The sequence below is a fragment of the Kitasatospora sp. NPDC023120 genome (genome assembly GCF_055560835.1).
The window spans coordinates 389,049-446,719 of sequence record NZ_JBVHHY010000001.1; the positions used below are offsets into that span (position 1 = coordinate 389,049).

44 protein-coding genes (1 of these 44 only partly in view) are annotated in these 57,671 nt (G+C 73.8%); 32 read left to right on the forward strand and 12 right to left on the reverse strand.

Annotated elements, in window-relative coordinates; translation table 11 throughout:
- Positions 1-12 precede the first annotated feature (12 nt).
- Entirely contained in the window at positions 13-1,644 is a 1,632-nt protein-coding gene (groL, locus tag ACZ3TI_RS01950) for a chaperonin GroEL (RefSeq protein WP_465722245.1), read from the forward strand.
- Positions 1,645-1,794: 150 nt separating this feature from the next.
- On the forward strand, positions 1,795-2,793 hold the full coding sequence (locus ACZ3TI_RS01955) for a LysR family transcriptional regulator (RefSeq protein WP_465722247.1): 999 nt from the start codon (positions 1,795-1,797) through the stop codon (positions 2,791-2,793).
- Positions 2,794-2,889: 96 nt separating this feature from the next.
- Here ACZ3TI_RS01955 and ACZ3TI_RS01960 read toward each other — a convergent pair whose 3' ends face one another.
- On the reverse strand, positions 2,890-3,216 hold the full coding sequence (locus tag ACZ3TI_RS01960) for a WhiB family transcriptional regulator (protein WP_030055868.1): 327 nt from the start codon (positions 3,214-3,216) through the stop codon (positions 2,890-2,892).
- 562 nt (positions 3,217-3,778) lie between these two features.
- Here ACZ3TI_RS01960 and ACZ3TI_RS01965 point away from each other — a divergent pair.
- The 4 genes from ACZ3TI_RS01965 to ACZ3TI_RS01980 all read left to right on the forward strand — a co-directional run bounded on the left by ACZ3TI_RS01965 (position 3,779) and on the right by ACZ3TI_RS01980 (position 8,524).
- Complete coding sequence (locus ACZ3TI_RS01965; RefSeq protein ID WP_014136228.1) at positions 3,779-4,390, forward strand: response regulator transcription factor; 612 nt, start codon at positions 3,779-3,781, stop codon at positions 4,388-4,390.
- Between the two features lie 332 nt (positions 4,391-4,722).
- The gene (gene shbA / locus ACZ3TI_RS01970) at positions 4,723-5,439 is read left to right on the forward strand and encodes an RNA polymerase sigma factor ShbA (RefSeq protein WP_465722249.1); all 717 of its coding nucleotides are present in this window, start codon (positions 4,723-4,725) and stop codon (positions 5,437-5,439) included.
- A gap of 295 nt (positions 5,440-5,734) precedes the next feature.
- Complete coding sequence (gene guaB, locus ACZ3TI_RS01975; RefSeq protein ID WP_465722251.1) at positions 5,735-7,237, forward strand: IMP dehydrogenase; 1,503 nt, start codon at positions 5,735-5,737, stop codon at positions 7,235-7,237.
- A 159-nt stretch (positions 7,238-7,396) separates the two neighbouring features.
- The gene (locus ACZ3TI_RS01980; RefSeq protein ID WP_465722253.1) at positions 7,397-8,524 is read left to right on the forward strand and encodes a GuaB3 family IMP dehydrogenase-related protein; all 1,128 of its coding nucleotides are present in this window, start codon (positions 7,397-7,399) and stop codon (positions 8,522-8,524) included.
- Between the two features lie 361 nt (positions 8,525-8,885).
- Here ACZ3TI_RS01980 and ACZ3TI_RS01985 read toward each other — a convergent pair whose 3' ends face one another.
- A complete protein-coding gene (locus ACZ3TI_RS01985) occupies positions 8,886-9,434 on the reverse strand; it encodes a hypothetical protein (RefSeq protein WP_465722255.1) in 549 nt (182 codons plus the stop codon).
- A gap of 252 nt (positions 9,435-9,686) precedes the next feature.
- Here ACZ3TI_RS01985 and ACZ3TI_RS01990 point away from each other — a divergent pair, with 252 nt between their 5' ends.
- Positions 9,687-11,594 (forward strand): serine/threonine-protein kinase, encoded by a 1,908-nt coding sequence (locus ACZ3TI_RS01990; protein ID WP_465722257.1) that lies wholly within the window; start codon positions 9,687-9,689, stop codon positions 11,592-11,594.
- A 3-nt stretch (positions 11,595-11,597) separates the two neighbouring features.
- On the opposite strand, the gene ACZ3TI_RS01995 is transcribed toward ACZ3TI_RS01990, so the two are convergent.
- The gene (locus ACZ3TI_RS01995) at positions 11,598-12,122 is read right to left on the reverse strand and encodes an SHOCT domain-containing protein (RefSeq protein ID WP_465722259.1); all 525 of its coding nucleotides are present in this window, start codon (positions 12,120-12,122) and stop codon (positions 11,598-11,600) included.
- Between the two features lie 57 nt (positions 12,123-12,179).
- On the opposite strand from ACZ3TI_RS01995, the gene ACZ3TI_RS02000 reads away from it, so the two are divergent.
- From ACZ3TI_RS02000 to ACZ3TI_RS02030, 7 genes are all read left to right on the forward strand, one after another.
- Positions 12,180-13,268 carry a protein kinase family protein gene (locus ACZ3TI_RS02000; RefSeq protein ID WP_465722260.1) on the forward strand — a complete coding sequence of 363 codons (1,089 nt, stop codon included), beginning with the start codon at positions 12,180-12,182 and terminating at the stop codon, positions 13,266-13,268.
- Positions 13,269-13,429: 161 nt separating this feature from the next.
- Complete coding sequence (locus tag ACZ3TI_RS02005; protein WP_465722262.1) at positions 13,430-15,166, forward strand: serine/threonine-protein kinase; 1,737 nt, start codon at positions 13,430-13,432, stop codon at positions 15,164-15,166.
- A gap of 118 nt (positions 15,167-15,284) precedes the next feature.
- Positions 15,285-16,916 (forward strand): succinic semialdehyde dehydrogenase, encoded by a 1,632-nt coding sequence (locus tag ACZ3TI_RS02010; RefSeq protein ID WP_465722264.1) that lies wholly within the window; start codon positions 15,285-15,287, stop codon positions 16,914-16,916.
- Between the two features lie 59 nt (positions 16,917-16,975).
- Positions 16,976-18,811, forward strand: a complete 1,836-nt coding sequence (locus ACZ3TI_RS02015) for a GMC oxidoreductase (protein ID WP_465722266.1) — start codon at positions 16,976-16,978, stop codon at positions 18,809-18,811.
- Positions 18,812-19,158: 347 nt separating this feature from the next.
- On the forward strand, positions 19,159-20,808 hold the full coding sequence (locus tag ACZ3TI_RS02020; RefSeq protein WP_465722268.1) for a hypothetical protein: 1,650 nt from the start codon (positions 19,159-19,161) through the stop codon (positions 20,806-20,808).
- Between the two features lie 1,020 nt (positions 20,809-21,828).
- Complete coding sequence (gene guaA, locus ACZ3TI_RS02025) at positions 21,829-23,397, forward strand: glutamine-hydrolyzing GMP synthase (RefSeq protein WP_465722270.1); 1,569 nt, start codon at positions 21,829-21,831, stop codon at positions 23,395-23,397.
- A 217-nt stretch (positions 23,398-23,614) separates the two neighbouring features.
- Positions 23,615-24,634: a QcrA and Rieske domain-containing protein gene (locus ACZ3TI_RS02030; RefSeq protein ID WP_465722271.1), complete on the forward strand. Its 1,020-nt coding sequence runs from the start codon at positions 23,615-23,617 to the stop codon at positions 24,632-24,634.
- A gap of 22 nt (positions 24,635-24,656) precedes the next feature.
- Here ACZ3TI_RS02030 and ACZ3TI_RS02035 read toward each other — a convergent pair whose 3' ends face one another.
- The gene (locus ACZ3TI_RS02035; protein ID WP_465722272.1) at positions 24,657-24,920 is read right to left on the reverse strand and encodes a hypothetical protein; all 264 of its coding nucleotides are present in this window, start codon (positions 24,918-24,920) and stop codon (positions 24,657-24,659) included.
- Positions 24,917-26,365: a PspC domain-containing protein gene (locus ACZ3TI_RS02040; RefSeq protein WP_465722273.1), complete on the reverse strand. Its 1,449-nt coding sequence runs from the start codon at positions 26,363-26,365 to the stop codon at positions 24,917-24,919. Before ACZ3TI_RS02040 ends, ACZ3TI_RS02035 begins: the two co-directional genes overlap by 4 nt.
- Positions 26,366-26,499: 134 nt before the next feature.
- Between ACZ3TI_RS02040 and ACZ3TI_RS02045 the strand changes: the two genes are divergently transcribed.
- From ACZ3TI_RS02045 to pcrA, 3 genes are all read left to right on the forward strand, one after another.
- On the forward strand, positions 26,500-27,960 hold the full coding sequence (locus ACZ3TI_RS02045; RefSeq protein ID WP_465722275.1) for a PspC domain-containing protein: 1,461 nt from the start codon (positions 26,500-26,502) through the stop codon (positions 27,958-27,960).
- A complete protein-coding gene (locus ACZ3TI_RS02050) occupies positions 27,953-28,630 on the forward strand; it encodes a response regulator transcription factor (protein WP_316523700.1) in 678 nt (225 codons plus the stop codon). The genes ACZ3TI_RS02045 and ACZ3TI_RS02050 overlap by 8 nt, the downstream gene beginning before the upstream one ends.
- Positions 28,631-28,724: 94 nt before the next feature.
- Complete coding sequence (gene pcrA / locus ACZ3TI_RS02055) at positions 28,725-31,370, forward strand: DNA helicase PcrA (protein ID WP_465722277.1); 2,646 nt, start codon at positions 28,725-28,727, stop codon at positions 31,368-31,370.
- Positions 31,371-31,421: 51 nt separating this feature from the next.
- Here pcrA and ACZ3TI_RS02060 read toward each other — a convergent pair whose 3' ends face one another.
- Positions 31,422-32,228 carry a M23 family metallopeptidase gene (locus ACZ3TI_RS02060; protein ID WP_465722279.1) on the reverse strand — a complete coding sequence of 269 codons (807 nt, stop codon included), beginning with the start codon at positions 32,226-32,228 and terminating at the stop codon, positions 31,422-31,424.
- 324 nt (positions 32,229-32,552) lie between these two features.
- Between ACZ3TI_RS02060 and ACZ3TI_RS02065 the strand changes: the two genes are divergently transcribed.
- Positions 32,553-32,957 carry a cobalamin B12-binding domain-containing protein gene (locus ACZ3TI_RS02065; protein WP_189916109.1) on the forward strand — a complete coding sequence of 135 codons (405 nt, stop codon included), beginning with the start codon at positions 32,553-32,555 and terminating at the stop codon, positions 32,955-32,957.
- Between the two features lie 93 nt (positions 32,958-33,050).
- On the opposite strand, the gene ACZ3TI_RS02070 is transcribed toward ACZ3TI_RS02065, so the two are convergent.
- A complete protein-coding gene (locus tag ACZ3TI_RS02070) occupies positions 33,051-34,658 on the reverse strand; it encodes a DUF5691 domain-containing protein (RefSeq protein WP_465722281.1) in 1,608 nt (535 codons plus the stop codon).
- A gap of 11 nt (positions 34,659-34,669) precedes the next feature.
- Entirely contained in the window at positions 34,670-35,995 is a 1,326-nt protein-coding gene (locus ACZ3TI_RS02075) for an SWIM zinc finger family protein (protein WP_465722283.1), read from the reverse strand.
- Positions 35,996-36,186: 191 nt separating this feature from the next.
- Between ACZ3TI_RS02075 and ACZ3TI_RS02080 the strand changes: the two genes are divergently transcribed.
- The 5 genes from ACZ3TI_RS02080 (at position 36,187) to sucD (ending at position 43,226) form a co-directional block, all read left to right on the forward strand.
- Positions 36,187-37,269 (forward strand): ATP-binding protein, encoded by a 1,083-nt coding sequence (locus tag ACZ3TI_RS02080; protein WP_465722285.1) that lies wholly within the window; start codon positions 36,187-36,189, stop codon positions 37,267-37,269.
- Entirely contained in the window at positions 37,266-39,605 is a 2,340-nt protein-coding gene (locus ACZ3TI_RS02085; protein WP_465722287.1) for a DUF5682 family protein, read from the forward strand. The genes ACZ3TI_RS02080 and ACZ3TI_RS02085 overlap by 4 nt, the downstream gene beginning before the upstream one ends.
- A 71-nt stretch (positions 39,606-39,676) precedes the next feature.
- The gene (locus tag ACZ3TI_RS02090) at positions 39,677-40,843 is read left to right on the forward strand and encodes a VWA domain-containing protein (protein ID WP_465722289.1); all 1,167 of its coding nucleotides are present in this window, start codon (positions 39,677-39,679) and stop codon (positions 40,841-40,843) included.
- Between the two features lie 301 nt (positions 40,844-41,144).
- Positions 41,145-42,317, forward strand: coding sequence for an ADP-forming succinate--CoA ligase subunit beta (gene sucC, locus ACZ3TI_RS02095; protein WP_465722291.1), 1,173 nt, complete (start codon positions 41,145-41,147; stop codon positions 42,315-42,317).
- Positions 42,318-42,335: 18 nt separating this feature from the next.
- Complete coding sequence (sucD, locus tag ACZ3TI_RS02100) at positions 42,336-43,226, forward strand: succinate--CoA ligase subunit alpha (RefSeq protein ID WP_465722292.1); 891 nt, start codon at positions 42,336-42,338, stop codon at positions 43,224-43,226.
- Positions 43,227-43,286: 60 nt separating this feature from the next.
- Here the strand turns inward: sucD and ACZ3TI_RS02105 are convergent, their stop codons facing one another.
- Positions 43,287-45,329 carry a LuxR C-terminal-related transcriptional regulator gene (locus ACZ3TI_RS02105; protein WP_465722294.1) on the reverse strand — a complete coding sequence of 681 codons (2,043 nt, stop codon included), beginning with the start codon at positions 45,327-45,329 and terminating at the stop codon, positions 43,287-43,289.
- Positions 45,330-45,461: 132 nt separating this feature from the next.
- Between ACZ3TI_RS02105 and ACZ3TI_RS02110 the strand changes: the two genes are divergently transcribed.
- Positions 45,462-46,934, forward strand: coding sequence for a cell division protein PerM (locus tag ACZ3TI_RS02110; protein WP_465722296.1), 1,473 nt, complete (start codon positions 45,462-45,464; stop codon positions 46,932-46,934).
- A 10-nt stretch (positions 46,935-46,944) separates the two neighbouring features.
- Here ACZ3TI_RS02110 and ACZ3TI_RS02115 read toward each other — a convergent pair whose 3' ends face one another.
- Positions 46,945-47,601 carry a hypothetical protein gene (locus ACZ3TI_RS02115; protein ID WP_465722298.1) on the reverse strand — a complete coding sequence of 219 codons (657 nt, stop codon included), beginning with the start codon at positions 47,599-47,601 and terminating at the stop codon, positions 46,945-46,947.
- 451 nt (positions 47,602-48,052) lie between these two features.
- On the opposite strand from ACZ3TI_RS02115, the gene purN reads away from it, so the two are divergent.
- Positions 48,053-48,712, forward strand: a complete 660-nt coding sequence (purN, locus tag ACZ3TI_RS02120; RefSeq protein ID WP_465722300.1) for a phosphoribosylglycinamide formyltransferase — start codon at positions 48,053-48,055, stop codon at positions 48,710-48,712.
- Complete coding sequence (gene purH, locus ACZ3TI_RS02125; protein WP_465722302.1) at positions 48,709-50,286, forward strand: bifunctional phosphoribosylaminoimidazolecarboxamide formyltransferase/IMP cyclohydrolase; 1,578 nt, start codon at positions 48,709-48,711, stop codon at positions 50,284-50,286. The genes purN and purH overlap by 4 nt, the downstream gene beginning before the upstream one ends.
- A gap of 95 nt (positions 50,287-50,381) precedes the next feature.
- Here the strand turns inward: purH and ACZ3TI_RS02130 are convergent, their stop codons facing one another.
- On the reverse strand, positions 50,382-51,002 hold the full coding sequence (locus ACZ3TI_RS02130) for a hypothetical protein (protein ID WP_465722304.1): 621 nt from the start codon (positions 51,000-51,002) through the stop codon (positions 50,382-50,384).
- Positions 51,003-51,553: 551 nt separating this feature from the next.
- Here ACZ3TI_RS02130 and ACZ3TI_RS02135 point away from each other — a divergent pair.
- The 6 genes from ACZ3TI_RS02135 (at position 51,554) to ACZ3TI_RS02160 (ending at position 57,189) form a co-directional block, all read left to right on the forward strand.
- Entirely contained in the window at positions 51,554-52,408 is an 855-nt protein-coding gene (locus tag ACZ3TI_RS02135) for a bifunctional methylenetetrahydrofolate dehydrogenase/methenyltetrahydrofolate cyclohydrolase (RefSeq protein WP_465722306.1), read from the forward strand.
- A gap of 19 nt (positions 52,409-52,427) precedes the next feature.
- Entirely contained in the window at positions 52,428-52,853 is a 426-nt protein-coding gene (locus tag ACZ3TI_RS02140; RefSeq protein WP_465722308.1) for a DUF3017 domain-containing protein, read from the forward strand.
- A 295-nt stretch (positions 52,854-53,148) separates the two neighbouring features.
- Positions 53,149-54,141 (forward strand): malate dehydrogenase, encoded by a 993-nt coding sequence (locus ACZ3TI_RS02145; protein ID WP_465722310.1) that lies wholly within the window; start codon positions 53,149-53,151, stop codon positions 54,139-54,141.
- A 100-nt stretch (positions 54,142-54,241) separates the two neighbouring features.
- Positions 54,242-55,567 (forward strand): hemolysin family protein, encoded by a 1,326-nt coding sequence (locus ACZ3TI_RS02150; protein ID WP_465722312.1) that lies wholly within the window; start codon positions 54,242-54,244, stop codon positions 55,565-55,567.
- A gap of 30 nt (positions 55,568-55,597) precedes the next feature.
- Complete coding sequence (gene trpS, locus ACZ3TI_RS02155; protein ID WP_465722314.1) at positions 55,598-56,638, forward strand: tryptophan--tRNA ligase; 1,041 nt, start codon at positions 55,598-55,600, stop codon at positions 56,636-56,638.
- Positions 56,639-56,700: 62 nt separating this feature from the next.
- Positions 56,701-57,189 (forward strand): 2'-5' RNA ligase family protein, encoded by a 489-nt coding sequence (locus ACZ3TI_RS02160; RefSeq protein WP_465722316.1) that lies wholly within the window; start codon positions 56,701-56,703, stop codon positions 57,187-57,189.
- A gap of 38 nt (positions 57,190-57,227) precedes the next feature.
- On the opposite strand, the gene ACZ3TI_RS02165 is transcribed toward ACZ3TI_RS02160, so the two are convergent.
- Positions 57,228-57,671: the 3' portion of a CDP-glycerol glycerophosphotransferase family protein gene (locus tag ACZ3TI_RS02165; RefSeq protein WP_465722318.1), read on the reverse strand. Its footprint extends 2,055 nt past the window's final position; 444 of the gene's 2,499 nt are visible here — the last part of the coding sequence; the start codon falls outside the window, past its right edge; the stop codon is at positions 57,228-57,230.

Below are 57,671 nucleotides of genomic sequence, written 5' to 3' on the forward strand. Positions count from 1 at the left end.
GGAATAGGGAACATGGCGAAGATCCTGCAGTTCGACGAGGACGCCCGCCGCTCGCTGGAGCGCGGTGTCAACAAGCTGGCCGACACCGTCAAGGTGACCATCGGCCCCAAGGGCCGCAACGTCGTCATCGACAAGAAGTTCGGCGCCCCGACCATCACCAACGACGGTGTCACCATCGCCCGTGAGGTCGAGCTGGACGACCCGTACGAGAACCTTGGCGCGCAGCTCGTCAAGGAGGTCGCCACCAAGACCAACGACGTCGCGGGTGACGGCACCACCACCGCCACCGTGCTGGCCCAGGCCCTGGTCAACGAGGGTCTGCGCAACGTCGCCGCCGGTGCCGGCCCGGCCGCCCTGAAGAAGGGCATCGACAAGGCCGTCGCCGCCGTCTCCGAGCACCTGCTGTCCGTGGCCCGCGAGATCGAGGGCAAGGACGACGTCGCCGCCGTCGCGTCCCTCTCCGCCCAGGACGTCCAGGTCGGCGAGCTGATCGCCGAGGCGATCGACAAGGTCGGCAAGGACGGTGTCATCACCGTCGAGGAGTCGAACACCTTCGGCGTGGAGCTGGACTTCACCGAGGGCATGCAGTTCGACAAGGGCTACCTGTCGCCGTACTTCGTCACCGACGCGGAGCGGCAGGAGGCGGTCCTGGAGGACCCGTACATCCTGATCAACCAGGGCAAGATCTCCTCCATCCAGGAGCTGCTGCCGCTGCTGGAGAAGATCCTGCAGGGCGGTGCCACCAAGCCGCTGCTGATCATCGCCGAGGACGTCGACGGCGAGGCGCTGTCGACCCTGGTCGTGAACAAGATCCGCGGCACCTTCAACGCCGTCGCCGTCAAGGCCCCGGGCTTCGGCGACCGCCGCAAGGCGATCCTCGGCGACCTGGCCACCCTGACCGGCGGCACGGTCATCTCCGAGGAGGTCGGCCTCAAGCTCGACCAGGTCGGCCTGGACGTGCTGGGCACCGCCCGCCGCGTGACCATCACCAAGGACGAGACCACCGTCGTCGACGGTGCCGGTGACGCCGAGGCCGTGGCCGGCCGCGTCGCCCAGATCAAGGGTGAGATCGCCGCCACCGACTCCGACTGGGACCGCGAGAAGCTGCAGGAGCGCCTGGCCAAGCTGGCCGGCGGCGTCTGCGTCATCAAGGTCGGCGCCGCCACCGAGGTGGAGCTGAAGGAGCGCAAGCACCGCCTGGAGGACGCCATCTCGGCGACCCGCGCCGCGGTCGAGGAGGGCATCGTCGCCGGCGGTGGCGCCTCCCTGGTCCACGCCGCCAAGGTGCTGAACGACGGCCTGGGCCTGTCGGGCGACGAGGCCACCGGTGTCGCCGTGGTCCGCAAGGCGCTGCACGAGCCGCTGCGCTGGATCGCCCAGAACGCCGGCCTGGAGGGCTACGTCATCACCTCCAAGGTCTCCGAGCTGGAGATCGGCCAGGGTTACAACGCCGCCACCGGCGAGTACGGCGACCTGGTGAAGGCCGGCGTCATCGACCCGGTCAAGGTCACCCGCTCCGCCCTGGAGAACGCCGCTTCGATCGCCTCCCTGCTGCTCACCACCGAGACCCTCGTGGTGGAGAAGAAGGAGGAGGAGGCCGACAACGGTCACGGCCACTCCCACGGTCACGGCCACTCGCACTGAGGCCTGAACCACTGACCGGAGGCCCGGTCCGCACCCCGCACGGGGAGCGGACCGGGCCTCCGGGGTTTACCGCTTCCGTCTCCACGACGGTCAGCTCTTCAACTATCAGTAGAATTTTGCAGAACGCAAAGAATGCCTTATAACTAAGGCATGATCGAGGCCCGCCATCTGCGCGTCCTGCGTGCCGTCGCCCGCACCGGCTCCTTCTCCGCCGCCGCCCGCGAGCTGGGGTGTACGCAGCCTGCCATCAGCCAGCAGATGAAGGCCCTGGAGAAGTCCGTGGACACCCCGCTGGTGGTCCGTTCGGGCCGCGGGATGCAGCTCAGCGAGGCCGGGCGGGTGCTGCTCAAGCATGCCACCGGGATCCTGGCCGGGCTCTCCGCCGCGGAGGAGGAGGTGGCCGCGATCGCCGGGCTGCGGGCCGGACGGGTGCGGCTGGTCTCCTTCCCGACCGCGAGTTCCACCCTGGTGCCGCCGGCGGTCGCCCGGCTGCGGGACAGCCATCCGGGGGTGCGCGTGTCGCTGGTCGAGGCGGAGCCGCCGGAGTCGCTGGCGATGCTGCGCGGCGGCGAGTGCGAGATCGCGCTGGCGTTCCGGTACCCGCAGTCCGAAGGCGCCGCCGCGCTGCCGGCGCCCGCGCACGGCACGCCGCGCGAGGCGCGGGCCGAGGCCAACCTGGAGGCCCAGCAGCTGACCGCCGGGACCGACTGGTCCGATCTGGTGGCCACCCCGCTGCTGGACGACCCGCTGGTGGGCCTGCTGCCCGCCGCCCACCCGCTGGCCGGGCGGGGCGGGCCGGTGGGGCTGGACGAGCTGGCGGGGGAGCAGTGGATCGCGGGCTGCCCGCAGTGCCGGGGGCACCTGGTGGAGCTGTGCGCGGGAGCGGGCTTCGAGCCCCGGATCGACTTCGCGACGGACGACTACCCGGCGGTGGTCGGCCTGGTGGCGGCCGGGCTGGGGGTGGCGGTGCTGCCCCGGCTCGCCCTGCAGTCGGTGCGTCCTGACGGCGTGTCGACGGTCTCGGTGCGGACGGCCTCGGGGGCGCCGGCGGTGCGCCAGGTGGTGGCGCTGACCCTGCCGGACCTGGCCGAGGTGCCGGCCGTGGCACTGATGCTGGAGCGGCTGGCGGGGGCGGCGGCCGCCCGCTGACGGTGGGTGACGGGGCTCCGGGGGATCCGCACCGGCTGTGACCAGGCTTCGGTGCCGCGAAGGAACGTTTCTTCACGGCGCGGCGCGGAGGCGGGTCTAGTGCTGCGCGACCGCGGGCGGGGTCAGCGGGACCTCCACCAGCCGGTGTCGCGAGCGTCCCAGCATCTCCTCGCGCTCGTCCTCGGTCATCCCGCCCCAGACGCCGTACGGCTCGCGGACCGCCAGCGCGTGCGCCGCGCATTCGGCGATCACCGGGCAGCGCATGCAGACCTCCTTGGCGCTGGCCTCGCGCGAACTGCGCGCGGCTCCGCGCTCGCCCTCGGGGTGGAAGAAGAGCGAGCTGTCCACGCCACGGCAGGCTGCGGAGAGCTGCCAGTCCCAGAGGTCCGCGTTGGGACCGGGGAGGCGGGAGAAATCTGCCATGGCTCATTCCCTTCAGAGGCCGTCGGCCGTCGGCCGGGCGCTCGGCGGGCTGCTGCCGAGCGGTGTGGCGGGGCCTCGATGCACTGGTGTGGACACCTGGAAATATGACTTAAGGCAACTCCATGGACAAGTCACCCACACACTGGCACAACAGTCAATGACCATACGAAAGCTATAAAAACGGGCAAAGTGGGCAAGGGTCTCCGGCGGGCGCAGGCGTGGCAATCGGGTGGCCGACGGGCGCACGGCGCACCGAATCGGTGTGCGGGTCGCACGCGGACCGCGTGCGAGCTGCGGAAAAGTGCGGCGTGTGCACCGCGATGCGGCTGATCGGTAATGGGTTGGCCACGTACAGTGGTGGAGATGGCCCTGAAGGCCGTAACTCATTCGAGTGACGGTCGTTGGAAGTGCGGAGGCGGTTAGCGGGCGCCGGACGTCGGGAACGATCGCGGGCAAGTTGGGGCGATCAGCACGGAGTCTGTCGCCGATCGGCCGTGTCGGAGAGGTTCGTACCAGCCAGGAGGCTCAACGTGACGCGGATCAGCTGCGGAGGACGACGGTCATGACTTCCGTTCTCGTTTGCGACGATTCCCCGCTCGCCCGCGAGGCGCTTCGCCGCGCCGTCGCGACCGTACCCGGTGTGGACCGGGTCACCACCGCGACGAACGGGGAGGAGGTCCTCCGCCGCTGGGTGGCCGACCGCTCCGATCTCGTCCTGATGGACGTCCGGATGCCCGGCCTCGGCGGGGTCGAGACCGTCCGGCGGCTGCTGTCCGCCGACCCGGGCGCGCGGATCATCATGCTCACCGTCGCCGAGGACCTCGACGGTGTCGCGCTCGCGGTGGCCGCGGGCGCCCGCGGGTACCTGCACAAGGACGCCTCGCGCGCCGAGCTGCGGGCCACCGTCACCCAGGCCCTCGCCGACCCGACCTGGCGGCTCGCCCCGCGCCGGCTGCGCAGCCCCGACATGGGCGCCGCGCCGACGTTGACGGCGCGTGAGATCCAGGTGCTGGAGGGCATGAGCCACGGCCGCAGCAACGCCGAGATCGGGCGCGAACTGTTCCTGTCCGAGGACACCGTCAAGACCCACGCCCGACGGCTGTTCAAGAAGCTCGGGGCCTCCGACCGCGCGCACGCGGTCGCGCTGGGCTTCCGCTGGGGCCTGGTCCGCTGACCACCGGCGGCGCCGCCGGGTGTGTCGCGCCGTCGGTGATCCCCGGGGCGGGGGCCGCACAGGCGTGTGACGTCGCGGTCCCGAGGTTGCACCATGGAGGAGTGGAGCACCTCGGGGACCAGCGGACAGGCACTGCGGCGAACCACGCAGCCGCGGGACACTCGGCGGACGGCGCGACGACCAGGACCACCGACGGCGGGGCGGGAGGCGGCACGGTGCAGGAGGGGCCGGTGGTGCGCGGTACGCCCCGTGGTGTGCCAGCGCATAACGTTCCGGTGCACAACTCCGGACGCGGTGCCGCGTTTTCCCGCTCGACCAGGCACCATGGACCGATGCGCGACGACGTCGCCGGTGCGGCCGGCCAGGCGGACCCGGTGGAGGCCGAGCCCTCCGGCCCGGGCCACGATCCGTCGTACGCCGATTCCGGCGGCGCTGCGGCCGTGGCCGGACCGGTCCGGCCGCCGGTGATCGGTTCGAGCGGCTCGCCGCTGGTGGGCGAGCTGGTCGCGGCCGCCGTGCGCGGCGAGGGCCCGGCGATCGACGCCCTGCTCGCCTACGTCCACCCGCTGGCGCTGCGGTACTGCCGCGCCAAGCTGGTCCGGCTGCCGGGCGGGGCCCGGCACCACGTGGACGACGTGGCGCAGGAGGTCTGCGTCGCGGTGCTCTGCGCGCTGCCCCGGTACAAGGACCAGGGGAGGCCCTTCGAGGCCTTCGTGTACGGCATCGCCGCGCACAAGATCGCCGATCTGCAACGGGCCGCGATGCGCGGGCCCGGCTCGACCGTCGTCCCGCAGGACGACCTGCCGGAGGTGCCGGACGAGGCGCTCGGCCCGGAGGAGCAGGCGCTGCTGAGCAGCGACGCGGCCTGGGCCAAGGAGCTGCTGTCCAACCTGCCGGCCCGTCAGCGCGAGCTGGTGCTGCTGCGGGTGGCCGCCGGGCTGTCGGCGGAGGAGACCGGCGAGGTGCTCGGGATGTCCCCGGGGGCCGTCCGGGTGGCCCAGCACCGGGCGCTCAGCCGGCTGCGGGCGCTCGCGGAGGAGTCTTCCTGACCCCGGCCCCGTCGAGCCCGCGGTGGTTCGTGGGCGGTTCGCGGGTGGTCGACGGCGGTGGAATGAGCGCCGGGGCGGGGTTGTTGTCAAGGGCACACGAGGACACATTCGCGGTGCCAGTACCATGGGGTATCGGCGCCTGGGCGGGTTGCCAAAGTTTCACGGGTGCGCGCGGGGTCCCCTTGGAGGATCCTCCCATTGCACCCGGCTTCGGTGGTCTGCGCGAGTGAGCGATGACTGCGCCCCCACCCTCAGGGCGTGAGCGGATTAGGCCGGCCACGGAAGGTACCCCCAAATGTCTTACAACGCCGCAGGCGTACCCGAGAAGTTCGCCATGCTCGGGCTCACGTTCGATGACGTCCTGCTGCTGCCCGGGGCCTCCGAGGTGCTGCCGAACGAGGTCGACACCTCCTCGCGGGTCTCCCGGAACGTCCGCGTCAACATCCCGCTGCTCTCCGCGGCGATGGACAAGGTCACCGAGTCGCGGATGGCCATCGCGATGGCGCGCCAGGGCGGCGTCGGCGTGCTGCACCGCAACCTGTCGGTCGAGGACCAGGCCAACCAGGTCGACCTGGTGAAGCGCTCCGAGTCCGGCATGGTCACCGACCCGATCACGGTCGGCCCGGACACCACGCTGGCCGAGGCCGACGCGCTGTGCGCCAAGTTCCGCATCTCCGGCGTGCCGATCGCCGACGAGGCCGGCAAGCTGCTCGGCATCGTCACCAACCGCGACATGGCCTTCGAGTCGGACCGCAGCCGCCAGGTCCGCGAGATCATGACCCCGATGCCGCTGATCACCGGCAAGGTCGGTATCTCCGGTGTCGACGCGATGGCGCTGCTGCGCCGCCACAAGATCGAGAAGCTGCCGCTGGTCGACGACGAGGGCCGGATCAAGGGCCTCATCACCGTCAAGGACTTCGTCAAGGCCGAGCAGTACCCGAACGCCGCCAAGGACGCCGAGGGCCGGCTGCTGGTCGGCGCCGCCGTCGGTGCCAGCGCCGAGGCGTTCGACCGGGCCCAGGCCCTGGTCGAGGCCGGCGTGGACTTCCTGGTGGTGGACACCTCGCACGGCCACAGCCACAACGCGCTGGCCTGGATCGCGAAGATCAAGTCGGCCGTCGGGATCGACGTGGTCGGCGGCAACGTCGCCACCCGCGACGGTGCCCAGGCGCTGATCGACGCCGGCGTGGACGGCGTCAAGGTCGGCGTCGGCCCCGGCTCCATCTGCACCACCCGCGTGGTCGCCGGCATCGGCGTCCCGCAGATCACCGCCATCTACGAGGCCGCCCAGGCCTGCCAGGCGGCCGGCGTGCCGGTCATCGGCGACGGCGGCCTCCAGTACTCGGGCGACATCGGCAAGGCGCTGGCCGCCGGTGCCGACACCGTCATGCTCGGCTCGCTGCTGGCCGGCTGCGAGGAGTCCCCGGGCGAGCTGCTGTTCATCAACGGCAAGCAGTTCAAGTCCTACCGCGGCATGGGCTCGCTGGGCGCCATGCAGTCCCGCGGCCAGGGCCGCTCGTACTCCAAGGACCGCTACTTCCAGGCCGAGGTGGCCTCGGACGACAAGCTCGTCCCCGAGGGCATCGAAGGCCAGGTGCAGTACCGCGGCCCGCTGTCGGCCGTGCTGCACCAGCTGGTCGGCGGCCTGCGGCAGACCATGGGCTACGTCGGCGCCGCCACCATCGCCGAGATGGAGAGCAAGGGCCGCTTCGTCCGGATCACCTCGGCGGGCCTCAAGGAGAGCCACCCGCACGACATCCAGATGACCGTCGAGGCGCCGAACTACTCGGCCCGCTGACGCGCTGAACCCGGAAGGGCCCGTCGCTGCACCGCAGCGACGGGCTCTTCCGCGTGCCCGGGGAGCGGGCCGTCGGGGCGGTGCCCCGTCCGGTACGGGATACTGGGGTGCGGCCGGGGTGACCCGGCGGGCATGAGCAACACAGCAGAAGGGCTCGAAGTGACTGAGATCGAGATCGGGCGAGGCAAGCGCGGCCGCCGGGCGTACGCCTTCGACGACATCGCCGTCGTCCCCAGCCGCCGTACCCGGGACCCGAAGGAGGTCTCGATCGCCTGGCAGATCGACGCCTACCGCTTCGAGCTGCCGTTCCTGGCCGCCCCGATGGACAGCGTGGTCTCGCCGCAGCAGGCCATCGCGATCGGTCGCCTCGGCGGGCTGGGCGTGCTGAACCTCGAGGGCCTCTGGACCCGCTACGAGGACCCGCAGCCGCTGCTCGACGAGATCGCCTCGATCACCGACGAGGCCGTCGCCACCCGCCGGCTGCAGGAGATCTACGCCGCGCCGATCCGCGCCGAGCTGATCAAGCAGCGGATCCAGGAGGTCCGCGACTCCGGCGTCGTCACCGCCGCCGCGCTCTCGCCGCAGCGGACCGCCGAGTTCTCCAAGACCGTGGTGGACGCCGGCGTCGACGTCTTCGTCATCCGCGGCACCACCGTCTCGGCCGAGCACGTCTCCAGCGCCGCCGAGCCGCTCAACCTCAAGCAGTTCATCTACGAGCTGGACGTTCCGGTGATCGTCGGCGGGTGCGCCACGTACACCGCGGCGCTGCACCTGATGCGGACCGGCGCGGCCGGCGTGCTGGTCGGGTTCGGCGGCGGTGCGGCCCACACCACTCGGAACGTGCTCGGCATCCAGGTGCCGATGGCCACCGCCGTGGCCGACGTGGCGGCTGCCCGTCGTGACTACATGGACGAGTCCGGCGGCCGCTACGTGCACGTGATCGCGGACGGTGGCGTGGGCTACAGCGGGGACATCCCGAAGGCCGTCGCCTGTGGTGCGGACGCGGTGATGATCGGTGCGGCGCTGGCCCGTGCGACGGATGCCCCGGGCAAGGGGTTCCACTGGGGGATGGAGGCCGTCCACGAGGAGCTGCCGCGGGGCAAGCGGGTGAACCTCGGTGCGGTCGGCACCACCGAGGAGATCCTGACCGGTCCTTCGCACACGCCGGACGGGACCATGAACCTGTTCGGGGCGCTGCGGCGGGCGATGGCCACCACGGGGTACACGGAGCTGAAGGAGTTCCAGCGGGTTGAGGTGACGGTGAATCCGGCGCTTGATCACCGCTGAGGGTTGTGGTGGACGGAGGCCTCTGCCCCTTTGGGGTGGGGGCCTTCGGGTTTTGTGTGGGGGGGGGCTTTCGGGGGGGTGGGGGGCTTTCGGGAGGGTGGGTGCCGGGGGCGGCTCCGGGGGTGGTCGCTCCGAGGGGCTGGATGATTTTCCGACTGCCGGTGCTGTGGGTGGGGGGTTGGGCGTCGTTGGCAGTCTGAAAATCACCCGCAACGCCCCTCTCCGGACCACCCCCTGCGCCGCCCCCTCCCGCAGCGCGTCCCTCTCGCCGGAGGGGAGGGGAGGGGGGCGGTGGTGCGGGTGGTGCGGGGTGATGGGGATGCGGGTGGGGTGGTGCGGGGTGGTGGGGTGTGGTGGGGGCTCAGGTGTGGTTGGCGGTGCGGCGGGTGAGGAGGAAGCCGCCGATGAGGGCGATGGTGTAGAAGGCGGCGTCGAGGGGGCGGAGGTCGGCGCGCCAGGTGGTCAGGGTGTTGTGGAGGAGGTCGGGGCCGTCTGCCTGGCGGAGGTGTTGGGTCAGCTGGCCGAGGAGGAGGGCGGCGGCTGCGAGGAGGGCGCCGAGGGGTGGGAGGAGTCGGTTCTGGCCACCGAGGCGGCCGAGGGGGAGGGCGACCAGGCCGGCGGGGGCGATGGCGAGCCAGCCGAGGCTGTCGGCGGCGCGTAGGGGGGCGCAGCCGTAGGCGAGGCCGCTGAGGAGCGTGGCGAGGACGGCGATGGTGACGGCGAGGGCGACGCGGCGGCGGGGGGTGGTCCGCGGGGTGGGGGCGACGGGGTCGTAGCCGGTCACCGGGGCGCCGGGCATGCCGGGGGCGACGTAGCCTTCGGGGGAGGTGGGGGCGGGTGCGACCGAGTAGTGCTGGGCGGTGCGCGGCCGGGCGGATGGGCCGTCAGTGCCCGGTGCGGGTGCGGTCATGGGCGTCGAATCCCCCCGGAAAAGACGAAGAGCTGCCGAACGGTAGCAGTGATTCGGACCGATCTTGGCGAGTTTTCGATCACAGATCGGGCACGGAGCGCCGCACCGGTTCCGGTTCGTCCCGGGTTGGGACGGGGGGCGGGTGGTCGTGAGCCCCCCGGACAGGGGATGATGGAGGCTTGGGCGTTCGGGCCCGGCCGGTCCGACGCGCCGTCACCACGACCGCCAGCAGCACATGGGGGAACGTTCCGAATGACCCAGGCGCAGGGTTCCACCGGCCGCCTCCTGGCCGGCCGCTACCGCCTGAACGGCGTGCTCGGGCGCGGCGGCATGGGCACCGTCTGGCGCGCCGAGGACGAGATGTTGGGCCGGACCGTCGCGGTCAAGGAACTGCGGATGAACGCCAGCGTCGAGGAGGAGGAGAAGCACCGGCTGATCGTCCGGACGCTGCGCGAGGCCAAGGCGACCGCCCGGATCCGGCACAACTCGGCGGTCACCGTCTTCGACGTGGTTGACGAGGACGACCGGCCGTGGATCGTCATGGAGCTGGTCGAGTCCCGCTCGCTGGCCGACGTCATCCGCGAGGACGGGCCGCTCGCGCCCGGTCGGGCCGCCGAGATCGCGCTCGACGTGCTGGGCGTGCTGAGTGCGGCGCACGCGCTGGGCATCCTGCACCGCGACGTCAAGCCGTCCAATGTGCTGATCGGTGAGGACGGCCGGGTCGTGCTGACCGACTTCGGCATCGCGAGTGTGGAGGGCGACGCGTCGGTCACCTCCACCGGGATGCTGGTCGGCGCGCCCTCGTACATATCCCCGGAGCGGGCGCGCGGGCAGAAGCCCGGGCCGCCGGCCGACCTGTGGTCGCTGGGCGGCACGCTGTACGCGATGGTCGAGGGCCGGCCGCCGTACGACCGGGGCTCGGCGCTGGCCACCCTGACCGCGGTGATGACCGAGGACCTGGTCACGCCGGTGAACGCCGGGCCGCTGCTGCCGGTGATCGAGGGGCTGCTGGAGAAGGACCCGGCCGAGCGGCTGGACGCCTCGCAGACCCGGTCGATGCTCAAGCGGGTGGTCGCGGAGGCGACCGTGAAGGCCGAGTCGACCACCGAGCACGCGATGCCGGTGGAGAAGCCCGAGTCGAAGAGCGGCGCGGAGCCCGCACCCGAGGAGGGGCGGAAGCGGGCGGTCGGCGGGCTGCTGGGAACGGTCCGGGTGGGTAGCCGGGCCCGGGACGAGGAGCCGCCCGCGGCCGCTGTGGCGGAGCCCGCCGCCGCGGCTGCGGCGGAGCCGGTGCCCGAGCCGATCCGGCCGGTGACCAGCGAGTGGACGATGGGCGCGACGCAGGCGGCGGGGGCCGACCCGCGGACCGGTCGGCGACGGCTGGCTATCGCCACGGTGGTCGTGGTGCTGGTGCTGATCGCGGGAGTGGTCGCGGTGCTCCAGGCCTTCGGGGGTGGGAACGGCAGCGCGAAGGGTACGTCCGGGCACAGTGCGGGGGCGACCTCGCCGGTGGCGGCGACCACGGAGGCCACGCCGAGTCAGAGTGCGGCGGCGCCGGTGACGGAGCCCGCGCCTGCGCCTGCTGCGACGGCGACCGGGACGCCGGGCGCCGATGCGGCCGTGCCGGCTGCCACGACGCCGCCGGCGGCTCCGGCGCCCGTCCAGACGCCGGTACAGCCGGCGCCCGTCCAGACGCCGGTACAGCCGGCGCCGGGTGCGGTGCCGGCGGGGTACCGGGAGTACAAGGATCCGAGCGGCTTCTCGGTCGTCCTGCCGGACTGGCTGCAGCCGGCCGGGTCGGATGCCAACCGACGGATCTTCAAGAACGCCACCGGCAGCCAGCTGCGGATCGAGTGGACGACCTCGCCGGGCGAGAGCGCCGTCGCCGACTGGCAGGAGTCCGAGCCCAGCCTGCGCGGGCAGGTGACCAACTACCAGCGGGTGAACCTGTCGGCGATCACCTACCGGCAGTGGACCAACGCGGCGGACTGGGAGTGGACCAACGGTCAGCCCAGGATGCACTCGCTCAACCGGGGCTTCGTGACCGGGACTCCGGCCAAGTACGGCTACTCGATCTACTGGATCGTCCCGGACGCGGAGTGGGCCGCGCAGGCCCCGGTCCGGGACGTCGTCTTCAACAGCTTCCAGCCCGCGCCGTAGGGATCAGCCGATCAGGCGCTGCTTGGCCCGGGTGAACTCGTCCTGGGTGAGCGCGCCGGAGGCGTGCAGGGCGGCCAACCGCTCGAGCTGGCCGATGAGTTGCTCGTTGGTGTCCGGTGCGGCCGGCGGCTGCGGCGTCTGGGCGGCGCGGGCGAGCCGGGCGGACTCCCGTATCTGCTCGGCGAAGACCTCGGCCTTGACGACCTCCTCGAAGCGGTGCGAGCCGGTGAGGGCGACGACCGTCAGCACCTCGCCGTTGATCTTGCTGCGGGCCACGGTGGCGTCGGTGACGGCGTTGAGCGGAACCGGTACCGGCGGCTTCCCGTCCTTCAGGAAGAGCAGCCGGTGGGTGGTCAGTACGAGCACGCCCTTGCGGAAGTGGTCGGGGTGGCGCCCGGCGGTGGAGGCGACGGGCTTCTCGCCGGCGATGACGGATGCTTCGACCGTGCGGACGGCCTCCGCCTGGTTGGCTTTGTTGCTGTTCCCCGCCACCGTGAAGGCGGTGTCGATCAGATCGGTCCATTCCATGGGACCGAGCGTAAAGGAGCCGCTCAGTAGGCTGCTCGGTGAGCGAGAGGAACTGGCATGCGAGGCGGCCCCGGGCAACTGCTGGCGGGACGGTACCGGCTGACGGACCGTTCGGAACCTTTGCGCGCCCACGCGGTGGACGAGCGGACCGGCGAGGCGGTGCTGCTGCGCGCCCTGGAGCTGCCCGCGCTGCTGGCCGCCGGTCAGGACCCGGAGGACGTGGTGCCCGCCCAGGCGGAGCGGCTGGTGCGGCGGGTGGCGGCGGTCGGCTCGGCCGCGCCGGCCGCGCATCCGCGGCTGCTGCGCGGGGTCGGGGCCTTCGTCGAGGGCGAGCTGCTGTGGACGGTGGAGGAGCGGCCGGCCGGGCTGACGGCGGCCGAGCTGCTGGTCGACGGGCCGGTGCCGCCGTACCGGGCGGCCGAGCTGGCGGCGGACCTGGCGGGTGCGCTGCGCGCGCTGCACGGGGCCGGACTCAGCCACGGCAACCTGACCGCCGGGTCGGTGCTGGTCTGCGAGGACGGTGCGGCGATGCTCGGCGGGCTGCTCGCCGGGGTGGCGGAGGAGGGGCTGGCCGAGGAGCTCGGCGGGCCGGGCGGGCGGCGCCGGTACGACGTGCGGGCCACCCTGGTCGGCCCGGTGGCGGAGCGCTGGCCGCTGGACGGCGGCCCGGCGGGCGACTGCTGGGCGCTCGGGGTCCTGGTGCACCGGCTGGTCACCGGCCGCCCGCCGTACCCGGAGGGCGGCGTGCCGGAGCTGGTGACGGCCGTACGGGACGGGCGACGCGAGCACTCGGCGGTCTGCGGGCCGCTGGGGCCGCTGGTCGAGCGGCTGCTGCAGCCGGATCCGGTGCTGCGGCCGACCGCGGAGGCGGTGGGCCGGGAGCTGGCGGAGCTGCTGGCGGGTGCGCCGGAGCCGGTGGACGAGGAGCGGGCGGCGCGGGCCGTGACGCTGAAGCCGGAGGCGCCGCTGGTGCCGCGGCGCGGCGCAAAGGCCGGGGATTTCGGGAAAGCCGGGGCGGGTGAGGGCGGCGGTGGCGGGACGAAACCGCCGCGGATACCCCCCTCCCTATTGGGGCCGTTGCTGGTGGGGGGAGTCTTTGTCCTGCTGGCCTTGGGAATGGTCGCGGTGGTGCTGTTCGCAGGCTGACGGCCCGGTCGGGTCACGCACCGCCGGTCCGGGGGGTGGGCGTGATTACCGAGGGCCGCGAGGTACGCCTAATGTGTGCGTGGGATTTGTTCGAACAGTGGTCTGCACCAGGCCCTCCGTCGCGGTGACGGCAGGCGGAACGTGTGGGGGAGCGGTCGCAGATGGGTGTGCAGGACCGGCCGGAGGCGGCCGAGGCGGAGCGGTTGCTGGCCGGGCGGTACGAGCTCGGTGAGCGGCTCGGCCGGGGCGGCATGGGCACCGTCTGGCGGGCCTGGGACCGGATGCTCGACCGCGAGGTCGCGGTCAAGGAGCTGACCGTCAACCACCTGCCCGAGGAGGACCTGCAGATCCTGCACGCCCGGATGAAGCGCGAGGCCAGCGCGGCCGCGCGGATCAAGCACCCCGGCGTGATCACCGTGCACGACGTGCTGGAGCAGGACGGCCGGCCGTGGATCGTGATGGAGCTGGTCGACGGCCGCTCGCTGGCCGACGTGATCAGCCAGGACGGCACCCTGCAGCCGCGCGCCGCCGCCGAGGTCGGCAGCCAGGTGCTCGCCGCGCTGCACCGCGGCCACCAGCTGGGCGTGCTGCACCGCGACGTCAAGCCCGCCAACGTGCTGCTGGAGCGCGGCACCGGGCGGGTGGTGCTGCTGGACTTCGGCATCGCGAAGTACGAGGGCTCGACCGAGCTGACCCGGCCGGGCGACCTGGTCGGCTCGCCGGACTACCTGGCGCCGGAGCGCGCCCAGGGCGAGCGGCCCGGCCCGGCCTCCGACCTGTGGGGCCTCGGGGCGACGCTGTACGCGGCGGTCGAGGGCCAGTCGCCGTTCCGCCGGGACTCGCCGATCACCACGCTGGCCGCGGTCGTCGACGAGCCGCTGCCGGAGTCCCGCCGGGCCGGGCCGCTGGGGCCGGTGCTGGCCGCGCTGATGGCCAAGGACCCGGCCGATCGGCCGACCGCGGACGAGGTGGCCCGGATGCTGGCCGAGGTGCAGGCCGGGCACACCATGGGCTTCAAGTCGGTCACGCCGGTGCGGACGCCCACCCAGTCGGTGCCGGTGGTGGACCGCAGCGAGGGCTCGGCACGGGCCGGGCAGGCGGTGGTCGAGGGCTCCGAGGGGCCGACCGAGCCGCGGGCGGCTGCCACCGCTCCTGCCGTTCAGGAGACCGTGGGGGGAGCGCAGGCCGCAGCGCAGGCGCACACCGCGCCGGTCGCACCGGTGGCGCACCCCGTCACGCCCGCGCGCGGGCCGGCCAAGCGCCGCAGCACCGCCAAGATCGTCGCCATCGCGGTGGCGGTCGGTCTGCTGGCGGCCGCGGGGACCTTCCTGGTCACCCGGCTCGTGGTGGACGGCGGCGGCCCCGACGAGCCGACGCCCACCGCACCGGTCGAGTCGTCCGCGCCGGAGCCCACCAACGACGCCAGCCCCGCTGCGGCGCCGCCCAGCGGCTACCAGTGGGTCGACGATCCGGCCGGCTTCCGCTTCCCGCTGCCCTCGGGCACCCCGGCCTGGCAGCGCAGCGCCACGTCCGACAACCAGATCTACTACAGCCCCGACAACAAGACGCACTACCTGCAGTTCGCCGTCACCGTCGGGCAGTCGGTCAAGCCGCTGGAGCACATGCGGCAGATGGAGGGCAACGTCTCCAAGTCCCTGAAGGACTACAAGCAGCACAAGATGACCAGCGTCGCGGTGAACGGCCACGAGGCGGCGGTCTGGGAGTTCAGCTACGCCGCGCAGGGCGGCGGCCGGCGGCGGGCGATCGAGGCCGAGTTCATCGACGACGACGGCACCAGCTACGCGATCTACTCGTCCAGCCCGGAACGGGGCAACGAGTGGAACGAGGCCGAGCAGCGCTTCAACGCGGTGCTCCACTACTTCACGCCGACCCGCTGACGGGCGGCGCGCGGGCCGGGGCGTACGGACGGTCGGGTCGCCCGCTTTCGCCCGACTGCGGCAGATTCTTGTTACCGACGGGTACCGGACCGGCCGCCGAAGGCCTAGGCTGCGCCGTATGTCGGACCTCACAGCAGATGCAGTGGCCACCGAACACCCCGGCGCCGGCAACCCGGCGGCCCCCGGCGGCGGTCGGACCGTCGCGACGGCCGTCCCGCCGTCCCTGGTCGCCCGGCTGGCCGCCGGCGTCACCGCGACCGGTGAGCCCGACCTGGTGGAGACCGTCGCCCCGCTGACCGGTGAGCGGCTGGCGAGTCTGCCGCAGTCCACCCCCGCCGACGTCGAGGTCGCCTTCCAGCTGGCCCGCCGCGCCCAGTCGGCCTGGGCCGCGCTGCCGGTGCGCCGCCGCGCCGCCGTCCTGCTGCGCTTCCACGACCTGCTGCTCAAACGGCAGGACGAGGTGCTGGACCTCATCCAGGCGGAGACCGGCAAGGCCCGGCTGCACGCCTTCGAGGAAGTGCTGGCCGTCGCCATGGCCGCCCGGCACTACGGGCGGACCGCGCCCACCTACCTCAAGGACAAGCGGCGCGGCGGCGCGCTGCCGGTGCTCACCCACGCCGTCGAGGCCCGCCGCCCCAAGGGCGTGATCGGCCACATCTCGCCCTGGAACTACCCGCTGGAGCTGTCCGTCGGCGACGCCCTGCCCGCCTTCGCGGCCGGCAACGCGGTGGTCAACAAGCCCGACACCCAGACCGCGCTGACCGCCCTGTGGGCCCGCGAGCTGCTGGTCGAGGCCGGGCTGCCCGCCGACCTGTGGCAGGTCGTGATCGGCGACGGCCCGGTGATCGGCCCCGCCGTGGTGGAGCACGCCGACTACGTCTCCTTCACCGGCTCCACCCGCACCGGCCGCGACGTCGCCCAGCGCGCCGCGGCCCGACTCGTCGGCGCCTCGCTCGAGCTCGGCGGCAAGAACGCCATGCTGGTGCTCTCCGACGCCGACCTCGACGCCGCCGCCGCGGGCGCCGTACGGGCCTGCTTCTCGTCCGCCGGGCAGCTGTGCATCTCGATCGAGCGGCTGCTGGTGCACCGCTCGGTGGCCGACGGGTTCCTGGAGCGCTTCGCCGCCCGGACCCGGGCGCTGCGCCTCGGCGGCGGCCTCGCGTACGGCGCGGACATGGGCTCGCTGGTCTCCGTCCGCCAGCTGGAGACCACCACCCGGCACGTGGAGGAGGCGGTCAAGGCGGGTGCCACCGTGCTGGCCGGCGGCCGCGCCCGGCCGGACCTCGGCCCGTTCTTCTTCGAGCCGACCATCCTCGACGGCGTCACCCCGGACATGGCGGTCTGCGCCGAGGAGACCTTCGGCCCGGTCGTCTCCGTCTACCGCTTCGACACCGAGGAGGAGGCGGTGGCCGCCGCCAACTCCACGCCGTACGGCCTGAACTCCAGCGTCTGGACCAAGGACCTGCGGCGCGGCCGGGCGGTCGCGGCCCGGCTGCGCACCGGGACGGTCAACGTCAACGAGGCCTACGCGGCGGCCTACGGCTCGGTCGCCTCCCCGATGGGCGGCATGGGCGACTCCGGGCTGGGCCGCCGGCACGGCGCCGAGGGCATCCTGCGCTTCACCGAGGCGCAGACCATCGCGACCCAGCGGCTGCTGCCGATCGCGCCCTCGTTCGGCCTGGACGACAAGCAGTTCGCCGCCGTGATGACCGGCGGACTGCGCGCGCTCAGGGCGCTGCGCTTCCGGTAGGCCCCGGCGGCACAGGGGCCCCGACAAGGTGCGGGGCCCGACTCGTGGTTCCCACAGGCATGTTCATCCCGGCGAAGGAGCGGTGGCAGATGGTGGAGTCCGGCGGTGCGGCGGAGTTCGACTACGACGTGGTCGTGGTCGGGTCCGGCTTCGGCGGCTCGGTCGCGGCGCTGCGGCTGACCGAGAAGGGCTACCGGGTCGCCGTCCTGGAGGCCGGGCGGCGCTTCGACCGGGACGAACTGCCCAGGAACTCCTGGGACCTGCCGAACTACCTGTGGGCGCCGCAGCTCGGGCTGTACGGCATCCAGCGGATCCACCTGCTGGCCAATGTGCTGATCCTGGCCGGTGCCGGGGTCGGCGGCGGCTCGCTGAACTACGCCAATACCCTGTACGTGCCGCCCAAGGCCTTCTTCGAGGACCGCCAGTGGCGCCACATCACCGACTGGCAGGAGGAGCTGGCGCCGTTCTACGACCAGGCGCAGCGGATGCTCGGGGTCCGGCTCAACCCGACCGTCACCCCCTCCGACGTCCACCTCAAGGCGGCCGCCGAGCGGATGGGCGTCGGCGACACCTTCCACATGGCGCCGGTCGGGGTGTTCTTCGGCGACGGCAAGGACACCGACGGCACTGCCAAGGCGGCGCCCGGCGAGGAGGTCGCCGACCCGTACTTCGGCGGGGCCGGCCCGGCCCGCAAGGCCTGCGTGGAGTGCGGTGAGTGCATGACCGGCTGCCGGCACGGCGCCAAGAACATGCTCACCGAGAACTACCTGTACCTGGCCGAGCAGGGCGGCGCGGAGATCCACCCGCTCACCACGGTGGCCCGGATCCGTGAGATCGGTGGCGCCGACGGGAGCCGCGGCTTCGCGGTGGACGTGCGCCGCACCGACTCGCGCTCGAAGACGGACCGGGTGAAGGCGGGGGCGCGGACCATCACCGCCGCCCGGGTCGTCGTCGCGGCCGGGACCTACGGCACCCAGTCGCTGCTGCACCGGATGCGCGCGGGCGGGCACCTGCCCCGGATCTCCGAGCGGCTCGGTGAGCTGACCCGCACCAACTCCGAGGCCCTGGTGGGCGCGCAGACCACCGACCGGCGCTACGGCGCCAAGGCGGACTTCACCAAGGGCGTCGCGATCACCTCCTCGATCCACCCGGACGCCAACACCCACATCGAGCCGGTCCGCTACGGCAAGGGCTCCAACGCGATGGGCGCGCTGTCGATCGCCCAGGTCAAGGGCGGCGGACGCGGTCCGCGCTGGCTGCGCTACCTGGGCAACTCGGTGCTCCACCCGGTGACCTTCGCCCGCTCGATGAACCAGCGCGGCTGGTCCGAGAAGACGATCATCGGCCTGGTGATGCAGTCGCTGGACAACTCGATCACCGTCTCGCTGAAGAAGGGCCCGCTCGGCAAGGACCGGCTCACCTCCAGCCAGGGCCACGGAGCCCCCAACCCGACCTGGATCCCGGCCGCCGAGCAGGGCGCCCAGGCGCTGGCCGCCGAGATCAACGGCTTCGCGGGCAGTACCGTCGGCGAGATCTTCGACATCCCGATGACCGCGCACTTCCTCGGCGGCTGCCCGATCGGCGACGCCCCCGAGACCGGCGTGGTCGACCCGTACCACCGGCTGTACGGGTACCCGGGGATCAGCGTGGTGGACGGCGCGGCCGTCTCCGCCAACCTCGGCGTCAACCCCTCGCTCACCATCACCGCGCAGGCCGAGCGCGCCATGTCGATGTGGCCGAACAAGGGCGAGGCGGACCCGCGCCCGGCGCAGGACGAGGCGTACCGGCGGATCACCCCGGTGGCGCCGGTGCGGCCGGCCGTGCCGCAGGGCGCGTTCGGCGCGCTGCGGCTGCCGCTGCTGCCCGTCCCGGAGGTGCCGAAGAAGCGGGGCTGAGGCCGGTTCCCGGTCGGTCCCGGGGCCGATCCGCCTGCCGCGTTTCGCGGTTGACATCCGTTTGAGTCCGATGGGATAAACGGGCTCCCTGGGGCGGCCCGGGGACTCGTCGAGCGGGGGGAGACCGGGTCATGGCCAACTGCGCGTCCTGCGGCGCGACGTCGGCGGAGGGGGCGTCGGCCTGCGGCTCCTGTGGGCGGCCGCTCGCGCCGCCGCCCCCCACGGCCGCGATGCCCGTCGTGCCTCCTTCGGTTCCTCCTGCGGTGCCCCCGGCAGCGCCGCCCGGACCGCCCGGGTACGGGCCGCCGCCGCCCGGCGCGCCCGGGTACCCGCCGGGGTACGGGCCGGTGCCCGCTCCGCCCGCGGTCGGCAGTCGGGGCGCCGGGACGCCGTACGCCCAGCAGTCTCCCGTCCACCGCCTGCTGACCGGGGCCGACTGGCGCCCGGCGCTCAAGGCGGCGATCGCACCGACCCTCGTGCTGCTGCTGGCGGCGCTGATCGCGGCCGTCCCCGGCGACTACCAGTACGAGTACCGGTTCCGCTCGCCCGACTTCGGCGACCGCTTCGGCGCGACCCTGTCGATGGCGCTCAACGCGCTCGGCGCGCCGTTCAGGCTCGGGTACCAGAGCCCGCTGAGCCGGGGCCACGCCGAGCGGATGGACCTCGTCTTCCGGGTGGCGCCGATGACCGTCACCGTCCTGTGGTGCCTGGCGCTCTGGTTCGGACTGCGGGCCGGGCTGTCCCGGCGCAAGGCGGTGGAGGGCCAGCTGACCCGGATCCAGGCCGCCGGCGAGGCGCTGCGCACCGCCCTGGTGCTCGCCGGGGTGACCACGGTGCTCTGGGCGGTCGGCGGGACCACCTGGCGGCCGCGGGACAGCTATGACCTCCCCGACTACCTGGGCGGCACCGGTCGGGACCTGTCCCGGCCGACGGTCACCGCGGGCGCCGGCTGGCCGGAGGCGGTCGGCTGGACGCTGCTGCTGGCCGGACTGCTGGCCTTCACCGTTTACGGCACCGACGCGCTGCGCTGGGCCGCCTGGCGCAGCCGCTCGGTGCGCGGCTGGGCGGTGGCCGCGCTGACCGCGGGCCAGGCGATGGCGGTGTCGGTGGCCCTGTCCGGGGCGTCGGCCTTCGTCCTGGTCGCGGCGAACAGCACCAGCGGCGCGCAGATCGGGGCGTCGCTGGCCTTCCTGCCCAACCTCGGCCTCGCCCTGCTCGGCTTCGGCTCGGGCGCGACCTTCCGGGCCCACAGCGGCATCGCCGGCGGCGACACGTCCTGGGGCGACCGCACTGAGGACCTGGACCTCTCCTTCTTCGACCTGCACGACCAGGTGACCGCCGACTGGCGCTGGGCCGGCCTGCTGGCGCTCGCCGCGGCGGGTCTGCTCGGCTGGGTGGCGTACCGGCGGCAGCTGGACGCGGCCGACCGGCTGCGCCTGGCGGTCGTGCACGCCGGGGCGCTCACCCTGCTGATGGCGGTGGCCGGGGCGGTGATGACCCGGACCTCGTCGATGGCGGGTTGGAGCCGGGCCTCCGGCCTGGAGCTGTCCCAGGAGAACTCGGTCGGGCTGACCTTCCTCACCGTCCTGGCGGCCAACGCGGTCTGGGCGGCGGTCGGTGCGCTGCTGGTGCCGCCGCTGCTGGCTGCGGCCGGCAGCGGCGGCGCGGGCGCCGGGTACGCCGGGGCCCCGTACGAGGGCGCGCCGCAGGGCGCGGCCGCGTACGGGCCGGTGCCGCCGGAGGTGCCGTACGGACCGACGCCGGCGCACGGCGTCCCGGCGCAGGGTGGTCTGGCGGAGGGCGGTCCGGCGCAGGGTGGTTCGGCACAGCCCGCGCAGCCCGCCGCGCCGCAGGGTGCCGGGACGGGGGTGGGCGAGGTGCTCGGCTCGCACGAGGCGCCGGCCACGCCCGCCGCCGGGACTCCGGTCCCCGCCGACGTGCCGCCGCCCCGGGCCGAGGACGCGGTCGACCCGAGCGTCTGGCGCGAGCACCCCTGAGACCGGAAGGCCGGGGAGAGCCGGGCAGGCCCGGAAAAGGGCAAAGGGCCCCGCGGGGGAACGGGGCCCTTTGTCGCTCAGCACTCGGCGTCAGGGCCGCGCCGGTGCTGGGGTGACGGCGCCGGGGGAGGAGCGCCGTCGTGTCGGTTGGCCTGGGTCGCGTCCCGGCGGCTCCGGCGTGGGTGGCCGGTGGCGCGGGGCGCGCACGCGCGTGGAGCGGCGGGTGGCGCCCAGGTTCTGCGCCGGCCCCTCGCTCACGGAGCGTGAAGTAAAAACCGCTGCCACCTCCCTGCGCGGCGACTGCGGAGACACCGTCGGCGAAGCCTTCGGTGAGCCGCCAGGTCGCCGGAGAACCGCCTACAACGAGCATCGTGCTGGACGAAGGGCTCGCTCTGCAACCGATTCGGCACAGTTCGACGCAGTCCATTTACTGCCAGGACGACCACCGATGATCACGGTGCGTAGTGGTTCGATGGTTGCGGCGCACGGGGACGCGCGTAGCGGCGCACGGCGGACGGGGAAGTGCGCCGGGTGTGCTCTGGTTCGGACCGGGGGTGCGACGGCCGGTCCCGGGCGTCCCCGGGCTCCGGCCGTCCCACCTCTCGGTCCAGTCGCGGCCGGGTTCGCTGTCCCCTGCTGGCCGACCGCGGCACCCGCGCACGGTCCCACGGAGCCGCGCTCCCGGCGGGCCGGGCGGCGGCGCCACGTGCGCCGGTGGACTGGGGTGAAGCTCCACGCGTGGTCCTGCAGCCGTACGGCGCTGCCCCCGAGGGGGTCGGTCGGCGCGTCTGGCGGACGCGGCGCGGCCGTGCGGTCGTCTGAAGCAACGAATCGCGGCCCCGCCCGGTCACGGTCCATTGGACGTGCAGACGAGTGAAACCGGACAGCCCGGTAGAATCGGAGTCCAGACACCCCACACCCGTCGCCACCGCAGCCCCGCCATGGGGAGGCGGCTCCGCGTGACACCTCGATACCGCTGCCGGAAGGCCGTCTGTGTCCTCTGCAATTCCCGTCCAGTCCGTGCCGGACAACGACACCGTCCTGGTGGTCGACTTCGGTGCCCAGTACGCCCAGCTCATCGCCCGTCGGGTGCGTGAGGCGCGGGTCTACAGCGAGATCGTGCCGAGCAGCATGCCGGTCGCCGAGATGCTCGCCAAGAACCCCAAGGCGATCATCCTCTCCGGCGGTCCGTCGTCGGTCTACGAAGAGGGCGCGCCGCAGCTCGACCGCGCGATCTTCGAGGCCGGCGTCCCGGTCTTCGGCATGTGCTACGGCTTCCAGCTGATGGCCAAGACCCTCGGCGGCACCGTCGACAACAACGGCGCCCGCGAGTACGGCCGCACCCCGCTGGCCGTCTCCCGCACCGGCTCCACGCTGTTCGAGGGCGTCCCGGCGCAGCACTCGGTGTGGATGTCGCACGGCGACGCCTGCTCGGCGGCCCCGGAGGGCTTCACCGTCACCGCCTCCACCGATCTCGTCCCGGTCGCGGCCTTCGAGAACGACGAGGCCCGCCTGTACGGCGTCCAGTACCACCCCGAGGTGCTGCACTCCGACCACGGCCAGCAGATCCTGGAGCACTTCCTCTACCGCGGCGCCGGCATCGCCCCCACCTGGACCACCGGCAGCGTGGTCGAGGAGCAGATCGCTCTGATCCGCGAGCAGGTCGGCGACAAGCGCGCGATCTGCGGCCTGTCCGGCGGCGTGGACTCCGCGGTCGCGGCCGCCCTGGTCAACAAGGCCATCGGCGACCGGCTGACCTGCGTCTACGTCGACCACGGCCTGATGCGCAAGGGCGAGACGGAGCAGGTCGAGAAGGACTTCGTGGCCGCCACCGGCGTGCAGCTGAAGGTCGTCGACGCCTCCGAGCGCTTCCTGAGCGCGCTGAAGGGGGTCACCGACCCCGAGGAGAAGCGCAAGATCATCGGCCGCGAGTTCATCCGGGTCTTCGAGCAGGCCCAGGCCGAGATCATCGCCGAGGCCGGCGAGCACGGCGAGTCGGTCGACTTCCTGGTCCAGGGCACCCTGTACCCGGACGTGGTGGAGTCCGGCGGCGGTACCGGCACCGCCAACATCAAGTCCCACCACAACGTCGGCGGCCTGCCCGAGGACCTGCAGTTCCAGCTGGTCGAGCCGCTGCGCAAGCTGTTCAAGGACGAGGTCCGGATGGTCGGCCAGGAGCTGGGCCTGCCGGAGGAGATCGTCCAGCGCCAGCCGTTCCCGGGCCCGGGCCTGGGCATCCGGATCGTCGGCGAGGTCACCAAGGAGCGCCTGGACCTGCTCCGCGAGGCCGACGCGATCGCCCGCGAGGAGCTGACCGCGGCCGGTCTGGACCGCGAGATCTGGCAGTGCCCGGTCGTGCTGCTCGCCGACGTGCGCAGTGTGGGCGTGCAGGGCGACGGCCGCACCTACGGTCACCCGATCGTGCTGCGCCCGGTCTCGTCCGAGGACGCCATGACCGCCGACTGGTCGCGCCTGCCCTACGACGTGCTGGCCCGGATCTCCACCCGGATCACCAATGAGGTCCGTGACGTGAACCGCGTCGTCGTCGACGTCACCAGCAAGCCGCCGGGCACCATCGAGTGGGAGTAGGCACCCCCGCCGGCCGCTGACCCCGTCACGGACGGGGCCCGGGCCGGAGCCTGAACGCCCGCGCCGTCGTTCCCGTATCGAAGGGAGCGGCGGCGCGGCCGTTCGCGGTGCGGGTACCGCCCTCCGGGTGGGACCTCCCACCGAAAGCGGGCAGGAACGGGCAGAATGCGGACCGGACCTGTCAGGGAATGGCAGGCCGAGAGGGAAGGTGTACGGGATGTCGGAGGCCAGCAACACGGTGCCGGCCGGCGGGGGAACGGACGGCCGGGCCGAACGGGCGGCGCAGCGACGGGCGCTCGCGTCGACGTACGCGCTGCTACCGCTGCGGCTCTTCCTCGGCGTCACCTTCGTCTACGCCGCCCTCGACAAGCTCTCCGACGCGCACTTCCTGGCCGGGGCGGGCGATCCGGCCTCCTTCGTGTCGCAGACCCAGGCCGCCAAGGACGGCGGCAGCCCGATCTCCTTCCTGCTCGGGCCCGCCCTCGACCACTCGACCCTGTTCGCGCTGGCCGTCGCCTTCGGCGAGTTGGCGGTCGGCCTCGGCACCCTGCTCGGCCTCTGGGGCCGGGTCGCCGCGCTCGGCGGCGCGCTCCTCAACCTCAGCCTCTGGCTGACCGTGAGCTGGAGCGTCTCGCCGTACTACCTCGGCAACGACCTCGCCTACCTGATGGCCTGGACCCCGCTGGTGCTGGCCGGCACCCCGTACCTGTCGGTGGACGGCTACCTCGCCCGCCGGGCCGGGCGGGACCGCGCGCGCGGGCTGGGCGAGGACCACGTCAAGCGCCGGGCACTGGTGGACGGCGGGATCGCGGCCGTCGCGATCGGCGGCGCCGGGCTGCTCACCGGCTCGCTGACCCGCACCTTCGGCCGGGGCGGGCAGGCCGCGCCCAAGCAGTCGGCGGCCCCGGTGCCCACCGGCACGGCGCCGGCTCCCACGGTGTCCGCCGCGAGCGTGCCGGTCGGCGGATCGGCGCAGGTCAAGGACCCGGCCACCGGCGACGCCGTCTACATCGTCCAGCCCAAGGCGGGCCAGTACTGCGGCCTCTCCTCGGTGTGCACGCACTCCGGCTGCGCCGTGGACGCCCCGAAGAACGGGCAGCTGTACTGCCCCTGCCACGGCTCCCGGTTCGACGCCGCGACCGGCGCGGTGGTGAACGGGCCGGCGGTCAAGCCGCTGCCGAAGTACACCGTCACCAAGGACGGGGACAAGCTGACCCTGGGCCCGCAGCAGAGCTGAGGCCCGCTGCTCCTCTACTCCTCTACTCCTCGCGGTCGGGGTCGGGGTCGGGGTCGGGGTCGCGGTCGCGGTCGGGGTTGCGGTCGCGGTCGGGACGGCCGCGCCGGGCCACCGCCGCGACCGCGCCGGCCAGGCCGCCGGCGCCGAGCACGATGAAGGTGACCGGGACGACGATCCGCCCGTCCACCGACCGGTCGTTGAGTGCCGCGACCAGGTACAGCACGGCGAGCACGGTGAACAGCGCGCCCGCGATCAGCGAGAACAGGTCGAGCCGGTGCTTCCTCACTGCTGGACCACCTTGATGTTGCCGAGGCCGATGCCGAGTTCGAGGTTGAGCGTGCCCTTGGAGGTCCGGCCGTCGACCGGGCCGATCAGATAGCTGTGCCGTCCGCTGTTGCCGCTGCGCTCGCCGGGCACGGTGACGTCGCCGAGGCCGACCCGGGCGACCATGTTCACGGTCACGTCGTCCGGCACGGTGACGGTCATCTCGCCGGTGCCGAGGTCGACCTTGGTGGCGAGGGTGCCCCCGGCCGGGTCGAGGCCGGAGAGGTCCAGCCGGATCTGCCCGGCGCCGAGGTTGTAGCGGTCGTGCAGGTCGGACGCCGCGGTGACCGTCCAGTCGCGCTTTCCGACGGCGTTGCGCATCGAGTCCGGCGAGTGGCCGACGAAGGCCAGCGCCAGGGTGAGCAGCAGACCGGTCGCCGCCAGCTTGCGGGCCCGGCCGAACTTCGCGCCGACCAGCAGCGTCAGGCCGACCACCAGCAGTGCGGTGGCCAGCACCGTCGCGCTCAGCACGGTGGGGTCGTGGCGGTTCGTGGAGGCCGACCAGACGACGGCACCCGCGCCGGCCGCCAGCAGGAAGCCGACGAAGCCCAGTGCCGAGCGCTCCCGGGGGTGGCGCACGACGGCCGGCGCGGAGCGGGGCTCCGGGCGCTCCTTGCGCAGCGGGTCGCCCTCGGGCAGGTCGGTGCGCTGCCACCAGGGCTGGGCCGGGCCCCCGACGGGCGGCACCGGGGTGCCGAACGGCGGGGTCGGGGTGCCGAACGGCGGGGTCGCGGTCGCGGCGGCACCGTACGGGTTGCGCTCGGGGTGGCGCGGGTCCCACAGGTAGCCGCTCGGGCCGGGGGCCGGACTGTCCGCGGGGACCGTTCCGGCGGCCCGGTCGGCGTCCTGCCCGGCGCGGGTCGCCTCCTCCGGTTCCGGTCGCGGCCAGACGTAGGCCGGGGAGTCGGACTCGGGGAAGTGGCGGTCGTACGGACCGCCGTGCCGGCGCGCGCGCCCCCGGCCGCGGCGGCGCTCCGGGTCGTAGCGCACCGCCAGGAAGACCAGGCCGGCGAGCAGGAGCAGCGGGAACATCTGGTCGCCGTCGCCCATCGAGGAGAAGAACACCCCCGTGCCGATCACGGTCAGCAGCACCGCGCCGACCGACTGGCCGTCCACCCGCCCGGTGAGCACCCGGTGGAGCTCGGTGCGCCCGCCGCGGCCCTTGGACTCGTCGTCGGTGGGGACGATCAGCCAGGCCAGCCCGTACAGGAACAGTCCGAGGCCGCCGGAGAGGCAGAGCACCACGACCACCACGCGGAAGACCACCGGGTCGATGTCCAGGTGCCGACCGAGGCCGCCGCAGACGCCGGCCACCACGCGGTGGTGCTCGGCCCGGGTCAGTGGCGGGCGTTCCGGCTCCGGCGGGGCGGCGGGCCCGGCCTCCTCGATGCGGGGGTCCTCGGTCATGGGCACCATCCTTCCGGCAGGTGCCGCTCCGGCCCAAGCGGGAGCACCCCTGCCCGTACCCTGACTTGTCCCTGATTCGGGCTAGGGACACACCCTGATGCGCCCGCGGGCGGGCGCGTGGAACCATCGGTGGCGTGGCAGCCCCCGGTACCGACCCCCGAACCACCGCCCCCGACGCCGCGCCGTCGCCCGGCGCCGACCCCAACGCGTCCGACGGCGGGAAGCCGCCGTACCGGCGGCTCTACCGCAGCCCGCAGGGCCGGATGCTCGGCGGCGTCGCGCACGGCCTGGCGGTGCACCTCGGGCTGCCGGTGCGCTGGGTGCGGCTCGCCTTCGTCCTGCTGTTCTTCGCGCAGGGGATCGGCGCGCTGCTGTACGCGGCGTTCTGGTTCGTGGTGCCGATCGGCATCGGCGAGCCCTCGGCGCGCGGCGGTGCCCAGTGGATGTACCTCAACGGCGTGTTCGTCCCGGCAGCGCCCGGGCTGCAGGGCGGCGTGCTGAGCAAGGGCCCCACCGGCGGCTGGGTCGGCCGGCTGCGCCAGCTGCTCCAGCACACGCTGCAGGGCGAGCCGGTCGCGCCGCCCGCCGAGGGCGAGGCCGTGGCGCCGGCCGCCAAGAACGGGCAGGGCGGCCTCGGTCAGCTCGCCGCCCTGGTGATGGTCGTGATCGGCCTGATCGCCCTGCTCAACATGCTCGGCTGGCAGACCGCCAAGCCGTACACCTGGCCGCTGCTGGCGATCGGCGTCGGTGTCGCGCTGGTCTGGCGGCAGGCCGACGACTCGCGCTGGCAGCGCTGGTTCGGCATCGAGGAGGGCGAGAAGCGGCGCGGCGCCTACACCCGGGTCGGCGCCGGCGTGCTGCTCGTGGTGGCCGGCACCATCGCGCTGCTCGCCATGCAGGGCAGCGGCTCCACGCTCGGCTCGGTCATCGAGGCCTCGCTCGCGGTGCTCGCCGGGGTGCTGGTGCTGCTCGGCCCGTACGGCCTGCGGATGTGGCAGGACCTCGGTGCCGAGCGCACCGCCCGCATCCGCGCCCAGGAGCGGGCCGAGATCGCCGCGCACATCCACGACTCCGTGCTGCACACCCTGACCCTGATCCAGCGCCGGGCCGAGGACCCCAAGGAGGTGCTGCGGCTGGCCCGCTCGCAGGAGCGCGAGCTGCGGCTGTGGCTGTACCGCCCGGAGGCCGCCGCCGAGGCGGCGCCGGACACCATGGCGGAGACCCTGCGGGCCGCCGTCGCCGAGGTCGAGGACCGGCACGGCGTCCAGGTCGAACTGGTGATCGTCGGCGACTGCCCGATGGACGAGCGGATCGCGGCACAGATGCAGGCCGCGAGGGAGGCGACCGTCAACGCGGCCAAGTACGGTGGCGGGGGACCGGTCCAGGTCTACGCCGAGGTCGAGGGGAGGACGGTGTCGGTGTTCGTTCGCGACCACGGACCCGGCTTCGACCCCGACACGGTGCCCGAGGACCGGATGGGCGTACGGGAGTCGATCATCGGCCGGATGAAGCGCAACGGCGGCACCGCTCGGGTGCGGCCGGCGGCGGGCGGCGGTACCGAGGTCGAGCTGGAGATGGAGAGAACGAATGACTGAGGCAGCGCCGGAGCGCACGGCCAGGGTCGTCCTGGTGGACGACCACCGGATGTTCCGGACGGGGGTCAGGGCCGAGATCGGCCGCACCGAGGTGACCGGCATCGACGTGGTGGGCGAGGCCGACGACGTGGACTCGGCGGTCCGCGTGGTCGCCGAGACCAGGCCCGACGTGGTGCTGCTCGACGTCCACCTGCCCGGCGGCGGCGGCGTCGAGGTGCTGCGCCGCTCGGTCGGCGTGATGGGCGAGCAGGGAGGGGTGAAGTTCCTGGCGCTGTCGGTGTCGGACGCCGCCGAGGACGTCATCGGCGTCATCCGCGGCGGCGCGCGCGGCTACGTCACCAAGACCATCACCGGCACCGACCTGGTGAACGCGATCTTCCGGATCGCCGACGGGGACGCGGTGTTCTCGCCCCGCCTGGCCGGCTTCGTCCTGGACGCCTTCGCCGCCACCGACACCCCGCCGGTCGACGAGGACCTGGACCGCCTGACCCAGCGCGAGCGCGAGGTCCTGCGGCTGATCGCCCGCGGCTACGCCTACAAGGAGATCGCCAAGCAGCTGTTCATCTCGGTGAAGACCGTCGAGAGCCACGTCTCCGCCGTCCTGCGCAAGCTCCAGCTGAGCAACCGCCACGAGCTGACCCGCTGGGCCACCGCCCGCCGCCTGGTCTGAGCCCTGCCGCCGTCGAGCCCGCCCGGCCGGCCCGCAGCATGCGGTGTTCCGGCCGGGCGGGCTTGTCGGTGGGTGGCCATAGACTCGGAGTGCCATGAGTAGCCTCTTTGACGACCTTCCGCTCCCCGGTTTCGAGGCACCCGCCGCCGGGTCGAAGCAGCCCGCCGCGCCCGTCGACGCCGTCGACGAGGAGCCCCCGCCGTACGAGGACGACGTCCCGTACGACGCGTACGAGGAGGCCATCCCGGACGGGCTGTTCCAGACGACGGCGTTCGACCAGCCGGGGGGCGCCGCCGAGGCGGAGCGGGACGCCTGGTACCGCAACGGCGCCGCCCGCACGGTGATCGATCCGGCGCAGCTGCTGGAGGGCATGAACGACCCGCAGCGCGAGGCGGTGCTGCACGCCGGCTCGCCGCTGCTGATCGTGGCCGGTGCCGGCTCGGGCAAGACCCGGGTGCTGACCCACCGGATCGCCCACCTGCTGGGCGCCCGCGGGGTGCAGCCGGGGGAGATCCTGGCGATCACCTTCACCAACAAGGCCGCCGGCGAGATGCGCGAGCGCGTGGAGGCACTGGTGGGCCCGCGCGCCCGGGCGATGTGGGTGTCCACCTTCCACAGCGCCTGCGTGCGGATCCTGCGCCGCGAGTCCAAGCAGCTGGGCTTCACCTCCAGCTTCTCGATCTACGACTCGGCGGACTCGCAGCGGCTGATGTCGCTGGTCTGCCGCGACCTCGACCTGGACCCGAAGCAGTTCCCGCCGAAGTCCTTCACGGCGAAGATAAGCAACCTCAAGAACGAGCTGATCGACGAGGAGACCTTCGCCGACCAGGCCGCCAACCCGATGGAGAAGAAGCTCGCCGAGGCGTACGCGCTGTACCAGCGGCGGCTGCGCGAGGCCAACGCGCTGGACTTCGACGACATCATCATGACGACGGTGAACCTGCTGCAGGCCTTCCCCGACGTCGCCGAGCACTACCGGCGCCGGTTCCGGCACATCCTGGTCGACGAGTACCAGGACACCAACCACGCCCAGTACATGCTGGTGCGGGAGCTGAGCGGGGGCTCCGTCGCGGCCGCGCCGAAGCGCACCGCGGACGGGGACTTCGTGAACCCGGCCGCCGCGCACCTCGCCGAGGTGCCGCCGGCCGAGCTGTGCGTGGTCGGTGACGCGGACCAGTCGATCTACGCCTTCCGCGGCGCGACCATCCGCAACATCCTCCAGTTCGAGGAGGACTACCCGAACGCGACCACGATCCTGCTGGAGCAGAACTACCGCTCCACGCAGACCATCCTGAGCGCCGCCAACGCCGTCATCGAGCGCAACGCCAACCGCCGCGACAAGAAGCTCTGGACGGCCGGGGACCACGGCGAGAAGGTCGTCGGCTACGTCGCGGACGACGAGCACGGCGAGGCCCAGTTCATCGCCGACGAGATCGACCGGCTCACCGACAAGGGCGAGGCCAAGCCCGGCGACGTCGCGATCTTCTACCGGACCAACGCCCAGTCCCGCGTCTTCGAGGAGGTGTTCATCCGGGTCGGCCTGCCGTACAAGGTGGTCGGCGGGGTGCGCTTCTACGAGCGCAAGGAGGTCCGGGACGTCCTGGCGTACCTGCGGGTGCTCTCCAACCCGGAGGACACCGTGCCGCTGCGCCGGATCCTCAACGTGCCCAAGCGCGGCATCGGCGAACGGGCCGAGGCGATGATCGACGCGCTGGCCGCGCGTGAGCGCATCTCCTTCGCCCAGGCGCTGGTGCGGGTGGACGAGGCGTACGGGATGGCCGCGCGCTCGGCCAACGCCGTGAAGAAGTTCAACACCCTGATGGCCGGGCTGCGCCAGGTCGTCGAGTCGGGCGCGGGCCCGGCGGCGGTGCTGGAGGCCGTCCTGGAGGAGACCGGCTACCTGGCCGAGCTCCAGGCCTCCACCGACCCGCAGGACGAGACCCGGGTGGAGAACCTGCAGGAGCTCGCCTCCGTCGCCCTCGAGTACGAGCAGGACCCGGGGGAGCGGCCGGACGCCGGGGAGGAGGGTACGCCGCCGGTCGGCTCGCTGGCCGACTTCCTGGAGCGGGTCGCGCTGGTCGCGGACTCCGACCAGATCCCGGACGAGGACGAGGAGGGACAGGGCGTCATCACGATGATGACCCTGCACACCGCCAAGGGCCTGGAGTTCCCGGTCGTCTTCCTGACCGGCATGGAGGACGGGATCTTCCCGCACATGCGGGCGCTCAACCAGGTCAAGGAGCTGGAGGAGGAGCGCCGGCTCGCGTACGTCGGGCTCACCCGGGCGCGCGAGCGGCTGTACCTGACCCGCTCGGTGCTGCGCAGCGCGTGGGGGCAGCCGGCGTACAACCCGGCCTCGCGGTTCCTGGAGGAGATCCCGGAGACGCTGGTGGAGTGGAAGCGCACCGGGGCGGCGCAGGCGCCCGTCCAGCGGGGCTACTCCTCGGGCTCGTCCTGGGGCAAGTCCTCGTCCGGGGGCGGGGGTTCGCGGTCGTCCTCGGCGGCCGCCGCGGTTTCGCCGAAGGCGGGCTGGGGGCAGTCCGCGCGGCGCGGTGGCAAGGTCGTGGAGCGCGACGTCGTCTCGCTGGCGGTGGGCGACCGGGTCACCCACGACAGCTTCGGGCTGGGCACGGTGGTGGCCGTGACGGGCGTGGGCGACCGGGCGCAGGCCACCGTCGACTTCGGCACCGACGGGCGCAAGCAGCTGCTGCTGCGCTACGCGCCGGTCGAGAAGCTGTAGCGCTGCGGCTTCTCGTGGCGCCACGAGAAGCCGCAGTACTCGGTCTGGTGTCTAGCGGGGGTCCAGGCCGTTGGCCAGGAACCACGGCAGCGGGTCGATCGGCCCGCTGCCGGCCGGACGGATCTCGAAGTGCAGGTGCGGCCCGGTGCTGTTGCCGCTGCTGCCGACGAAGGCGATGACGTCGCCCTGCTTCACCGGCCCCTTGCGGATCTTGTACGCGCGCAGGTGGCAGTACCAGGCCTCGGTGCCGTCCGACATCTTGAGTATCGACATGTAGCCGTAGAACGGGTTCCACTGGGTGCGGATCGTGCCGTCGGCGACGGCCATCACCTGGCTGCCGCCGTCCACCGGGAAGTCGATGCCGGTGTGGCGGTTGGCCCAGTGGGTGCCCGCCTCGCCGAACAGCTCGCCGAGGCCGTGCTGCGCGACCGGCATGACCACCTTGGGCTTGACCGGTTCGGGAGAGGGCTCGGCGGCGGGCTGCGCGGCCGGGGCGTCGGTGGGCTGGGTACCGGCCAGCGGCTGACGGGCGTCGCCGCGCGAGGCCTCGACCCGGTCGGCGGCCGCGGCCGCCTGTGCGGCCGCCGCCTTGGCGGTCGCGTTGTCCGGGGCGTCGTCCGCGGCTGCCTGCGACGGCACCCGTCCGGCGGCCTGGGCGCGCTGCTGGTCGGCCTCCCCCTGCACCGTGATCGCCGCAGCGGCCGCGACCCCGAGCGCGGCCACCGACGGCAGCGCTACCCGCAGCAGCGCCGTCCGGGTCGCCGCCTTGGCGGCACCGCGGCGCTGGGCGCGGGACTGCTCGCGGGCGGCGAGGCGCAGCTCCGCACGGGTCGGACGGGCGGCTGCGTCGGGAGCCATCGGGGGCTGCCTCCTCGGTGGGCCTCGGGCACGTCGTCGGGCGAGGTCGAACAGCCGCGACTGTAGCCGGAAGGCCGATGCCCCGGAAAAACCTCCGGTTGTCAAGGGGGCGCCCGGGGGGTCTGTGGGGAGGTTGGGAGAGGGAGGGGCATACCCGCTGGTAGCAAGGCCTGGAGCTGTGACTTTGCCCTCCTCTTGGGAGGTGGCACGGTCAACCGGGCCGGGTGGCGCTAACCTCCCCTCAGGTTGGTTATTGACCGTTAACCGCACCCGTGGCCCACAAAGCCCGGTGGGGTGGTGGACGACGAGGTCCAGGAGGCAGTGATGAGTGTGTCGGGGCCGATCCGTGTGGTGGTCGCCAAGCCGGGGCTCGACGGTCACGACCGTGGCGCCAAGGTCATTGCGCGTGCCCTGCGCGACGCCGGTATGGAGGTCATCTACACCGGGCTGCACCAGACGCCCGAGCAGGTCGTCGACACCGCGATCCAGGAGGACGCGGACGGCATCGGGCTGTCGATCCTCTCCGGTGCCCACATGACGCTGTGCGCACGGGTGCTGGAACTGCTCAAGGAGCGCGACGCGGCGGACATCAAGGTCTTCTGCGGGGGGATCATCCCGGACGAGGACATCGCCGAGCTGAAGGCGATGGGCGTCGCGGACATCTTCACCCCGGGCACGCCCACCCGGGACGTGGTGGCCTGGGTCGAGGCCAACCTGCGGGCGAGCTGACCCGAGTGGCGGCTGAGCGGGCCGGTCCCTCCGGGGGCGGCCCGCTCAGCCGTTCCCGCCCGCGGGCCCGCTCGGCCGTCCCGCCCGGTCCTCCTAGCCCGCCGACTCGGCCAGTTCCGCGAGCATCGCGGCCCGGAAGCGCAGGGTGCCGGCCAGCCGGGCGAAGGTCTCGGACCAGGCGGAGTCCGGGGCGGCCCCGGCGGCCAGCTCCTCCACCGCGGCGGCCGTCTCCGGGGCGAGCGCGCGCTCCGTCATCCCGAGCACCCCGCTGTGGCTCCACGGGTACGCGCCGGAGGCGGCGGCCCGGGCGAGGGAGTTCACCACGGCAGTGGACAGCGGCGGCGTCCACGGGGTGGCGCAGGCGCCGAGCAGTTGGAAGGCCTCGCCCAGCCCGTGCACCTCGATGAACGCGGCCGTCCAGGCGGCCCGCTCCTCGGGCGGCAGGACGGCCAGCAGCTTGGCCGGGGCGCCGGTGGCGCGCGGGGTGCGGCCCCGACCGCCGCGGGTGGGGGGCACCGGGGCCGGGCCGAGCAGCGCCCGGGCCCAATCGGCGTCGTGCTGGCGGACGGCGGCGCGCGCCCAGGCCTCCCGCAGGTCGTCGGCCCAGCTGCTGCTGGTTTCGTCGATGCTGTCGCCGACCCGCAGGGTGAGCAGCTGCTCGGGCGACAGTCCGGTGCTCTGCGGCCAGACCGCGAGCGGGGCAGCCGCCACCACCTCGCCGAACCACCAGGCCCGTTCGCCGCGCCCGGTGGGGGACTTGGGGGTGATGCCGTCGCGCTGCATCCGTGCGTCGCACTCGGTGGGCGGGGTGACCAGCAGGTGCGTGCCGGTGTCGGCCAGCCGGACGGCGGACCGGGCCCGCTCGGCCATCCGGCCCGCGAGGGCGGAGCCGGGCAGGGTGGAGAGCAGCTCGGCGGCGGTGGCGCGGACGTTCTTGCTGCGGTCGCCGAGCGCGGCCTCCAGGAACGGCTCGTCGGCGGGGGAGAGGCCGTCCTGGAGGGCGTCCAGGAAGAGCAGGCGGTCCTCGGCGCGCTCGGTGGACCAGGTGCTCCGCAGCAGCTCCAGCCCGGCGGCCGGGTCGTGGCGGCGCAGCAGGGTGAGGTGGGTGACGCGCTCGGCGAACAGGCCCTCGTGCCACAGCCGGTGGTCGGTGGGGCCGTCCTGCCGGTGCGTCGGCTCCTCGGTGGTGGTGCGCAGCACGAACCGCCAGTCGGGGTTCTGCCCGGCCAGCCAGCGGCCCGGCGGCCCGGCCAGCGCGACGGCGTCGGAGCGCAGTTCGCTGCGCGCGCGGGCCGCGTCGAGCAGGCCGGGTATCAGCGCGGCGGGCGGCCGCAGGCCCCGGGCACGGGCGGTGGCGAGCCACTGCGGCAGCAGCTCGGTCAGGTTGGCCAGGGTGCCGGCGCTGCCGGTGGCGGTACGGCCGGCCAGCAGGACGGCCAGCCGGCGGGCGGCCGGCTCGGGCAGCTCCGGGCGGCTGTCCTCGGGCGCGGGCGGGCCCGGCGGTTCGGCGGCCGGCACGGGCAGCGCGCCCGCCCGGCGGCGGACGGTGGCGAGGGCGGCCAACTCCAGCAGGGCGGTGGCCGGGTCCGTGAGGTCCACGGCGTCGGCGAGCGGCAGGGCGGTCGCCGGGAGCGGGCGGCGGTCGGTGCCGAGCAGGGCGCTGGTGTGCAGGGGCTCCCACGGGTCCTGGGTGATCGTCATTCTCGGTGCTCCTAAGAAGTGGTGAGGCCGACCGGGCGCTGACCTGCCGGCCAGGCGGTGACCGGGGCGAAGCCCTGGTGGCCGTACTCGCCGAAGACCGTCAGCGGACGGCCGGTGGAGACCGCGGTCAGCCGCCACAGCGCCGCCTCCGGGACGGTCGAGGCGCGGACGGGCACGGTGTGGTGGCCGTCCGTCAGGTACCAGCCGTCCGGGGTGCGGACCGGGACGACGTCGGTGAGGACGGTCGGCCGGCTCTCCAGCCACGGGTCGTCGGCGACGGCGGTGCCGTACCCGGCCACCGCCTCGGCGACGGTGAGCCCGGCGGGTGGGTCGGCCGGGCCCGTCTCGGGGGCGCCGTAGCGGGTGCCGAGGACGGCGCGCAGCGGGTGGGCTCCCGGGTGGTAGGCGAGGTCGGCCTCCAGCAGGTGGCCGGTGGGCAGGGCGAGGTCGGGGGCCTGGCCGGGGCGGCCGAAGGCCAGCAGCAGGGCTGCGCGGCCGGTCTTGGCGCCGCGCAGCCAGACCCGGCGGGTGGTGAGCCGTTCGTCGGGGCCCCCTTCCATCGGCACCGTGCGGCTGCCCAGCACCAGCCAGCGGTCGCGGACGGTGGGGCCGGCCAGCACCTCGGCGGCGTCCAGGGTGTACCCGACCCGGGTGCGGACGGTCGCGGCGAGCTCGGCGGGCAGCTCGTCGATCCGGGTGGCGGCGGTGGCGAGCAGGTGCAGCATCGCGTACTCCTCCAGCAGCCGCTCCTGCGGCAGGGCGTCGAGCTCCCGGACCCGGGTGGCGAGGCCCGGGGCCTGCGCGTCGACCATCCGGGCGGCGACCTCCTCCCAGGGGCCGGCGGTGGACTGGTCGGCCAGGCCGTGCCGGATCCGGTCGGCCAGGCGCAGCCGCAGCTCGGCCGCACCGGCCGCGACCCGGGCGCCGCGCCTCTCGGCCCGGCGGCGGACGGCCTCCGGGTCGGCCGGGGCCGCGGCGCGCTTCTCGGCACTCTTCTCGGCGCGCTCCCGGCGGGCCTCCAGCCACTCGGCGGCCCAGTCGGCGGGCTCGGCGGCCGGGACGGCCTCGGGGGAGCCGCTCCACAGCAGGAGGAGTCCGAGCGCGTGCTTGCACGGGAACTTCCGGCTGGGGCAGCTGCACTGGTAGGCGGGCGTGGCGAGTTCGACCACGGTGCGGTACGGCGTGCGGCCGCTGCCCCTGCACTCGCCCCAGACCGCGGTGCCGTCGGTGCCCGTGCCGGACCACGGCGCGGGCGAGGAGAGCTTGCCCGCCGCCTTCTGCGACGAGGTGTCAGGTGCCAGGGACAGGACGTGTTCGGTGCTCCAGCGTTCCTCCATGCGACCGACCGTAGGCGGGGGCACTGACAGTGGCACCGACGGTGGCTGACTGCCCGTCCGGAGTCCTCCGGCGGTTGTCAGTGGCTGGGTGCAGATTGGTTCCCACAGGCCGGGACGCCGACCTGGCTCCCCCCGATCACCCTGCCGCCGGGGCACCCGTGCATCCCGGCGGCCGACCCGAAGGAGCCCTCATGACCGACGTTCTGCGGCAGCACGCCGAGGACGCCTTCGCCGGCGAACTGGCCGCCCTGGCCGCGCAGGACGACCGTCCGCGCCCGGAGCGCTGGAAGCTGTCGCCGTGGGCCGTGGCGACGTACCTGCTCGGTGGCGAACTGCCCGACGGCACCCCGATCAGCCCCAAGTACATCGGCCCGCGCCGGGTCGTCGAGGTCGCCGTGACGACCCTGGCGACGGACCGCGCGCTGCTGCTGCTCGGCGTGCCCGGCACCGCGAAGACCTGGGTGTCCGAGCACCTGGCCGCGGCGATCAGCGGCGACTCCACCATGCTGGTGCAGGGCACCGCCGGCACCCCCGAGGAGGCGGTCCGGTACGGCTGGAACTACGCCCAGCTGCTCACCAACGGCCCCAGCCGGGCGGCGCTGGTGCCCTCGCCGCTGATGCGGGCGATGGCCGACGGCAAGATCGCCCGGGTCGAGGAGCTGACCCGGATCCCGGCCGACGTCCAGGACAGTCTGATCACCATCCTGTCCGAGAAGACGCTCCCGGTGCCGGAGTTGGGCAGCGAGACGCAGGCCGTGCGCGGCTTCAACGTGATCGCCACCGCCAACGACCGCGACCGCGGCGTCAACGAGCTCTCCAGCGCGCTGCGCCGCCGCTTCAACACCGTGGTGCTGCCGCTGCCGGGCTCGCTGGACGAGGAGGTCGACATCGTCACCCGCCGGGTCAACCAGCTCGGCCGCTCCCTGGAACTGCCCGAACTGCCCGGCGGCGCCGAGGAGATCAGGCGCGTGGTCACCGTCTTCCGCGAGCTGCGGGCCGGGATCACGGTCGACGGCCGGACGAAGGTCAAGACCCCGAGCGGCACCCTCTCCACCGCCGAGGCGATCTCGGTGGTGACCAACGGCCTGGCCCTGGCCACCCACTTCGGCGACGGCGTGCTGCGCGCCGGGGACGTGACGACCGGCATCCTCGGCGCCGTCGTCCGCGACCCGGTGGCGGACCAGGCGGTCTGGCGCGAGTACGTCGAAGGGGTGGTGCGCGAGCGCGACGGCTGGAAGGACTTCTACCGCGCCGCCCGCGAGGTGACGGCATGACCGTCGCGGAGGTCGCCCTGCTCGGCATCCGCCACCACGGCCCCGGCTCGGCCCGGGCGGTGGCCGCCGCGCTGGCGCACTGGCGGCCGGACGCGGTGCTGATCGAGGGCCCGCCGGAGGCCGACGGCATCGTCCACCTGGCCGCCGAGAAGGACCTGGTGCCGCCGGTCGCGCTGCTCGCCCACGCGGTGGACGATCCGGCGAAGGCCGCCTTCTGGCCGTACGCCGAGTTCTCCCCGGAGTGGGTGGCGATCCGGCACGCCGTGGAGCACGACCTGCCGGTGCGCTTCATCGACCTGCCCGCCGGGTACGGCTTCGCGCCCGCCCCCGACGACGCGCCCGCCCCCGACGGTGCCGACGAGCTGCCCGCCGATCCGCTGGCGCTGCTTGCCGAGGCCGCCGGGTACGACGACCCGGAGCGCTGGTGGGAGGACGTGGTCGAGCACCGCGCGCCCGGCACCGACGCGCTGGCACCGTTCGCCGCCGTCGCCGAGGCGATGGGCGCGCTGTGCGCCGAGGGCCTCGCCGAGTCCCGCCGGGACCTGCTGCGCGAGGCGCACATGCGTCAGCAGATCCGCGCCGCCCGCCGCGCCGGGCACCGGCGGATCGCCGTGGTCTGCGGGGCCTTCCACGTCCCCGCGCTGGAGACGATGCCCACCGTCGCGCACGACCGGGCCCTGCTCGCCGAGCTGCCGAGGAAGGTCCGGGCGGACATCACCTGGGTGCCGTGGACGCACCGCCGGCTCTCCCAGGCCACCGGGTACGGCGCGGGCGTGCAGTCGCCCGGCTGGTACCACCACCTGTTCACCACCGACGGGGACCCGGTGCCGCGCTGGCTCACCCAGGCCGCCGACCTCCTGCGCGCCGAGGACCACCCGGTCTCCTCCGCCCACGTCATCGAGGCGGTCCGGCTCGCCGAGACCCTCGCCGTGCTGCGCGGCCGCCCGCTCGCCGGGCTGACCGAGACCCTGGACGCCGTCCGCGCGGTGCTCTGCGAGGGCTCGGACGTCGCCCTGGAACTCGTCCGGGACCGCCTGGTGGTCGGCGACGAGCTGGGCGAGGTCCCGGACTCCGCACCGGCGGTGCCGCTGCAGCGCGACCTCGCCCGGCTGCAGCGCTCGCTGCGGCTCAAGCCCGAGGCCGCACCCAAGGACGTCGACCTCGACCTGCGCAAGGAGAACGACGCCGCCAAGTCCCGGCTGCTGCACCGGCTGCGGCTGCTGGGCGTGGACTGGGGCGTGCCCGCCCGCTCCTCGGTCAACTCGACCGGGACGTTCCGGGAGAGCTGGCGGCTGTGCTGGCAGCCGGAGTTCGCGGTCCGGATCGCCGAGGCCGCCCAGTGGGGCACCACGGTGGAGGAGGCGGCCGGCCACAAGGCGGTCGGCACCGCCCGCGCCGCCGTCGAACTCGCCGAGCTGACCGGCCTGGTGGAGACCTGCCTGCTGGCCGGGCTGTCCGACGCGCTGCCCGCCGTGATGCGGGTGCTCGCCGACTGCGCCGCCCTGGACACCGACGTCGCCCACCTGGCGGGCGCGCTGCCCGCGCTGGTCCGCGCGCTGCGCTACGGCGACGTGCGCGGCACCGACCACGGCGCGCTCGCCGAGGCGGCGGCGGGCCTGGCCGAGCGGGTCTGCGTCGGACTGCCGCCCGCCTGCGTCGGGCTGGACGCCGAGAGCGCGGCGGCGATGCGCGCGCGCCTCGACGAGGTGCACGGCGCGATCGGGCTGCTCACCTCGGCCGCACCGGACCGCGTCGGACCGGACGACACCCCGGACCCGCACAGCCCGCACGACCCGGACGGCCTGGTCGAGCGCTGGGCCGCCGCCTTGCGCTCGCTGGCCGCCCGCGAGCCGTCCGGCGGGCCGGCCACCGGCGCCCCCGGACTGCTCCGCGGCCGCGCCGTCCGGCTGCTGCTGGACGACGGCCGGCTCGACTCCGAGCAGGCCGGCCGCCGGCTGCGGCTGGTGCTGTCCGTCGCCAACGCCCCGGTCGACGCCGCGGGCTGGGTCGAGGGCTTCCTCACCGGCGGCGGCGCCCTGCTGCTGCACGACCCCCGGCTGCTCGCCCTGCTGGACGAGTGGCTGGCCGGGGTCGGCGGCGAGGTGTTCACCGACGTCCTGCCGCTGCTGCGACGCACCTTCGCCGGGCTGGAGGCGGGCGTGCGCACCACCATCGGCAGCCGCGTCGCCGCCGGACCGCTCGGCGAACCCCCGGCGGACCGGGCCCCGGCGGGCGAGCTGGACCGAGGTCGTGCCGACGCCGCCGTCCCGGTGGTGGCCCTGCTGCTCGGCGTCCTCCCGCGGATCCCCCGGCAGGCCGCCGGCCGCAACACCTGACCCCCGGCCGCAACACCCGGCACCCGACCGCAACCCCTGACAACCCGGCCGACCCCAGAAGGAGTGACGAGATGGCAGCGCCCACGACCGACGAACGGCTGCGCCGCTGGCGCCTGGTGCTCGGCGGCGAGGCCGACGGCACCGGCTGCACCCTGCGCGGCCGGGACGCCGCGATGGACGGCGCCCTCGCCGCGCTCTACCGCGGCGCCCCCGAGGAGGGCGGCCGGCCCGCACGCGGCGGCCGCCGCAGCGCCGGGCTGGGCGGCTCCGCCCCGCAGGTGGCCCGCTGGCTGGGCGACATCCGCGAGTACTTCCCGTCCACCGTCGTCCAGCTGATGCAGCAGGACGCGATCACCCGGCTCGGCCTGGACCGGCTGCTGCTGGAGCCGGAGATGCTGGAGGCCGTCGAACCGGACGTCCACCTGGTCGGCACCCTGCTCTCGCTCAAGCACGCGCTCCCGGAGACCACCCGGGAGACCGCCCGGGCCGTGGTCGGCAAGGTGGTCGCCGACCTGGAGCGCCGGCTCGCCGACCGTACCCGGGCCACCCTCGGCGGCGCGCTCGACCGCAGCGCCAAGGTCAACCGCCCCCGGCACCGGGACATCGACTGGGACCGGACGATCCGGGCCAACCTGAAGAACTACCTGCCCGAGCACGGCACCGTCGTCCCCGAGCGGCTGGTCGGCTACGCCCGCGCCCAGCGGGCCGTGAAGAAGGACGTCATCCTCTGCATCGACCAGTCCGGTTCGATGGCGCCTTCGGTCGTGCACTCGGCGGTCTTCGGCGCGGTGCTCGCCTCGATGCGCACCCTGGACACCAGGCTGGTCGTCTTCGACACCTCGGTGGTCGACCTCACCGAGCAGCTCACCGACCCGGTGGACGTCCTGTTCGCCACCCAGCTCGGCGGCGGCACCGACATCAACCGCGCGCTCGCCTACTGCCAGTCGAAGATCACCCGCCCGTCCGAGACCGTCGTCGTCCTGATCAGCGACCTGTACGAGGGCGGCATCCGGGACGGCATGCTCAAGCGGGTCGCCGCGATGAAGGCGGCCGGCGTGCAGTTCATCGCCCTGCTCGCGCTCTCCGACGAAGGCGCGCCCGCCTACGACCACGCGCACGCCGCCGCCCTGGCCGCCCTCGGCGCGCCGGCCTTCGCCTGCACCCCGGACGCCTTCCCCGGGATCATGGCGGCGGCCATCGAGAAACGCCCGATCCCGGTACCCGGGCAGGGGGTGTGACGGCCTCACCCGTACGGGCGAATCCACCCGATCGGTGGACGGGGCGTTTACCGGAGGATCCAGGCCGTCTGTGACGGTTCTCACCCAAGCCGGGCAGGCCCCGGGCGGAACAGTCCCGTCCCACGGGGATAACCTGCCAGACGGACGTGACGCGCGTGTTGATTGACGTGTGCGCCCGTGGCTGTGTGGGCCGCAAGGCCGTACCTCTGCGTACCCGCACCGCCCCGACGACCCGCAGCGAAGATCCTGCCGTGGCACGCTCGTAGAGACACAATCCGCGACCACGAACAAGGACAAACACGTGGACCTGTTCGAGTACCAGGCGAGGGACCTCTTCGCCAAGCACGGTGTGCCCGTGCTTGACGGCGATGTCATCGAGACCGCCGCAGACGCTGCCGCCATCGCGGAGCGCTTCGGCGGCCGCGCCGTCGTCAAGGCTCAGGTGAAGGTGGGTGGCCGAGGCAAGGCCGGCGGCGTCAAGCTCGCCGCCGACCCGGCGGACGCCGTCGCCAAGGCCGAGCAGATCCTCGGCATGGACATCAAGGGCCACACCGTTCACAAGGTGATGCTGGCCCAGACCGCGGACATCAAGGACGAGTACTACGTCTCGTTCCTGCTGGACCGCACCAACCGCACCTTCCTGGCCATGGCCAGCGTCGAGGGCGGCGTGGAGATCGAGGTCGTCGCCGAGCAGAACCCCGAGGCGCTCGCCAAGATCCCGGTCGACGCCAACGAGGGCTGCACCCCGGAGAAGGCCGCCGAGATCGTCGCCGCGGCGAAGTTCCCGGCCGAGGTCGCCGACCAGGTCGCCGAGGTCCTGCAGAAGCTGTGGACCGTCTTCATCAAGGAGGACGCCCTCCTCGTCGAGGTCAACCCGCTGATCAAGTCCGGCGACGGCAAGATCATCGCGCTCGACGGCAAGGTCTCCCTGGACGAGAACGCCGAGTTCCGCCAGCCCGACCACGAGGCCCTCGAGGACAAGGCCTCGGCCAACCCGCTCGAGGCCGCCGCCAAGGCCAAGGGCCTGAACTACGTCAAGCTCGACGGCCAGGTCGGCATCATCGGCAACGGCGCGGGCCTCGTCATGAGCACCCTCGACGTGGTCGCCTACGCCGGTGAGAAGCACGGCGGCGTCAAGCCCGCCAACTTCCTCGACATCGGTGGCGGCGCGTCCGCCGAGGTCATGGCGAACGGCCTGGAGATCATCCTGGGCGACCCCGACGTCAAGTCGGTCTTCGTCAACGTCTTCGGCGGCATCACCGCGTGCGACGCGGTCGCCAACGGCATCGTGCAGGCCCTGGAGCTCCTCGCCGGCAAGGGCGAGGACGTCACCAAGCCGCTGGTCGTCCGTCTGGACGGCAACAACGCCGAGCTGGGTCGCAAGATCCTCGACGACGCCAACCACCCGCTGGTCCAGCGCGTGGACACCATGGACGGCGCCGCTGACCGCGCCGCCGAGCTGGCCAACAAGTAAGGAAGGGGACTTAACACCATGGCTATCTTCCTTACCAAGGACAGCAAGGTCATCGTCCAGGGCATGACCGGCGCCGAGGGCATGAAGCACACCCGCCGCATGCTCGCCTCCGGCACCCAGATCGTCGGCGGTGTCAACCCGCGCAAGGCCGGTACCACGGTCGACGTCGACGGCACCGAGATCCCGGTCTTCGGCTCCGTCGCCGAGGCGATGGAGAAGACCGGCGCCGACGTCTCGGTCCTCTTCGTGCCGCCGGCGTTCACCAAGGCCGCCGTCATCGAGGCCATCGACGCCGAGATCGGCCTGGCCGTCGTCATCACCGAGGGCGTCCCGGTGCACGACACCGCCGCCTTCTGGGCGTACGCCGGTGCCAAGGGCAACAAGACCCGCATCATCGGCCCGAACTGCCCCGGCCTGATCAGCCCCGGACAGTCGAACGCCGGCATCATCCCGGCCGACATCACCAGCTCCGGCAAAATCGGTCTGGTCTCGAAGTCCGGCACCCTGACCTACCAGCTCATGTACGAGCTGCGCGACATCGGCTTCTCCTCGGCCGTGGGCATCGGCGGTGACCCGGTCATCGGCACCACCCACATCGACGCCCTCAAGGCGTTCCAGGAGGACCCGGAGACCGAGATCATCGTCATGATCGGTGAGATCGGTGGCGACGCCGAGGAGCGTGCCGCGGCCTACATCGCCGAGCACGTGACCAAGCCGGTCGTCGGCTACGTCGCGGGCTTCACCGCCCCCGAGGGCAAGACCATGGGCCACGCCGGCGCCATCGTCTCCGGCTCCTCGGGCACCGCCCAGGCGAAGAAGGAGGCCCTCGAGGCCGCCGGTGTCAAGGTCGGCAAGACGCCGTCCGAGACCGCCCGCCTGGCCCGCGAGATCATCGCCGCCAAGGCCTGATCACCGCAGCAGCGCGCAGCGAGCGCCCCCGCCCTTCCCGGGCGGGGGCGCTCGCCGTTCTCAGCGCGCCTTCGGCCCGGTCGTGCAGGGCCGCGGCGACAGCAGCGGGCAGACCGCCGGACCCTGCGGCGGCGGGGCCTCCGCACCCCGGGCCGCCGCCGGCAGCTCCCAGCGAGGCGCCGCCTGCGTGTGCGGCTTCACCTGCACCGCCTCCAGCCCCGGCGCGGGGCTGCACCAGATGCTGCTGATGCCGTTCGGCGCCCCGCCCGGCAGCAGCGGCACGCCCGGCTCCGCCTCGGCGGCGGGCAGGCACAGCGAGGGCGTCGGCGACTCCGACGGCCGGAACAGCACCGCGGGCCGCACCCCCGACAGGGTCGCCAGCGTCGCCCCGCCCACCGCCACCGTCAGCAGCGCGGCGGCGCCCGTCCGGCTCGCCGTCCACAGCCGGTGCCGGGCCCGCAACACCGGTACCGGAGACCGGTGCGGCTCCGGGCAGCCGCGCACCGCAGCCCGGTGCAGCAGCCGGCTCAGTCCGTCCGCGAACCCCGGTGCCGCCGGATCCGGCCCGACCAGGTCCGGCACCCACTGGGCCAGCGCCGCCCGGGCCGTCCACACCCGGCCCTCGGCGGCCGCCAGTGTCGACTCCACCTCCACCGCGATCGCCGCCGCCGGCAGCCCCAGCCCGTCGTGCAGCACCAGCGCCCGGCGCTGCGGCCGCGACAGGCGCTTGAGCGCCTTCAGCAGCGCCCGGTCCCGGTCGGTCAGCCGGTCGTGGTCCGGCAGCACCGCCTGCGACTCGTCCGCCGGGCGGACCTTGATCCGCCGGTGCGGCAGACCCCACGCGTGCGCCCGCCGCGGCCCGCCCCGGTGCCACGGCGAGAGCGCCAACTCGCACGCCCGTACCCGCACCCACCCCTCCGGATCCCCCGACGCCACCACCGCCCGCCACCGTCGTCGCGCCTCCCCGAACGCCCGCCGCACACAGTGCACGGCCCGGTGCCGGCAGGCGGCCAGCAGGAACACCTGCTGCACCAGTCGGGTGTGCGCACCCTCGTACAGCTCCTCGAAGCTCGGCACCGGACGGTGGGCGGGGAGCGGCGAACCCGCGGTCGGCGACGGCGGGGGCACCGCGCGGGCCGTCCCGGCGCGCCCGACCGCGGCCGGTGCGGCCGGTGCCGAGTGCGTCATGGCGCGGTGCCCTTCCGTGCCCACGGGGTGCCGTTCTGCGCCCGCCGCGCCGTCACGCGCCGCGCCCGCCCGGTGCGCCTGCCCGCCGGAGGCCGCGACCGGAGGCGTTGCGGTGTCGTGTCCCAGCGGACCCACGCCGGGGGAGGGGCGCTGTGGCCCCTTCGCCATGGGGGCTTCGGCGTCCTGAACCGCGTCGCCACGCCACGCCGCGGCCGGAGCCGCGTCGCGCCCTTCCGCGCCCGGGCCCGGGCCCGCGGACTGCGGCTCGCTCGCGTCGGTCGGTGCCGACGCTGCCCGGGCCGTGCCGTCGGACGCTCCGCGTGCCGGTGGATCGGTGGGGGCCGTGGGCACGGTGTGCCGCGGGGGCGTGTGTGCCGGGGCCTCGCGCTCCTGCGGGGCCTCCCGCGCCGAGCGGTCGCGTCGGGCGCCCGGTGATGCTGCGGGTGCCGAGCTGTCGCCTTCCTCCCGACCGGCGGCGGTCTGACGCGGCTTCCGGACGCCGGGATCCACCGGATCCTGCCCGGCCGTCCAGGCGCCGCCGACCGGCTGCCCGTTGTTCGAGGCTGGGCCGAGGGAGGACGGCGTGGGCCCGGCGAAGTTCGCCGGGGCGACGGGTGGAACGGGTGGAACGGGCGAGACGTTCGCGACGGAGCCTCCGGCGAGGGCGATGGCCTCGGCTTCGGTGGGGGCGCCGAGCTTCCGCATCGCGCGCAGGAGGTAGCTGCGGGCGGTGGTGGGGGTGATGCCGAGGGCGGCGGCGGTGTCGGGCAGGTCGCGGCCGGCGGCAAGGTGGGCCAGGGTCTGCGCCTCACGCGGGGTCAGTTTCCGCAGCGGGCCGGTCGCGTCGTGGCCCGCGCGGACCGGCTTCCGGTGACGCTTCGGGGTGGGGGAGTCGGCGGTGGGCGGCGTGGTCATCAGACGCTCCGGGCCGGGGTGCCGGCGGCTTGGGGGCAGGGTCTGAAAATGCGCATAAGCCAATAATCTGGGACACGGCGGCGGTTTGCCGCTTCACGGAGCATGGCGAGTCGCCTTGGCACCATGAGGCGCATGACGCAGCTGATGGGCCGTCCGCTCCTGGAGGCGCCGGGTGAATTGGGCGGACGCCCCGCCCTGGCCGACCTGTTGGCGGGGGTACGGACGGCGCTGGTCGGCTTGGCGGTGGTCGGTGTGCCCGTCCTCGGGCTCTGGGTGGTGACACCGTACGCGGACGACGGCGCGACCGCTGCCACCCGGTTGGCGGGGGTGCTGTGGTTGCTCGGGCACGGTGCGCCGGTGCTGCGCGGCGGGGCGGACGCCCCGCTGACCGTCACTCCGCTGCTGCTCGGGCTGCTGGCCGTGGTCCGGCTCCACCGGGCGGGTGCCGGGGTGGCGGCGCGGCGCGGACTGCGCTCGCGCTGGGGCGGCCCGACGGCGCTGTGGGCGGGCTACTGCGCGGTGGCGGTCGCGGTGGCGCTGCACTGCGCGGGTGCCGGGCTGTTCCGCAGCCGGGTGCTGCTGGACGTCCTGGTGGTGGCGCTGGTCGCGGCCCTGGCGACGGCCGCCGGAGTCCGCTCGGCCGAGGCCGGGGACGCCCCGGTCGCCGACTCCCCGCTGGACCGCCTCCCGCGGCCGTACCGACCGTTCGGCGGCGCGCCGGCGGTACGGGCGGCGGTGCTGGCGGCCGGGGCCGGGCTGGTCGCGGCGGGCGGGCTGCTGGTGGCGGTGTCGGCGGTGCTGGACGCGGTGGCCGGCGGCGGGCGCGGGATGGCGCTGCTCGGGCGCGGGCCCACCGCGCTGCTGGGGCTGCTGCTGCTCGCGCTGGTACTGCTGCCGAACGCGGTGCTGTGGGGCGCGGCGTACGCGCTGGGCCCCGGGTTCGCGGTGGGCACCGGGACGGTGGCGTCGCCGGGCGGGACGGTGCTGGGCCCGGTGCCGGAGTTCCCGCTGTTCGCCCTGCTGCCGGCCGACGGCCCGGGCGGCTGGCGGTGGGCGGCGCTTGTGCTGCCGCTGCTCGCCGGGGCGGTGCCGGCGGTGCTGCTGGGCCGGGCGGCGGCGGGGCTACGGCGCCCTGCGGAACGGCTCGAGGGGCCGGAACGGGTCGAAGGGGAGGCGGACCGGACCGGGCCCTGGCCGCCCGCCGCGACGGTGACGGCCGCGCTGGCGGCGGCCCTGGCGGTGGGGGCGGGGGCGGCGCTGCTGGGCTGGCTGTCCGGCGGGGCGCTGGCGGGCGGGCGGATGGTCCGGCTGGGGCCGGTGCCGTGGTGGACGGGCCTGGCGGCGGCGGGCTGGTTCGCGCTGGTGGCCGTCCCGGGCGCGCTGCTGGTACGGCACCGCGCGCTCGGGACGGCCGGAGGCCGCGTGCCGGGACCGGCGGACGGTCAGGGCGCGTACGCCCGGCTCGTATGGCAGGCACGCCGGAGTGTGCTGCGGTCGCGCGCCCGTGCGTACGCCCTCGTGCTGCGGCTGTCCGAGCTGCCCGAGCGGTCCGAGCGGTCCGAGCGGTCCGCGTCGGGCAGCGAGTCCCCGGACCCGGTCGACTGACCGACGGGCCCTACTCGGCGTTCCCGGCGAAGTCCACGTACCACTGCGGCGCGTAGCGGTCGCAGTTCTGGGCGCCGACGGCGGTGAGCGAGTCCCGGACGCAGGTGACGTAGTCGCGGTAGTGGTAGCCGAGGCCGATCACCGAGGTGGCGACCACGACGGTCATCGCGCCGGTCAGGATCCCGGCGAGCGCGGCCGGGGTGAGCGGGTTCGGGGCCGCGCCTCCGGGGAGCGGACCCGGCGAACCGACCCGGCCCGCCGCACCCGCAGCCGCGGCCGCGCCCGGGGCGCCCTTCGGGCCGCGCAGGGCGCCGATGCCCCAGGCGATGGCGAGCACTCCGACCAGCAGGGCGATCCAGTGGAAGCCCGCGAACAGGCAGACCAGCGCGAACGGCCCGGCCAGCGCGGCGTTGCGGGCCCGGCGGTGGGCGGGGTCGGCGGGGTCGAGCCGGGGCGGCTGCGGGGCCGGCGGCTGATGGCCCGGACGGCCGTCACCCGGGCCGGAGCCCCACGGCGGCGGCAGCTGCGGGCGCTCGCCGCCCTGGCCGCCGGAGCCGTCCTGGCCCCCGCCGGTCCAGGGGCTGCGCGGCTGCCACGGCTGGTCCGGGGCGTCCGCCGGCGGCGGCGCGAAGGGGTTGCGCTCGTCGGTGTCGTCGCCGCTGCTCATGGGTTCAGCCAATCCTTGTCGGTCGGGACCAGGTCGGGACTCGGTCGTGCGCCTCGATCGTGCCTCGGTCGTGCCTTCGTCGGAGGGCCGCACGGTCGTCGCGGTCTCCCGCGCCTCCCCTATGATCCCGCAGCCTTCCGTCGGCCCATCGGCGGCCCGGACCCCGAGCCCGGTCGAGCCCGTCCGGCCCGACCGACCCCCCGGGGCAACTCCGGTGCGGCGGCCCTGGCGAGATCCCCGTCTCAACTACGCGCGTAGCGCCGCCGGGAGGGTTCGAAGGCCGTCCGACCAGCCGTTATCGTGGTGACGGTCAGCAGCTCACATCGGTTCCCGGGGCCCGCGTCGCGGCGGGTTTTCCTGGTGTTCTGCCTCGCTCGACCTGCCGTTCGTAGTGGCCCCACCGCCGGTGGACGTACCAGCGCACGGCGCCCGACCTACGGAGAATCGCGCAGTGGCCGCCGCCCCCGCCCAGCACTTCCCGCCCCGTACTCCCGGACCGGCCCGCCTGGTGGTGCTGGTCTCCGGATCCGGCACCAACCTGCAGGCGCTGCTCGACGCCGTCGTGGACCCGGCCTACGGTGCCGAGATCCTCGCCGTCGGCGCGGACCGCGACGGGATCGCCGGTCTGGAGCGCGCCGCCGAGGCCGGTCTGCCGACCTTCGTCCACCGGGTGAAGGACTTCCCCGAGCGGGCCGACTGGGACCGTGCGCTGACCGCCTCCGTCGCCGAGTACGAGCCGGACCTGGTGGTCACGGCCGGCTTCATGAAGATCCTCGGCCCCGAGTTCATCACCGCCTTCGCCGGGCGGATCGTCAACACCCACCCCGCACTGCTGCCCGCCTTCCCCGGCGCTCACGGCGTCACCGACGCGCTCGCGTACGGCGTGAAGGTCACCGGCTGCACCGTCCACCTGGTCGACGCCGGCGTGGACACCGGGCCGATCATCGCGCAGGGCGTCGTCGAGGTCGTCGACGCCGACCACGCCGATGGCGGCGAAGCGCTGCACGAGCGCATCAAGACTGTCGAGCGCAAGCTGCTCGTCGACGTCGTGGGCCGGCTGGCCCGCGAAGGTCACCGCATCGAGGACCGAAAGGTATGGATCCCGGCATGAGTGCCAGCTCCACCACCCCCCCTGTCTCCGAGAACGTCCGTCCGATCCGTCGTGCGCTGATCAGCGTGTACGACAAGACCGGTCTGGAGGAGCTGGCCCAGGGCCTGCACGCCGCCGGGGTCTCCATCGTCTCCACCGGCTCCACCGCCGGCCGGATCGCCGCCGCCGGCGTCCCGGTGACCGAGGTCTCCGAGCTGACGGGCTTCCCGGAGTGCCTGGACGGGCGGGTGAAGACCCTGCACCCCCGCGTGCACGCCGGTGTGCTGGCCGACCTGCGGCTGGAGTCGCACCGCGCGCAGCTGGCCGAGCTGGGCGTCGAGCCCTTCGACCTGGTCGTGGTGAACCTCTACCCGTTCAAGGCCACCGTCGCCTCCGGCGCCACCCCGGACGAGTGCGTCGAGCAGATCGACATCGGCGGCCCGAGCATGGTCCGCGCCGCCGCCAAGAACCACCCCTCGGTGGCCGTCGTGGTCGACCCGGCCCGCTACGCCGACGTGCTGAAGGCCGCCCAGGAGGGCGGCTTCGACCTGGCCACCCGCAAGCGCCTGGCCGGTGCCGCGTTCGCCCACACCGCCGCCTACGACGTGGCGGTCGCCTCCTGGTTCGAGGACGGCTACGCGCCGAGCGACGAGCGTTTCCCCGAGTTCCTGGGCTCGACCTGGGAGCGGCAGAACGTGCTGCGCTACGGCGAGAACCCGCACCAGGGCGCCGCGCTGTACAGCGACGGCACCGGCGGCCTGGCCGGCGCGCAGCAGCTGCACGGCAAGGAGATGTCGTACAACAACTACGTCGACACCGACGCCGCCCGCCGCGCCGCCTACGACCACGCCGAGCCGGCCGTCGCGATCATCAAGCACGCCAACCCGTGCGGCATCGCGACCGGCGCCGACGTCGCCGAGGCGCACCGCAAGGCGCACGAGTGCGACCCGGTCTCCGCGTACGGCGGCGTGATCGCGGTCAACCGCCCGGTCACCGTCGAGCTGGCCGAGCAGATCGCCCCGATCTTCACCGAGGTCGTCGTGGCCCCCGGCTACGAGGACGGCGCCCTGGAGGTGCTGACCCGCAAGAAGAACCTGCGCGTGCTGCTCGCCTCCGAGGCCCCGGCCAACCGCCAGGAGGTCCGCCCGATCTCCGGCGGCGTGCTGCTGCAGGACGCCGACCGGGTGCACGCCGAGGGCGACGACCCGGCGAACTGGACGCTCGCCACCGGTGAGGCGCTCTCCGCGGCCGAGCTGGCCGAGCTGGCCTTCGCCTGGCGGGCCTGCCGGGCCGTCAAGTCCAACGCGATCCTGCTGGCCAAGGACGGCGCCTCGGTCGGCGTCGGCATGGGCCAGGTCAACCGGGTCGACTCCTGCAAGCTCGCGGTCGAGCGGGCCGGCGAGCGCGCCAAGGGCGCGTACGCGGCCTCGGACGCCTTCTTCCCGTTCGCGGACGGCCCGGCGATCCTGATCGCGGCCGGTGTGAAGGCCATCGTGCAGCCCGGCGGTTCGATCCGCGACGAGGAGGTCGTCGCGGCGGCCGCCGAGGCCGGCGTGACCATGTACTTTACCGGCGCGCGGCACTTCTTCCACTGAGCCCGCCCACGCGTGACGGCGTGACGGCATGACAGAGCGGCCCGGCCCCCTCCGAGGAGGGAGCCGGGCCGCTCTCGTCGCGCCGTGCGGGCCGGTCAGTAACGCGGCCGGTTGAACCAGCTGACGCCGTCCCGGCTGCTCATGGCGACGATCCACAGGATGCAGATCGCGATCCACAGCGCGCCGATGACCACGCCGAACCCGCTGCCCGCGGCCGTGGCCTGGGTGCTGTTGGTGAACCCGCTGATCAGCACGAGCACGCCGAGCAGCAGGGCCACCGAGCCGTAGACGATGGTGGTGACGCGGGTGGCGTTGCCGCCCTTGCCGAACTTCACGCCGAGGGTGATCGAGAGCACCGAGGCGAGCAGGTACAGGATGCCGAGGACCAGCAGGACGCCCGCGGCCGCGTTGCCGAAGATCGCGGTGTCGCTGCTGGTGCTGTGCTGGTTGGCGACGGTCTTGGCGCCCGCGGCCGCGATCAGCAGGAAGGCCGTGAAGAGGATCTGCACGCCGCCCACGACGAACAGCAGCACCCGCGCGGTCATGACCAGGCCCGGCATGGACTGCGGCGGGACCACCGGCGGGTAGCCGTAGCCCGGGGCCGCCGGCGGGTAGCCGTACGCGGCGGGCGGCGGCGGGGCCTGCTGCGGGTAGCCGTAGCCCGGGGCGGCGGGCGGCTGGCCGTACGGGTTGTTCGGGTCGGGCGGGTAACTCATGGATGCCTCCGGGCAGTTACGGGGACGCGGGGACGGGACGGCGGAGGCCCCGGCTGCCGGCGAGAGTCGGGTCGTCGACAGCACGGGACGGTATCGGGGCGCAGTGACAGCCCGGCGGCGGTGACGGGCGCAACCGGCTCAGCAGCGTGGTGAAGGGGCGAGCGCGGGCCGGCGAAGGCGCACGGCGACGGCGCCGCGGCAGTCGGGCTGCTCGGTCTGCTGTGGTCGGATCACTGGCTCTTTCCCCCGGATACGCCCCTCCGCGGTACCCGTCGGCCCGTCACCGGGCCTGGTCGCGGCAGGGGATTCGGGCATCATCGTGGTCCGGACGGCGGCGCCCTGTCCAGCCGGTTCCGGCACCGGACCAAGACTGTGGCGCAACCGCAATGCGGTACGGACGTTCCGTACCCGTCCGGCCGCCCGGCCCGGGCAGCCGCGAGTCCGGCCGCGGGGTCGGTCACGGGGTCGGTCACGGCCGGTCCCGCGCGTACGACTGCGGGAGGTGGCCGGCCGTGGTACGGCGACCTGTCGCGATCCGGGAGAATGGGGTCATGACTGCCCAGATTCTCGATGGCAAGGCCACCGCCGCCGCGATCAAGTCCGAACTCGCCGCCCGCGTGGCGGCCCTCAAGGCGAAGGGCGTCACGCCCGGCCTCGGCACCGTCCTGGTCGGCGACGACCCGGGCAGCCGCTGGTACGTGAACGGCAAGCACAAGGACTGCGCCGAGGTCGGCATCGCCTCGATCCAGCGCGAGCTGCCGGCCACCGCCACCCAGGAGGACGTCGAGAACGTCGTCCGCGAGCTCAACGCCGACCCGTCCTGCACCGGCTACATCGTCCAGCTGCCGCTGCCCAATGGCCTTGACCAGAACCCGGTCCTGGAGCTGATGGACCCGGACAAGGACGCCGACGGCCTGCACCCGACCTCGCTCGGCCGGCTCGCCCTCGGCATCGACGGCCCGCTGCCCTGCACCCCGCTGGGCATCGTCGAGCTGCTGCGCCGCCACGACGTCGAGATCAACGGCGCCGAGGTGGTCGTGGTCGGCCGCGGCATCACCGTCGGCCGCTCGATCGGCCTGCTGCTGACCCGCCGCAGCGAGAACGCCACGGTCACCCTGTGCCACACCGGCACCCGGGACCTCAGCGCCCACCTGCGCAAGGCCGACATCATCGTGGCCGCCGCCGGCGTGCCGCACCTGGTCAAGCCGGAGGACGTCAAGCCGGGCGCGGCGGTGCTGGACGTGGGCGTCAGCCGCAGCGAGGGCAAGATCGTCGGCGACGTCCACCCGGGCGTGGCCGAGGTGGCCGGCTGGATCTCCCCGAACCCCGGCGGCGTGGGCCCGATGACCCGCGCGATGCTGCTCAACAACATCGTCGAGGCGGCCGAGCGCCGCGCCAGCATCTGACACCCCAGGGACGGCGAGCATGACTGAACCGCGACCGGAGCGGTCCCGGAGCAGGCCGGTCAAGACCACCGGCACCCTGCCGCCCGAGGGCTCGGCCGCCGCCCTCGGGCGCGAGCACGCCCTGCCGGTCCGGCAGTGGCCGATAACGCTGGTCCTGCTGGTGGTCGGCGCCGGCCTCGCGGTCACCTGGCTCGCCGACTTCAAGGACGGCTTCAAGTACGGGCTGCTGATCCTCGGCGGCGGCGTGCTGCTGGGCGCGGTGCTGCGCCTGGTGCTGCCCGAGGTCGGGATGCTGGCGGTGCGCAGCCGGTTCACCGACGTGATCGTGCTGACCTTCCTGGGCGCCTCGATCGTGCTGCTGACCCTGGTCGCGCAGCCGAACCCGTGGGTGCAGATCCCGCTGCTCGACAACATCGGCCAGCTGATGGGCCGGCCCAAGCACTGACCGGACCCGAGTACTGACCGGACCCGAGTACTGACCGGACCCGAGTACTGACCGGCCCGCACGCCGAGCGCGCCGATCGAGCGCGTTTCCTCGCGGCCCCCGCCCGCCCCCGTGAATCCGGGGAGCCCGGGCGGGGGCCGCGGTGGTTCTGTGACGCATCAGCCACGCCCGCACACGCGGCGTACGCTTCCCTTTGCGATAACCTGACGCCGGTCTCTCGATGTCGAGAGAACATCCTCGGCTCCAGTGCGCCGGTGTGCCTGGGGCACCTGGCGATTTGCTGGAGAAGGTAGAAATGACCCGCACCCCCGTCAACGTCACCATCACCGGAGCGGCCGGCCAGATCGGCTACGCGCTGCTCTTCCGCATCGCCTCGGGCCACCTGCTCGGTGCCGACGTGCCGGTGAACCTGCGCCTCCTGGAGATCCCGCAGGGCCTCAAGGCCGCCGAGGGCACCGCCATGGAGCTCGTCGACTGCGCGTTCCCGCTGCTGCGCGACATCACGATCACCGACAAGCCGGCCGAGGCCTTCGACGGCGCCAACGTCGCGCTGCTGGTCGGCGCCCGTCCGCGCACCGCGGGCATGGAGCGCGGCGACCTGCTGCAGGCCAACGGCGGCATCTTCGGCCCGCAGGGCAAGGCCATCAACGACCACGCCGCGGACGACATCAAGGTCCTGGTCGTCGGCAACCCGGCCAACACCAACGCCCTGATCGCCCAGCGCAACGCCCCGGACGTCCCGGCCGAGCGCTTCACCGCGATGACCCGCCTGGACCACAACCGCGCCGTCGGCCAGCTGTCCGCCAAGACCGGCGCCCTGGTCTCGGACATCAAGCGCGTCACCATCTGGGGCAACCACTCCGCCACCCAGTACCCGGACATCTTCCAGGCCGAGGTCGCCGGCAAGCCGGCCTTCGAGGCCACCGGCAGCGACCTGGCCTGGCTGGAGAACGACTTCATCCCGACCGTCGCCAAGCGCGGCGCGGCCATCATCGACGCCCGCGGCGCCTCCTCGGCCGCCTCGGCCGCCAACGCCGCCATCGACCACGTGTACACCTGGGTCAACGGCACCGCCGAGGGCGACTGGACCTCCATGGGTGTCGTCTCCGACGGCTCCTACGGCGTCCCGGCCGGCCTGATCTCCTCCTTCCCGGTCACCACCAAGGACGGCAAGTTCGAGATCGTCCAGGGCCTGGAGATCTCCGACTTCTCGCGCGCCCGCATCGACGCCTCGGTCCAGGAGCTGACCGAGGAGCGCGACGCGGTCCAGGAGCTGGGCCTCATCTGAGCCCCCTCGATCCCCACGACGGCCCGTCGCCCCTGCCCGGGGGCGGCGGGCCGTCGCCCTTACGGTGCGGCGGTGGGCCGCCGCCCTACACTGACCCGCTGTGAACGAAACCCTCGGGGACGCCGCGCTCGTCCTCGTCTTCATCCTGCTGGGCGGGCTGTTCAACGTCGCCGAGATCTCGCTGATCTCGCTGCGCGAGGGCCAGATCCGGACGCTGGAGGCTCGTGGCACCCGGCGTTCGGCCCGGGCCGCTCACCTGGCCGCCGACCCCAACCGCTTCCTGGCCGCCGTCCAGGTCGGGGTGACCTGCATGGGCTTCCTGTCCGCCGCCTTCGGCGCGGACACCCTGTCCGGCAAGGTCGCCCCGCTGTTCGTCCGGGCGGGGCTGACCGAGGGCGTGGCCGACGCGGTCGCCCTGGTCGGCCTCACCCTGGCGATCAGCTACGTCTCGCTGGTGCTCGGCGAGCTGACCCCCAAGCGGATCGGCCTGCAGCGCGCCGAGTCCATCGCGGTGACCGCCGCCCCGGTGGTGGACGTGATGTCGGTCGTGCTGCGCCCGGCGATCTGGCTGCTCGGCCACTCCACCAACCTGATGGTCCGCCTGCTCGGCGGGGACCCGGCGGCCGGCCGCGGTTCGATGAGCTCCGAGGAGCTGCGCGGCCTGGTCGCCGCCAACACCGAACTCGGCAGCGACGAGCGGGCGTTGATCGCGGACGTGTTCGCCGCCGGGGAGCGCCAGCTGCGCGAGGTGATGGTCCCGCGCACCGAGGTGACCTTCCTGGACGCCGAGCGCCCGCTGGCCGCCGTACGACAGCAGGCCGACACCTCGCCGCACTCGCGCTACCCGGTGGTCGAGGGCAGCGCGGACGCGGTGGTCGGCTTCGTCCACGTCCGCGACCTGTACGGCGCGCGCGGCGAACAGGCCGCCAAGGTCCGCGACCTGGCCCGCCCGGTCAAGCTGCTGCCCGGCACCAAGCGGGTGCTGGAGGCGATGGGCGAGATGCGCCGCGAGGGGCACCACCTGGCCATCGTGGTGGACGAGTACGGCGGCACCGCCGGGATCGTCACCCTGGAGGACCTGGTCGAGGAGGTGATCGGCGAGATCCGGGACGAGTACGACCGGCCGGAGTCCGCCCCCACCCGCCGGCTGGCCGGCGGCGGCATGGAGCTGGACGGGCTGCTCAACCTCGGCGACTTCGCCGAGGAGACCGGCGTCACCCTGCCCGAGGGCCCGTACGAGACGGTTGCGGGCTGCCTGGTCGCCTCGCTCGGGCGGCTGCCGCGGGACGGCGACCAGGTGCGGGTCGCGCTGGAGGGCGGCGGCGGGGTGCTGCTGACGGTGGCCAAGGTCGAGGGCCGGCGGATCGCCCGGGTGAGGGTGAGTGCCGTCACACTGGCCGAACCTCCGGGGGCGGACGTTTCCTGAGCGACCGGTGGAACTGGAACAATGGCCCGTATGGTCAACGCAGCGGTCACTGGTCCGGTCAAGGACCGTCCCCGGGTGCTCTCCGGCATCCAGCCCACCTCCGGCTCGTTCCACCTCGGCAACTACCTGGGCGCGGTGCGCCAGTGGGTCGACCTGCAGAAGGACAACGACGCCTTCTACATGGTCGTCGACCTGCACGCGATCACGGTGCCGCAGGACCCGGCGACGCTGCGCGAGAACACCCGGATCTCCGCCGCCCAGCTGCTCGGCGCCGGCCTGGACCCGGACCACTGCACCCTGTTCGTCCAGTCGCACGTGCCCGAGCACGCGCAGCTCGGCTGGGTGATGAACTGCCTGACCGGCTTCGGCGAGGCCGCCCGGATGACCCAGTTCAAGGACAAGTCCTCCCGGTACGGCGCCGACAGCACCACCGTCGGCCTGTTCACCTACCCGATCCTGCAGATCGCGGACATCCTGCTCTACCAGGCGGACGCCGTCCCGGTCGGCGAGGACCAGCGCCAGCACGTGGAGATCACCCGGGACATCGCCGAGCGGTTCAACACCCGCTACAGCCCGACCTTCACGGTGCCGAAGCCGTACATCCTCAAGGAGACGGCGAAGATCCAGGACCTCCAGGACCCGGCCGTCAAGATGAGCAAGTCGGCCTCCTCGCCCAAGGGCCTGGTGAGCCTGTTGGACGACCCGAAGGCCAGCGCCAAGAAGTTCAAGAGCGCCGTCACCGACACCGGCACCGTGGTGTCCTACGACGAGGAGGGCAAGCCGGGCGTCTCCAACCTGCTGCGCGTCCACTCCGCGCTCAGCGGCCAGTCGATCGAGCAGCTGGTCGCGCACTTCGAGGGCAAGATGTACGGCGCCCTGAAGACCGAGCTGGCCGAGCTGTTCACCGCGTGGGTGACCCCCTTCCAGGAGCGCACCCGCACCTTCCTGGACGACCCGGCCGAGCTGGACCGGGTGCTGGCGATCGGCGCCGAGAAGGCCCGCGAGGTGGCGTCGGTGACGCTGGAGACGGTGTACGACCGGATCGGCTTCCTCCCGGCCGCCAAGCGGTGACGCCCCTCACACACCTGCCCGATGGTGGCGGCCTCCCGGAGGCCGTCACCATCGGCGTGTCCGTGAGCGTCCCGGACCCGTTCGGCGCGGCGATCCAGGACGCCCGGGACGGGCACGGCGATCCGCAGGCCCGGTCGATACCGACGCACGTCACCCTGCTGCCGCCGACCGAGGTGCCGGCCGAGGCGCTGCCGAAGATCGAGGAGCACCTGGCGGCGGTGGCGGCCGCGCACCGGCCGTTCCGGATGCTGCTGCGCGGCAGCGGGACCTTCCGCCCGGTCTCCCCGGTGGTGTACATCCGGGTCGAGGAGGGCGCGCAGGAATGCCGGCTGCTGGAGGCGGACGTCCGCTCCGGCCCGCTGGCCCGCGAACTGGCCTTCCCATACCACCCGCACGTGACGGTGGCCCACGGTCTGCCGGACGACGTGCTGGACCAGGCGTACGAGCAGGCGCGCGGCTTCCGGGCGGCCTTCGTGGTGCCGGGCTTCGGCATCTCCCGGTTCGACGCGGACGAGGTCTGGCGGCCCTGGCGGAGCTACTCCTTCTCCTGAGCCCGCCTGCCCCCGCCCGCCGGTCCCGGAGACGGGTTTCAGGCGCGCCCCAGCGCGAGGATCCGGTCGACCACCCGGCGGGCCGCGCCACCGTCGTCCAGCGCGCAGTGCTCGGCCTGGAAGCGCCGGTAGCGCTCAGCGTAGCCCGGCGGCAACTCGGCTCCGCTGTCGGCGAGTTCGCGTAACGCGCCGAGCAGTGCGGCGGAGCTCGGCAGCAGCGGGCCCGGGGCCTGCGACTCGAGGTCGAAGCAGAAGCCGCGCAGGGTGTCGCGGTAGTGCTCCAGGTCGTAGGTGAAGAAGTACAGCGGGCGGCCGGTGATCGCGAAGTCGAACATGATCGAGGAGTAGTCGGTCACCAGCACGTCCGCGACCAGCAGCAGCTCCTGGGTGTCGGGGTAGTCCCCGCAGTCGTAGAGGAAGCCGTCGCCGGCGCCAGGCAGCGGCTCGCGCACGTGCGCGTGCGGGCGGACGAGCAGCACGTG

Bases quoted from the DNA above. Each gene is read 5' to 3' on its own strand.
- ACZ3TI_RS02070 (WP_465722281.1), bottom strand. From the start codon at position 34,658: ATGACGATCACCCAGGACCCGTGGGAGCCCCTGCACACCAGCGCCCTG.
- ACZ3TI_RS02085 (WP_465722287.1), top strand. From the start codon at position 37,266: ATGACCGTCGCGGAGGTCGCCCTGCTCGGCATCCGCCACCACGGCCCC.
- ACZ3TI_RS02040 (WP_465722273.1), bottom strand. From the start codon at position 26,365: ATGACCGAGGACCCCCGCATCGAGGAGGCCGGGCCCGCCGCCCCGCCG.
- ACZ3TI_RS02000 (WP_465722260.1), top strand. From the start codon at position 12,180: ATGCGAGGCGGCCCCGGGCAACTGCTGGCGGGACGGTACCGGCTGACG.
- ACZ3TI_RS02090 (WP_465722289.1), top strand. From the start codon at position 39,677: ATGGCAGCGCCCACGACCGACGAACGGCTGCGCCGCTGGCGCCTGGTG.
- ACZ3TI_RS01960 (WP_030055868.1), bottom strand. From the start codon at position 3,216: ATGGCAGATTTCTCCCGCCTCCCCGGTCCCAACGCGGACCTCTGGGAC.
- ACZ3TI_RS02015 (WP_465722266.1), top strand. From the start codon at position 16,976: ATGTTCATCCCGGCGAAGGAGCGGTGGCAGATGGTGGAGTCCGGCGGT.
- ACZ3TI_RS02145 (WP_465722310.1), top strand. From the start codon at position 53,149: ATGACCCGCACCCCCGTCAACGTCACCATCACCGGAGCGGCCGGCCAG.
- ACZ3TI_RS01985 (WP_465722255.1), bottom strand. From the start codon at position 9,434: ATGACCGCACCCGCACCGGGCACTGACGGCCCATCCGCCCGGCCGCGC.
- ACZ3TI_RS02110 (WP_465722296.1), top strand. From the start codon at position 45,462: ATGACGCAGCTGATGGGCCGTCCGCTCCTGGAGGCGCCGGGTGAATTG.
- ACZ3TI_RS02010 (WP_465722264.1), top strand. From the start codon at position 15,285: ATGTCGGACCTCACAGCAGATGCAGTGGCCACCGAACACCCCGGCGCC.
- ACZ3TI_RS01990 (WP_465722257.1), top strand. From the start codon at position 9,687: ATGACCCAGGCGCAGGGTTCCACCGGCCGCCTCCTGGCCGGCCGCTAC.
- sucD (WP_465722292.1), top strand. From the start codon at position 42,336: ATGGCTATCTTCCTTACCAAGGACAGCAAGGTCATCGTCCAGGGCATG.
- ACZ3TI_RS02030 (WP_465722271.1), top strand. From the start codon at position 23,615: ATGTCGGAGGCCAGCAACACGGTGCCGGCCGGCGGGGGAACGGACGGC.
- ACZ3TI_RS02115 (WP_465722298.1), bottom strand. From the start codon at position 47,601: ATGAGCAGCGGCGACGACACCGACGAGCGCAACCCCTTCGCGCCGCCG.
- ACZ3TI_RS02075 (WP_465722283.1), bottom strand. From the start codon at position 35,995: ATGGAGGAACGCTGGAGCACCGAACACGTCCTGTCCCTGGCACCTGAC.
- ACZ3TI_RS02135 (WP_465722306.1), top strand. From the start codon at position 51,554: ATGACTGCCCAGATTCTCGATGGCAAGGCCACCGCCGCCGCGATCAAG.
- pcrA (WP_465722277.1), top strand. From the start codon at position 28,725: ATGAGTAGCCTCTTTGACGACCTTCCGCTCCCCGGTTTCGAGGCACCC.
- ACZ3TI_RS01965 (WP_014136228.1), top strand. From the start codon at position 3,779: ATGACTTCCGTTCTCGTTTGCGACGATTCCCCGCTCGCCCGCGAGGCG.
- groL (WP_465722245.1), top strand. From the start codon at position 13: ATGGCGAAGATCCTGCAGTTCGACGAGGACGCCCGCCGCTCGCTGGAG.
- ACZ3TI_RS02140 (WP_465722308.1), top strand. From the start codon at position 52,428: ATGACTGAACCGCGACCGGAGCGGTCCCGGAGCAGGCCGGTCAAGACC.
- ACZ3TI_RS02065 (WP_189916109.1), top strand. From the start codon at position 32,553: ATGAGTGTGTCGGGGCCGATCCGTGTGGTGGTCGCCAAGCCGGGGCTC.
- guaB (WP_465722251.1), top strand. From the start codon at position 5,735: ATGTCTTACAACGCCGCAGGCGTACCCGAGAAGTTCGCCATGCTCGGG.
- ACZ3TI_RS02080 (WP_465722285.1), top strand. From the start codon at position 36,187: ATGACCGACGTTCTGCGGCAGCACGCCGAGGACGCCTTCGCCGGCGAA.
- ACZ3TI_RS02060 (WP_465722279.1), bottom strand. From the start codon at position 32,228: ATGGCTCCCGACGCAGCCGCCCGTCCGACCCGTGCGGAGCTGCGCCTC.
- trpS (WP_465722314.1), top strand. From the start codon at position 55,598: ATGGTCAACGCAGCGGTCACTGGTCCGGTCAAGGACCGTCCCCGGGTG.
- ACZ3TI_RS02050 (WP_316523700.1), top strand. From the start codon at position 27,953: ATGACTGAGGCAGCGCCGGAGCGCACGGCCAGGGTCGTCCTGGTGGAC.
- ACZ3TI_RS02005 (WP_465722262.1), top strand. From the start codon at position 13,430: ATGGGTGTGCAGGACCGGCCGGAGGCGGCCGAGGCGGAGCGGTTGCTG.
- ACZ3TI_RS01995 (WP_465722259.1), bottom strand. From the start codon at position 12,122: ATGGAATGGACCGATCTGATCGACACCGCCTTCACGGTGGCGGGGAAC.
- ACZ3TI_RS01955 (WP_465722247.1), top strand. From the start codon at position 1,795: ATGATCGAGGCCCGCCATCTGCGCGTCCTGCGTGCCGTCGCCCGCACC.
- ACZ3TI_RS02105 (WP_465722294.1), bottom strand. From the start codon at position 45,329: ATGACCACGCCGCCCACCGCCGACTCCCCCACCCCGAAGCGTCACCGG.
- shbA (WP_465722249.1), top strand. From the start codon at position 4,723: ATGCGCGACGACGTCGCCGGTGCGGCCGGCCAGGCGGACCCGGTGGAG.
- purH (WP_465722302.1), top strand. From the start codon at position 48,709: ATGAGTGCCAGCTCCACCACCCCCCCTGTCTCCGAGAACGTCCGTCCG.
- ACZ3TI_RS02130 (WP_465722304.1), bottom strand. From the start codon at position 51,002: ATGAGTTACCCGCCCGACCCGAACAACCCGTACGGCCAGCCGCCCGCC.